Here is a 57,671-nt window from a genome sequence, read left to right on the forward strand (position 1 = left end):
CGCCCGCGAGGCCTTCCGGGCAGCGCACCAGCGAGGTCGGCCGGTCGCGCAGGTGCGGCAGGATCCACTCCGCGATCGACTCGTAGTAGCGGGCGAGGTCGAGCTTGGTGGTCCGCGGCTTCGGGAAGAGAACGCGATCGGGATGGGTCAGGCGCACGCCGCCCACCGTCGCCCCGTCGCCAGCTCCGGCGCCGATCGCACGGTCTCCAGCGCGCGCGCTCGGGACTGCCTCGACCTCGCGCCGCACCTCGGCCGCGGGCTTGTCCTCGCGCAGGCCCTGGAACGACGGGTGGCGCATCTTGCCGTCGCTGGTCCACTCGGTGAAGGCGACCTCGGCGACGAGCTCGGGCTTGACCCAGCGCGCCCCCGCGATGCGGGGCGCGGGGTCGAAGGGGCTGTCCCGCCGCTCCAGCTTCGCGAGGCGAGAAGTCAGCGCGCGCAGGCTCTGGGCGTCGAAGCCCGTGCCCACCTTGCCCGCGAAGACGAGACGCGGGCCCTCGCGCACGCCCACGAGCAGGGCGCCGAGGCCCACGCGCGAGCCCTCGCCCCGGGTGAAGCCGCCGATGACGACTTCCTGGCGGCGCCCGCACTTGACCTTCAGCCAGTCGCGCCCGCGGCCCGAGCGATAGGGCGCGTCGCGCCGCTTGGCTACCGCGCCCTCGAGATGGAGGCGGCAGGCCTGGCGCAGGAACTCCGCGCCCCCCCCTACGACGTGCGCGCTGTAGCGGACGATGCCGGACGCCTTCTCCCCCACGAGCTCCCCCAAGGCGGCCTTGCGGTCCTCGAGCGGGAGTGCGGTGAGATCACGGCCGTCCAGGTGGAGGAGATCGAAGACCATGTAGGCGAGCTCGCCCCGCCGCTCACCCTGCATGAGGTTCTGCAGGGCCTGGAAGCTGCTGGTGCCGTCGGGCTGCAGCACGACGACCTCGCCGTCGATGAGCGCGCGGCGGGCGGGAAGGCGCGCCACCGCCTCGGCGACCTCAGGGAGGCGCTCCGTCCAGTCCTTGTCGTTGCGGCTCATGAGCCGGGCGCGGCCGTTCTCGAGCCGGGCGAGGAGGCGATAGCCGTCGAATTTGATCTCGTGCAGCCACTGGTCACCTTCGGGCGCCTCCGACACGAGCGTGGCCAGTTCCGGCGGGACGAAGCGCGGCAGCGCGCCCGCCCGGCCGCGTGGGGCGGGCGCCGCCGCGGGCTTCGCGCGCGCACCGCGCGCCGTCGCGGGCTTCGCGCCCGCCGCGCGGGCCGCCGCGGCGAGCGTCGTCGAGGGCCCCTCCCAGGGCGCGTCCTTCGCATGCCAGACGCGGTCTTTCGCGGCGGCGATCTGCTCCATGGTGCGATCGCTCGCCACGCTCTTCGCCTTGCCCTCGATCTTGGCGGCATCCCAGCCGGTCCGCGCCGCCCCGTCCTTCTCCTTGATGAGGAGCCAGGTTCGGTCACCGTCGCGCTCGTTCCGGCCGCGCATCCGCACGAGCGCCCAGCCGCCATGCAAGCGCTCGCCGTCGAGAGTGAACTTGAGCGAGCCCTTCCGGTAGCCTTCGCGCGCATCGCCGGCCGGCGTCCACGTCCCGCGATCCCACAGCATCACGGTGCCGCCGCCGTACTCGCCCGCAGGAATCACGCCTTCGAAGTCGCCGTACTCCACCGGATGATCCTCGACGTGCATGGCGAGGCGCTTGTCGGTGGGGTCAAGGCTCGGGCCTTTCGGGACGGCCCAGCTCTTGAGCACGCCGTCGAGCTCGAGCCGGAAGTCCCAGTGCAGGCGCGAGGCCGCGTGCTTCTGGATGACGAAGGCAGCGCCGTTCCGAGCCCCATGGGCCCGTCCGCGCGGCTCCGGCGTGCGCGTGAAATCGCGCTTGCGCGCGTACTCGCGAAGCGGCATCGCTCAGGCGGTCAACGCGTCCGGATCGCCCATCGACTCTTCGGGGAAGATGCGCCCGCTCGGATGGACGTGGTCCGTCCCGTAGCGCAGCTCCGGCGGAATCGGTCCCTCGTCCACCATCGCGCGTCCGAAATCCTCCGGATGCTGATGGCGAAAACACGCGCGAATCATCTCGAGCGCGGACACAGTCGATGTATGCCTGGGCTCGTTCATCGCCGGCCCCGGGGAAAAGCGAGTGGGTAAACTCGTGCCCCCGTCGCTGAACCGTCGCACTTATTCGTCCAGGAGATTGCTCTTGGTATCGCCATACAGACAACAGGAGCAAGAGAAATGCCATGTGCAGACAGCCCGGTGGCCGGCGGCACGGCGTTTGCTGCATTGGGCCGACATGGACCCTCGGGCTGATCTCGAGGAGGCGCGGCATCTTCGTGAGGAGTTGAAGCGGGAGCGCCTCGCTCGCATCGCGGCGGATCGGACAAACCGGCTCAACGATGAGCTGATGCGCTCGCTCGCCCACAAGCTCCGCAACCCCCTGAATACCATTCGCCTGTGGACCCAGGTGCTGCGCGAGCAGGCGGGCGAGCCCGCCGTGGTCGCCCGGGCCCTCGATGGCCTCGAGCATGCCACCCTGCTCCAGGCGCGTCAGATCGACACCTTGCTCGATCTCTCGCGCATCGCCCTGGGCCGCATGCGACTCGACCTCGAGCCCGTAGATCTGGTCGCCATCGTGCGAAGCGCCGTCGAGGCCGTGCGGCCCATGGCCCAGGTCAAGCGCCTCTCGATCGAGACGGATCTGGGCATGCCGGTCGGGGTGATCTCCGGTGATCCGGCCCGGCTCGGCCAGGTCCTCTGGCACCTCTTGACCAACGCCATCCGCTTCACGCCCCATGGGGGACGCATCGGCGTCACGCTGCGGCGGTCGGGAGATCGAGCGATGCTCAGCATCGCCGACAGCGGCCACGGCATCGCTCCCGATTTCCTGCCGCATGTCTTCGATCGCTATCGGCCGGAGGAGAGCCGCGTGCCGCCGGTCGAGGACGGCCCCGGACTCGGGCTGGTGCTGGCCCGCCACATCGTGGAGCTGCACGGAGGCACCATCCGGGCGGAGAGCGACGGCGAGGGCCGCGGGTCCACCTTCACGCTGGAGCTTCCGCTCCCGGGAACGACCGTGCCCGCGGTGACTCGTGACGACGTCACCGGATCGACCGATGGCATGGGTGGCGGCTCGCGCGGGCTGCGGGCCTCATCCCTCATCGGCGTGCGGGTGCTGGTGGTCGAGGACGAGCCGGAGGCGCGCGATAGCCTGCGCATCCTGCTGCAGCGCTTCGGCGCGGAGGTCGCGGCGGCGGGCTCGGCGCGTCAGGCCATCGAGACGTTCACGCACGGCGCCTTCGACATCGTGATCAGCGACATCGCCATGCCCGGCGGGGACGGCTACGAGCTGGTGCGTGCCATCCGCGGACTCGGCCCCGAGCGCGGGGGCCGCATCCCCGCAGTGGCGGTGACGGCGGGCGCGCGTCCTGAAGACCGCCGGCGGGCGCTGGCCGAGGGATTCCAGGTCCATCTCCCGAAGCCGGTCGACGCCGTCGAGCTCGTCCGCCAGGTGACGGTCCTGAGCGGTCGATGAGAATGAAAGGAGTTACCCCATGAATACGATCACGCGTCGCCGTGGCGCGGCGAACGGTGGGCACGATCAGGCACGCAGGGCAAAGCGCGAGATGGTGGGCCTCATCGCGGTGGCCGCGGCCGCGGTGACGGGGGCGGCCGTGCTCTTTCTCGTCACGACGCGCACGGGCCGCGAGGCGAGGGCCCGCTTCCAGGACGGCGACCTGCTTCGCCGCTGGCAGGACACGATGATGGATCTCGAGCGGCTCGCGCAGCATGGTGCCGCGTACGTCGAGCGCAAGGCGGGCGAGCTCCGCCACGCCATCGGCGAGCAGGCGGGCATGCTGGAGGCGAGACTCCCGAAGAGCCGGTGATGGCGCGGCGTGGGGCGCTCCACTGGCGACCTACATGGCCGCCTTCCCGCCGTTGGTGGATCGCGGGGGCGGCGGTGGCGGTGGTCGTCGCGCTCGCGTATCTCGTGGCCTTCCAGCTCGACGAGCCCATGCGCCGCTCGATGGAGTCTCGGATGAACGCGGCGCTCAAGGGCTACAAGGTCTCGATCGGCCACCTCGACTTCCATCCCTTCGGGTTCTCGCTGGACCTGAAGGACGTCGTGGTCCGTCAGGAGCAGGCGCCGGATCCCCCGGTCGCCTCGATCCCGCGGCTCAGCGCCAGCGTCGAATGGCGGCAGCTCGTCCGGGCGCGCGTGGTCGGCGAGATCGAGATCGTCGAGCCGTCGGTGAACCTGAACCTCACCCAGGCGCGCGAGGAGGCGAAGGATCCGGTGCCGGTGGAGAAGAAGGGATGGCAGGAGGCACTCGAGGCCATCTATCCACTGAAGATCAACCTGTTCACGATCAAGGACGGAACGTTCGTCTATACCGACGCCGGAGCGTACAAGCCGCTCCACCTGCGGCAGGTGAACGTGGAGGCGTCGAACATTCGTAACGTCAAGTCGCAGGAGCGCACCTATCCATCGGAAGTCCACGCGAGCGCGCAGGTGTTCGAGCACGGGAGCCTCAAGATCGACGGCAATGCGGACTTCCTCGCCGAGCCGCATCCGGGCATCCTCGCCGACGTCAGCTTGCAGGGGATCGAGCTCGACTACTTCCGGCCGCTCACGAGCCGCTTCGCCAACGTGACGATCAAGGGTGGTCTGCTCGGAGCCGACGGCCGCGTCGAGTACGCGCCGACCGTCAAGACCGCGGACCTCCAGCACGCCGAGATCTCCGGCGTCGACGTCGAGTACGTGCACGAGGTGAAGGGCACCGCACCCGAGAAGCAAGCGACGCGCAAGGTCGTGCAGGCGACCGAAACGGTATCGGAGAAGCCGGGGGTGCTCGTGAAGATCGGCGAGTTCGACGTCGTCCGCAGCACCCTGGCCTTCGTGAACCGCGGGACGAATCCTCCCTACCGTCTCTTCCTGACGGACACCGCCATCCATGCCCGGAACATCAGCAGCCAGAGCGCGGAAGGCCTGGGGAACTTCGAGCTGACCGGGAAGTTCATGGACAGCGGCCCCGCGGTGGTGAAAGCCCGCTTCCGGCCCGGCAAGCCCACGCCGGGTGTGGAGGCTCAGATTCGCATCACCGACGTCGACATGACTCGGATGAACGATCTCTGGAAGGCTTACGCCAAGGTCGACGTGGCGGGGGGCGAGTTCGCGCTCTACTCCGAGCTGGCCGCGAAGGACGGCATGATATCGGGCTACGTCAAGCCGCTCCTCAAGGACGTCAACGTCTACGATCCCGGGCAGGACAAGAAGAAGAACATCGTTCGCCGCGCGTACGAGGCGGTGGTGGGCGCGATGTCCACCGTGCTCGAGAACCGGCCACGGGAGGAAATGGCCACGCGTGTCGACATATCGGGCCGCATCGACAATCCGCAGGTGAGGCCGGTGGTCGCGGCGGGGCGGCTCTTCGAGAACGCCTTCATCAAGGCCATCCTGCCCGGCTTCGAGCGGCGCGGGCGGGAGCGCTAGGGCGCCCGTGGCCGAATCCGGTTGCTCCATGACGCGAGTGCTCGTCGTCGAGGACAGTCAGGACAGCCGCGAGGCGCTCCAGATTCTCCTCGAGCTCGAGGGGCATGAGGTCCGGGTGGCCGCCTCCGGCGAGGACGCCGTCCGTGCGGTGACGGAGTCCGAGCCCGACTGGGCCCTCATCGACATCGGCCTCCCCGATATCGACGGCTACGAGACGGCGCGCCGCATCCGCGCCGGCCATCGCGCGGTCCGCCTCATCGCGCTGACCGGACACAATCGTCCGGAGGACCGCGAGCGGGCGCTCGCCGAAGGCTTCGATGCGCATCTGGTCAAGCCGGTGGATCCGGCGCGCCTCTTCACGATTCTTGGAGGTTCATCATGAGCGTGCTCGGCTGGGTCGTCTTCGGGCTGATCGTGGGCATCGTCGCCAAGCTCGTGCATCCCGGCCGCGACCCGGGCGGCTTCGTCATGACCATCATCATCGGCATCGTCGGCGCGCTGATCGGTGGCTACATCGGGCGCGGGCTCGGCTGGTACCAACCGGGCGATCCCGTCGGCTTCGTCATGGCGGTGCTGGGGGCGATCATCCTGCTCGTGCTGTATCGCGTGGTGGCGGGCCGCGCCATGCGGGGAGCCTGATGCTGACCCGTCTGTTCGCGGATCGCGAGGCGGCGGAGCGCGCCTATCAGGCCCTGCGCAGCCGCGGGTACAGCGCGGCGGACGTGAGCGTCCTGATGGCCGACGAGACGCGCGACCGCCTGCTGGGCGACGTCGCCCGGCCCAGCCCTCCGGTGTCGGACGGTGAAGGGAAGCGTAAGACGCTCGAAGGCGCGGGCGTCGGCGCCGGCGCTGGGGTCGTGGCCGGCGGCGTCCTCGGGGCGTTGGTGGCCGCGGCCACCGTGGTCATCCCGGGCGCGGGCCTGGTCCTCGCCGGACCGGTCGCCGCGGCGATGGCCGGCGCCGGAGTGGGCGGCGCGGCGGGCGGGGTCATCGGCGCGCTGGTCGGCGCGGGCATCCCGGAGGAGCGTGCCGAGCGCTACGACTCCGGCCTCCGCACGGGCGGGATCGTGATGGGTGTGTCCCCGCGCAGCGACGACGACGCCGCGTACTTCGCGCGTCACTGGCGGGACTAGACGCCGACGCCCGGCGGACGCTGACATAGCGCCCGGCCGGGCGTCGAGGCGGATTTCCTACCGATTCGCCGACACGTCCCGAACGTGCGCCGGCCGAATCGCCTCCTGCCCGGCCGCCAGGGTGTCGCCGATCGCCCCGCTGGCGGACTCCATGAGGTCGCCGGCCTGCTTCAGCGTATCCGCGGCCCGGGTCCGCAGGCCGCTCGTCCTCGAGTCCAGATAGTGGCCGATCTCATCGCGCCAGATGTACATCGCGACCGCGCCCGCGAGGGCCCCTACGATGAATCCTTTCATCTCGCTCACCTCCTCTCGCTCTCTTGCTCGGAGCTCGCTCCATCTCACCGAGCGCACTCTCGTCAACACGAGCAATGCGGGTGCCACGCGCGATCCATATGCACGTGGCGGCGCGGCGCGCCGACGCGGCCCGACGGCGGGCCGGCACGAGTCGCCTTGACCGGGTGATTTTGTTCGTGCGCGCGCATCGGATAGGGCGTGACGAGCGAAAAGCACTCGCATTTCTGTGAGATGGGGGGCGGCACGGAGGTTGCACTTCTCGAGTGCGTACCGTGGCACGAGTGGAAGCTTAGACGCCGCCGAAAGGAGTGACGAGACGATGCTCAGCACGATTCTCGTCGTCGTGCTCGTTCTGATGGTGCTGGGAGCCGTCCCAGCATGGCCGTACAGCCGGGAATGGGGATACTTCCCGAGCGGGCTACTGGGAATCGTCCTGCTCGTGTTCTTGATCCTCGCCCTGACCGGCCGCGTCTAGCGCGCGGGCCCGGCTCGAACACAACCCGAACAAAACGGAGGAGACGCAATGCATCGGATGACCAAGCTGAGCGCAAGCGTGGTGGTCGGCCTCGCGCTCGCCGCGTCCCCCGCGTGGGTCAGCGCGGCGGACGAGAAGAAGTCCACCGAGGAGAAGTCGTCCACCACGCAAGCGGTGAAGACCAACGTCAGCGACTCGTGGATCACGTCCAAGGCCAAGATCGCCCTGTTCGCGGACAGCCGCGTGCCCGGCGCCTCCGTGCACGTGGAGACGCAGAAAGGCATGGTCTATCTCCGCGGTAAGGTGGAGAGCGACGAGGCGAAGAAGGCGGCGGAAGACGTCGCCCGCGGCGTCGAAGGCGTGCAGGGCGTGAAGAACGAGCTGCAGGTGGTTCCGGCCTCCGCCAAGAAGATGGTTGAGGCGAAGGATGATGATATCACCAAGCAGGTGAAGGAGCGCTTCAAGGCCGATCCGAAACTGAAGAGCCTTGACATCCGCACCGACAACGGCGTGGTGACGCTCCAGGGCAAGCTGCCCAGCATCAACGACAGCGCGCGGGCCTCGCAGATGGCCCGTGAGGTGCCGGGGGTGCGGTCGGTGCGTAACGACACGACGTACGAGAGCCCGCGCGCCAGCATGAGCTCGGACAAGATGAGCTCGGACAAACCGAGCCTGAAGGAGCGCGTGTCGGACAAGACGTCGGACATGAAGCACGACATGACCGCGTCGAACGCGGCGGGTCAGACCCACGTGCGGGCCGCTCAGGAGAAGCTGAAGGAGAAGGGCTTCGACCCGGGCCCGATCGATGGCGTCTGGGGACCGCGTACCGCCGCAGCGGTGAGCGACTTCCAGCGTAGTGAGAATCTGAAGGTGACGAGTCGCCTGGACGCCGAGACGCTCGGCAAGCTCGACGTCGGGGTGGGCGGCGCGACCAGGCCTCCGCAGACGAAGTAACGCGGCTGCGTCGGTCGGGTGAAGGAGACGAGCTGGGAAGGCGACTTCCCAGCTCGTTTTTTTGGGAGTACACCGGAGTAGCTCATGAGCGATACGGGCTGGCTGATTCTTGCGGTGGCGGCGGGCGTGCTCGCGGCCCTCCTGTGGGTGAAGCGCGAGCTGTGGCTGATGCGGCGCCGGCGTCAAGGCCGGCGCGGAGACTAGCTAGATGTGGGGGCGAGCGGCGGGAACGGGCTGGAGCGGCACGACGGGCTTGGCCGCGGGCCTGGGCGAAGGGGCGACCCGCCGCCGCCTGAGCGCGGGAGCGGCCAAGCAGGCCCCGACCAGCAGGGCGAGGGCCGCGACGGCGCCGCCGACCACCGGGGCGACATGGGCCATACCTGCGGCTCCCGTGGGCAGGATCCCACCCGCGACACCGAGACTGATCAAACCTATGGCAGTTCTCATGAAGAGGACACCTCCTTTGAGTTTACAGGCAAATCACATGCCACGCAACGCGGCTGGACCCGATGCGAGCCATCTAGCGGAGATGTCGCGGGGATCGGAAATCGAGGGCGCCCACGAACTCCGCGGGCTTGGTAGAATCTGCTCGGTCAAGTTTTCCGGTTCTTCTCGCTCTCTATCTCGCTCTCGATGACATTGTTCGGCTCGGATCCCATCCGCGGCGAGCTCCTGAGCGCCGAGCGCCTCGAGCAGCTCGCGGCGTCGATCGCCCGCCATCGCGTCGCGGACGGCGAGACGGCGGGCGCCGCGCTCCTCGCGCGCGTGAAGGACAACGGCCGCGTCCTCCTCCGCTGCTACCGCGCGCTCGCCTCCGTGATCAACGAAGAGCGCGCGACCATGCCCGCCGCGGAGTGGCTGGTCGACAACTTCTACATCGTCGAGGACGTCCTCAATGAGGTCCGTACGGATCTCCCGCCCGGCTTCTACCGGGAGTTGCCTATCCTCACGGAAGGGCCGCTCCGCGGCGCGCCGCGCGCGGTGGGGCTCGCGTGGGCCTACATCGAGCACACCGACAGCCGCTTCGAGTCGGCGTCCACCCAGCGCTTCGTGACGGCGTTCCAGAAGGTAGAGCCGCTCCTGATCCGCGAGATCTGGGCGGTCCCGATCGCGCTCCGCCTCATCCTGCTCGAGAACCTGCGGCGGCTCTCCGAGGAGATCGTGAACGCGCGGGCAGCACGGATGGAGGCCGACCGCCTCGCCGACACCCTGCTCGGGCAGGGCGGCCGGCCCGGCGATCCGCACGCCTTCGAGCGCGTGGGCGACGAGGTGCTGACCGCCGCCTTCGCGGTGCAGCTCGCCCAGCGTCTTCGCGACCAGGATCCCGCCACCACGCCCGCGCTCGCCTGGCTCGAGTCGCGGCTCGCGGGCGCCGGGACCACCGCCGAGGAGCTGGTGCGCGCCGAGCATCAACGCCACGGCGCCGCGAACGTGACGGTCCGAAACGTCATCACCAGCCTCCGCGTGATGGCGAACTTCGACTGGCGGGAATTCTTCGAGAGCGTCAGCCTGGTCGATCGCCTCCTGCGCGCGGAGAGCGACTTCGGCGCGATGGACTTCACCACCCGCGACCGCTACCGCAAGGCGATCGAGGACCTCGCGCGCGGGTCCGGGCGCAGCGAGCTCGAGGTGGTGCGTACGGCGCTGACCCTGGTCCGCGCGCACGCGCCCGGGGTGGAGGATCCCGGCTACTACCTGATCTCCCGCGGCCGCGGCCGGCTCGAGGAGGCCGTCGGCTATCGCGTGCGGCTGCGCCAGCATCTCGTCCGCGCCTACGTGAGCTCGGCGACCTGGAGCTATCTGGGCAGCATCGCCATCGTCACGGCGTTCTTTCTCTGTCTGCCCCTCCTCTACACGCAGGAGCAGGGCATTGCCACCGCCCTCATGGTGGCGCTGGCGGTGTTCGCGGTGTTCCCGGCTTCCGATGTCGCCATCGCCCTCGTGAATCGGGCGGTCGTGGAAGTCTTCCCCCCGCGCCCGTTGCCGCGGCTCGCCCTCGCCGGCGGCATTCCGAAGCGCTGGAAGTCCCTGGTGGCGGTCCCCACGCTGCTCAGCAGCGAGGCGCAGATCGCCGAGCAGGTGCGCCGTCTCGGCATCCACTACCTCGCCAACGTCGACGGCCATCTCTGCTTCGCGCTCCTCTCGGACTGGACGGACGCCGACGCCGCCTCGGTGCCCGGCGACGACGCGCTCCTCGCCGCCGCGCGAGCCGGCATCGACGATCTCAATCGCCAGCACGGGCCCAACGCCGACGGCGAGCCCCGTTTCTACCTCTTCCACCGCAAGCGCGTGTGGAGCGAGAGCGAGCGCCGGTGGATCGGTTGGGAGCGCAAGCGCGGCAAGCTCCACGAGCTCAATCAGCTGCTGCGCGGCGCCGCGGAGACCACGTATCTCGCGGGGCCCGCCCCCGCGGGGGTCAAGTTCGTGATCACCCTCGACGCCGACACCCAGCTCCCGCGCGGCGCGGCGACGAAGCTGGTGGGCGCGCTCGCCCACCCCTTGAATCGCCCGCGTCTGGATTCGCGGCAGCAGCGCGTGGTGGAGGGTTACGGGATCCTCCAGCCGCGCATCGCGCCTACCATGTCGGCGGAGCGCGAGAGCTCCTTCTTCCAGCGGATCTCGTCCGGTCCGGCGGGCATCGATCCCTACGCCTCCGCGGTGTCCGACGTGTACCAGGACCTCTTCGGCGAGGGCTCGTACACCGGCAAGGGCATCTACGACGTGGACGCCTTCGAGAGCGCGCTGGCCGGGCGGGCGCCCGAGGGCGCGCTGCTGAGCCACGACCTCTTCGAGGGCGTGTTCGTCCGGGTCGGGCTCGTCACCGACATCGAGTTATTCGAGGAGTTTCCCGCCCGTTACGAGGTGGCGGCGTCCCGGCAGCACCGGTGGGCGCGCGGTGACTGGCAGCTCCTGCCCTGGCTGCTGCGCGGCACCGCGCGCGGTCGCGATGGCCGCACGCGCATCCCGGCCATCGGCCGGTGGAAGATGCTGGACAACCTGCGGCGCTCGCTCTCCGCACCCGGCGCCTACATGACCCTGCTCCTCGCGTGGCTCTTGCCCGGCGGCGCGCCCGAGGTGTGGACCAAGCTCGTGCTGTTCTCGCTCGCGCTGCCCGCGCTGGTGCCGGTGACCACCGACGTGATGCCCAAGCGCCCCGGCATCTCCAAGCGCGTCTACCTGCGCTCGCTGGTGGGTAACCTCGCCCTCGCCGGCGCGCACATCGCCCTCGCCCTCATCCTCCTGGCGCATCAGGCCTGGCTGATGGGCGACGCGATGCTGCGCACGCTCTGGCGTCTCGTGTCGCGGCGGCGGCTGCTCGAGTGGGTGTCCGCCGCGCAGGTGAAGGCGCGCTCGAGCCTCGATCTCACGGACGTGTATGCGCGCATGTGGGGGGCGGTGGCCCTCGCCGTGGCGGCGATGGTGGTGGCGGCGCTGGCGCCCGGTCACGCATGGTCCATCGCATTCCCCTTCATCGCGCTCTGGCTGCTCTCGCCCGCGGTGGCGCGGTGGCTGAGCATGCCGCCGCGGGCGCATCCCGCGGAGGAGCTCCGTCGCGAGGAGCGGGACGTCCTGCGCGTGGTGGCGCGGAGGAGCTGGCGCTTCTTCGAGGCCTTCGTGGGCGCGGAGGATCACTGGCTGCCGCCGGACAATTTCCAGGAGGATCCGCGTCCGGTCGTCGCCCATCGGACCTCGCCGACCAATGTGGGTCTCTACCTCCTCTCGTCGACGGCTGCGCGGGATCTCGGCTGGATCGGCACGCTCGACTTCGACGACCGGCTCGCCGCCACCCTCGCCACGCTCGAGAAGCTCGAGCGCTTCCGCGGCCACCTCTACAACTGGTACGACACCAGCACCTTGCGCCCCCTCGAGCCGCGCTACGTGTCGACGGTGGACAGCGGGAACTTCGCCGCCCATCTCGGCGTGGTGGCGGTGGCCCTCCGGGAGCGGGCGCACCGTCCGCTCGTCGATCGCCGCGTGGGGCGGGGCATCGACGACGCGCTGGTGGTGCTCCAGGACACGCTCCAGCGGAGCGCCGCCCAGCCGGACGCGCTGCAGATGGCGGTCGTGGAGCTCCGCACCGCGCTCGTCTCCGAGCCCGCGACCGTGCCCGCGTGGGCCGTGCGCCTGCGCGAGCTCGCCTCCGGCGCGGCCCGGCTCGCCGAGCTGGCCGCCCCGCGTGCGGGCGAGGTCACGGTGTGGGTCGAGGCGCTGCAGGCGAGCATCGCCAGCCATCGCCGCGACCTCGACGCGCTGGCGCCCTGGGCGGAGCCGCTCGACGAGGTGATGGCGGCGCTGCCGCCGGACGTCGTGGCGGGGCTGCCCGCGGTCGCGCGCTTGCTCGGGACCGCGCTCACCCTGGGCGCGCTGCCCGCCGAGGCCGCCGCCGCGTCACGGGAGATCCGGGACCTGCTCGAGGGCGGCGGCGCCCCCTCGCTCGACCGCGGGCGCCTGCTCAAGGTGATCGACGCGCTCGATCGGGCGGCGCTCGCCGCGACGGCCGAGGGCGAGCGGCGCGAGGCGGCGGCGGCGACCGTCCTCGCCCTCGCGGACGGGATGGAGTTCACGTTCCTCTTCGATGCGAGCCGGCACCTCTTCGCCATCGGCTATCGCGTAGCGGACGGAACGCTCGACGAAGGGCGCTACGACCTGCTCGCCTCCGAGGCCCGGCTCACCAGCTTCCTCTGCGTGGCGCGCGGCGAGGTCCCGCCCGTGCACTGGTTCCGGCTCGGCCGGCCGATGACGCCCATCGAGCTGGGCAGCGCGCTGGTGTCGTGGTCCGGCTCGATGTTCGAGTACTTGATGCCCGCCATCGTCATGCACGCGCCGGAAGGCAGCCTGCTCGACCAGTCGTGCCGGCTCGCGGTGAAGCGCCAGATCGCCTACGGCGCCTCGAACAGCGTGCCGTGGGGCATCTCCGAGTCCGCCTACAACGTGCGCGACCTCAACCTTACCTACCAGTACTCGAGCTTCGGCGTGCCCGGCCTGGGCCTCGAGCGAGGCCTCGGCGAGGATCTCGTGATCGCGCCCTACGCCACCGCCCTCGCCGCGATGGTGGACGCCCCGTCGGCGGCACGGAACTTCGTGGAGCTCGCGCGCTTCGGCGGGTGCGGGGACCACGGCTACTACGAGGCCCTCGACTTCACGCGCTCGCGCCTCCCCGAAGGCGCCAAGGTGGCGGTGGTGCGCTGCTACATGGCGCATCACCAGGGCATGTCGCTGACCGCCCTCGCCAACGTGCTGCTGGACGGCCTGCTCCGCCGGCGCTTCCATGGCGAGCCCGTGATGGAGGCGACCGAGCTCCTCCTCCATGAGCGGGTGCCGCGCGACATCCCGGTCACCCGGCCTCGCGGCGAGGAGGTGCGGTCCCCCGCCCATGCCCGCGAGCCGGTGGTGCCCATCGCCCGCCGCTTCACGTCACCCGCGGAGCCGCTGCCGCGCACGCACCTCCTCTCGAACGGCCGCTACGTGGTGATGATCACGGCGGCCGGAGCCGGCTACAGCCTGTGCGGTCCCGTCGCGGTCACGCGCTGGCGCGAAGACCGGACGCGGGACGCGTGGGGCTCGTTCGTCTTCCTCCGGGACGCCCGGAGCGGCGACGTCTGGTCGGCCGGCTATCAGCCCGCCGGCGTGGAGCCCGACACCTATCAGGCCACCTTCCTGGAAGACCGCGCGGAGTTCCGCCGGCGCGACGGCACCATCATGTCCTCGCTCGAGGTGCTGGTCTCGCCGGAGGACGACGCCGAGATCCGCCGCGTCTCCCTGATCAACCTGGGGACCGAGCCCCGGGAGGTCGACGTGACCTCCTACGCCGAGCTGGTGCTCGCTCCGCCCCGGGCGGACGCCGCCCATCCCGTGTTCTCGAACCTCTTCGTGCAGACCGAGGCGGTGGCGGAGCTGGACACGCTGCTCGCCAGCCGCGCGGCCCGGTCGCCCGAGGACGATCCGGTATGGGCGGCGCACGTGATGGTCGTGCAGGGGACGAGCGTGGGAGGCTCCCAGTACGAGACCGACCGCTCGCGCTTCCTCGGGCGCGGGCGCGGGATCCGCACGCCGATGTCCATGATCGAGGGCCGGCCGCTGTCGAACAGCACCGGCGCGGTGCTGGATCCCATCTTCAGCCTGCGCCGCCGCGTGCGCCTGGCTCCAGGTGGCAGCGCGCGGGTGGTGTTCGCCACCATGCTCGCCACGTCGCGGTCCGCCGTGCTCCTCATGGCCGACAAGTACCGCGACCCGGCCACGTTCGAGCGCATCGCCACGCTGGCATGGACGCAGGCCCAGGTGCAGCTCCATCACCTGGGTATCGACACCGACGAGGCCCATCTCTTCCAGCAGCTCGCCAACCGCATCCTCTACACGGACATGCGGATGCGCGGTCCCGCCGCCGTGGTCGCGCGGAACATGCTGGGGCCCGCCGGCCTCTGGAAGCACCGGATCTCGGGTGATCTGCCCATCGTGCTGGTGCGGATCGACGAGATGGAAGACCGCGGGATCGTGCGCCAGCTCCTGCGCGCGCACGAGTACTGGCGCATGAAGGGCCTCGCGGTAGACCTCGTCATCGTCAACGAGAAGCCGTCCTCCTACCTTCAGGATTTGCAGAACGCGTTGGAGGGACTGGTGCGCACCGGGCGTCCGACCCTGAGCGCGACCCGCGAGGGCTCGGTGTTCGTGCTGCGCGGCGATCTCCTGTCCGGGGAGGAGCGCGACTGTCTCACCGCGGCGGCGCGCGTGATCCTGCTGAGCCGGCAGGGGACGCTCGCCGAGCAGGTCGCGCGGGCGGAGCCCCCGGCGACGGAGCGGCGGCGCGAGCGCCGACTCGCCCCCGTGCGGCAGGATGCGCCGGACCCGCTGCCGCCGCGCCCGCCGTGGGAGTTCGACAACGGGCTGGGCGGCTTCGTGGACGACGGTCGCGAGTACATGGTCGCCCTCGGCGAGGGCCAGTGGACGCCCGCGCCCTGGATCAACGTGATCGCCAACGAGCGGCTGGGCTTCCAGGTCTCCGAGTCCGGCGCGGGCTTCACGTGGGCCGAGAACAGCCGCGAGAACCAGCTCACGCCGTGGTCCAACGATCCGGTGAGCGACACGCCGGGCGAGACCCTCTACATTCGCGACGACGAGAGCGGGCACCTCTGGGGCCCCACCGTGCTGCCGATCCGCGAGGAGGCGTGGCCCTATCACTGCCGGCACGGCCAGGGCTACAGCCGCTTCACCCATCGCGCCCATGGCATCGAGCTGGACCTCATCCAGTACGTGCCCCTCGAGGATCCCGTGAAGATCTCGCGTCTACGCGTCGTGAACCGGTCGTCGCGCCCGCGCCGGCTCACCGTGACCGCCTATGCAGAGTGGGTGCTGGGCGCCTCGCGGGCCACCACCGCGCCCTTCGTGGTCACCTCGCTGTGCCCGCGCACCGGCGCCCTGCTGGCACGCAACGCGTGGACCATCGACTTCCCGGGCCGGGTTGCCTTCTTCGACCTGGCGGGCCGCCAAACGGCCTGGAGCGGCGACCGGACGGAGGTCCTCGGACGGAACGGCACCCCCGACCATCCCGACGCCCTCGAGCGCGGCCAGCCGCTGTCGGGCCACGTCGGCCCCGGGCTCGACCCGTGCGGCGCGCTGCAGGTGAGCCTGAGCCTCGAGGCGGGCGCGGAGACCGAGGTGGTGGTCTTCCTGGGCCAGGGGCGGTCCGAAGAGGAAGCGCAGACGCTGGTCGAGCGCTACCGTGCGATCGACCTCGAGGCGGCGCTGGAGGCGGTCAAGACCCGGTGGGACGACCTCCTCGCCGCGGTGCAGGTGAAGACGCCCGACCGGTCGCTGGATCTCATGCTCAACCGCTGGCTGCTCTACCAGGCGCTGGCCTGCCGTGTGTGGGCGCGGGCCGGCTTCTACCAGGCGGGCGGGGCTTACGGGTTCCGGGATCAGCTTCAGGACGTGATGGCGCTGACGGTGGCCGCACGCGACATCGCCCGAGGCCATCTGCTCCGGGCCGCCGCCCGCCAGTTCCGCGAGGGCGACGTCCAGCACTGGTGGCACCCGCCGTCCGGGCGGGGCGTGCGCACGCGGATCTCGGACGACCTCCTGTGGCTCCCGTACGTCGCTGCCCATTACATCGCGGTCACCGGCGACGGCGGGGTGCTTGACGCGGAGGCCCCGTTCCTCGAGGGCGCGGTCCTGAACGACGACCAGCTGGAGAGCTATTTCGAGCCCACCATCTCCAAGGAGGTCGCCAGCCTCTTCGAGCACAGCGCCCGCGCCATCGACCGGAGCCTCGGCGTCGGGCCGCATGGCCTCCCCCTCATGGGCACGGGCGACTGGAACGACGGGATGAACCGCGTCGGCCCCAAGGGCAAGGGTGAGAGCGTCTGGCTCGGCTGGTTCCTCTTCGCCACGCTCGAGCAGTGGGCGCCCCTCGCCGAGGCGCGCGGGGAGCACGCCCGCGCCGAGCGGTGGCGCGTGCACGCCGCCGCCCTTCGCGCGGCGCTCGACTCGCAGGCCTGGGACGGCGACTGGTACCGGCGCGCCTATTTCGACGACGGCACCCCGCTCGGCTCGGCTGAGAACCCGGAGTGTCGCATCGACTCGATCGCTCAGTCCTGGGCCGTGCTCTCCGGGGCGGCCGACCGCACTCGGGCCGCGCGGGCGATGGGCGCCGTCGAGGAGTATCTGGTGCATCGCGAGCAGGCCCTCGTGCTCCTGTTCACGCCACCGTTCGTCCGTCCCCGGCGGGATCCCGGCTACATCCGGGCGTATCCGCCCGGAATCCGTGAGAACGGCGGCCAGTATACCCATGGCGCCATCTGGGCCATCATGGCCTTCGCGGCCCTCGGCGACGGCGATCGGGTGGGGGAGCTCTTCTCCATCCTGAACCCCGTGAACCATGCGAGCACGCGCGCCGGCCTCTACCGGTATCGCGTGGAGCCCTACGTGATCGCGGCCGACGTCTACGCCGAGGCGCCGCACATCGGGCGTGGCGGCTGGACCTGGTATACGGGCTCGGCAGGCTGGATGTATCGGGCAGGAATCGAGTGGATGCTCGGGTTCAGGCTCCGCGGCGCCGCGCTCTTCATCGATCCCTGCATCCCCCGCATCTGGGCCGGCTTCTCCCTGCATTTCCGCTACCACGCTTCTCGCTACGAGATCACGGTGGAGAACCCCAAGGGCGTCACCCGCGGGGTCGAGCGCGTGGAGGTGGACGGCGCCCGCATGGAGCTCGGGCCCGAGGGCCTCCCGCTGCTCGACGACGGGGCCACACATCGGGTGCGTGTCTGGATGGGCTGACCGGCGCCAACCCGTAAGTTACCGGGTCAAACCTGCCTGCGTCCTCGCCCGATCGCCCCGCAGCAAAGACTTATCAAGGACTTGGCGCGGGCATGGCTCTTGCCTCCCAGTTCGCCGAAGTTATTTCCCGGAGGAGGCTGTTCCCATGCTCATGAGCACGAAAGAGATTCTCGGCTACACGATCCTCGCCACGGATGGCGAGATCGGAGGGGTCTCGGACTTTCTCGTCGACGAAGGCTTCAAGCTCCGCTATCTCGTGATCGACACCGGCAAGTGGCTGCCCGGGAAGAAGGTGGCGCTCTCCACGGCCTGGATCAGCAGCGTGGATCCGCACAAACAACTCGTCGTGATGAACATCGAGCGGAAGCGGATCGAGGAGGGCCCCGAGTACTCGGAGGAGCATGTGCTCGATCGCGAGTACGAGACTCTCTTGCACGCCCACTATCAGTACCCGCCGTACTGGCTCTAGGCCGGACTGGCTCGAGGAGATCCGATGGGACGCTGTGACGTCTGCGGGAACGACTACCGTCGCACCATGGAGATCCGCGTCGGTGGCGAGCGCGGGACGTTCGACTCCTTCGAGTGCGCCATTCACCGGCTCGCCCCCATGTGCGAGCACTGCGGATGCCGTGTGATCGGGCACGGGGTCGAGCTGGGCGACCGCATTTTCTGCTGCGCCAGCTGCGCCGCGATGGAGGGGATTGACAGGAAGGCGGTCAATGCCTAGCCGGGGACCGAGGCCCGACCCCGGGGCGACGTGCCGGGAGGGTCGCCGATGACCGGTGCGCGCATCGCCGGCCATCCGATCCATCCCGTCCTGGTCGGCATCCCCATCGGACTCTGCACGTTCTCCGTATTTGCGGACATCATCCGGCTCACCGGGCTGGGCAAGCCGGTATGGTTCGACGTGGCCTTGTACGCGATCGCCGGCGGCATCGTGGGCGCCCTCGTGGCCGCGGTCCCAGGCCTGGTGGACTATATGACGGTCACGGATGCCCGGGTCCGCGACCTGGCCTTCGCCCACGTGATCGCCGCGCTGTTCGTGGTGGCCATCTTCGGCTGGAGCCTCTGGGGGCGCTGGGAGGGAGACCAGGGGCCCGGGCCCGTGGCCATCTCGATCGTGGGGCTCCTCCTGCTGGGTGTCGTCGGCTGGCTGGGCGGCGAGATGGTATTCGTCCACGGCATGGGCATGGAAACCGCCGCGGCACCTCCGCGGGCGCAACGAAAGGTGGCCTGACCGATGAAGGGAGAGCACGAAGTGGTGGCGCCCAAGGTGAATCTCGGGGCCTTCGAGCGCCTGGCGTCGATCGCGGGGGGTGCCGCGCTGATGGCCTATGGCCTGCGGCGGGGGGCCCGCGGGGGAAAGAGCATCGCCTGGCTCGGGGGCTCGCTTTTCCTGCGCGGCTTCTCCGGGTGGTGCGCGCTCTACTCCGTGCTCGGCATCGACCGATCCGGGCGCGGAGAGGCCATGCAGGGCAATCTCGGCGTCAAGGTCGAGCGCGAGATGGTGTTCGAGGAGCCGCCGGAGAAGCTCTATGCGTTCTGGCGGGACTTCCGGAACCTCCCGAGCATCATGCCGCACGTCGAGTCCGTGTCGGTCTACCCCGATGGGCGGTCCCACTGGCGCGTGAAAGGACCGCTGGGAAGGACATTCGAGTGGGATGCCCGGATCATCAATGATGTGCCCAACGAGGTGATCGCCTGGCGGACAGACGAGGGCGCCCGTGTGGAGCACGCGGGCTCGGTGCGCTTCGAGCGCCTCACGGGGGACGCGACGCTGGTGCGCGTCTCCCTTCAGTACCACCCGCCGGGGGGCGAGCTCGCGCATCTGGTGACGGCGCTCTTCGGCGCGGATCCCGGCGAGCGCATACAGGACGATCTCACGCGCTTGAGGGAGGCCATGGCGCGCGCGCACGAGGATCGCGACGGGATGCAGCCCGCCACCGCGTCGGCGCTGGGATATCGGGCGCCGGAGGCACCACGCCCCGCCAAGTAACGGGGCACCATCGAGGGCAGGAGGTCTCCGGTCAGGCGATCGTAGCGCGTGAGGTCTAGACAGCGGCCCTACACTGAGAGCGATGAGAGCCCTACGTCGCGTCGCTCCGTGGGCCGGGGGCTGTCTCGCTGTCGCGCTGCTCCTGATCGGCAGCGAGCCCGCGAGCCTTCGAGCGGAAATCGACACGCCCTCCGCGGGTCAGCTCGCCGCCGCCAAGCTCGTCGGCGCGCGCTACCTCAACCAGGACCCGCACTACTCGCGTGGTCCGCTCTCCGCGCGCCTGCACACCTTGGTCACCGGCATGACGTGGCTGGTGGCGGAGCGCCGGGTGGCCGCGTTGCCCGGGGGGCATCCCGACCTGGAGCGCCTCCGTGGAGGTGCCATCTCCGCGCCCACCGTCACCTGGATCGGACATGCGACGGTGCTGGTGCAGCTCGACGGCCTCACTATTCTCACCGATCCCACCTGGAGCAACGTGGTCGGGCCCTTCGGCGTGATCGGGGTCCACCGCTATACCCCGCCGGGTATCCGCTTCGAGGATCTCCCACGTATCGACGTGGTTCTCATTTCCCACGATCACTACGATCATCTGGACGCGACGACGGTGAAGCGTCTCGCCGACACCTTCGATCCGCACTTCATCGTTCCCATGGGTCTCAAGGCGTGGTTCGCCGAGCGAGGCATCACGCACGTGACCGAGCTGAACTGGGGCGAGTCGACGGCGGAGGGCGGCGTCACCTTCGTGTGTACCCCCGCGCAACACGGCGGCGGCCGGACCCTCGCCGACCAAGGGCACCGGCTGTGGTCGTCGTGGGCGGTGCTGGGGTCCAAGCGCTTCTACTTCGGCGGGGACAGCGGCTACTATCGGCATTTCAAGGACACCGGCGACGCCTACGGTCCCTTCGACCTCGCCGCGCTGCCCATCGGCTCCTATACCCCCCGGGAGACCGCGCGCCCGGTGCACATCTCGCCGGAGGAGGCCCTTCAGGCGTTCACCGATCTTCGCGCCACGACCTTCGTCGGCATCCATTGGGGTACCTATGCCCTGGCGCGCGAGCCGTACGACGAGCCGCCGAAGCGTATCGCCGCCGAGGTGGTCCGCCGCGGGCTCCCGTCCGATCACATCCTGATTCTCCCCCCCGGACAGACTGCATCCTGGTAGCCGAAGATCCGCTGGGCCAGAGCGCTCTTGCGCTCCGGCGCAAACCCGGTCAGACTATCTTGCCCATGGCCGACCGCGTGCTCATCGTGGACGACGAGGCGGATTCCAAGACCGCCCTCGGCCTCCTCCTGTCTACCTGGGGGTACGAGGTCCTGGAGGCCTCCGATGGCATCGAGGCTCTCGACCTCGCGGCCGAGTTCCGTCCCGCCGTGGTGGTCTCCGACCTGGTGATGCCCGGGATGGATGGCCTCGCCTTGCTGGAGGCGCTGCGTGCCGAGCTGCCCGCCGCCTCGGTGATTTTGCTGACGGGTCACGCCACCGTCGAGACAGCGGTCTCGGCCATGAAGGAAGGCGCCTACGACTACCTGACCAAGCCGGTGGACGTGCGCCGCCTCCGGGCGCTCGTGGCGAAGGCCATCGAGAAGAGCGAGGTGCTCCGCGAGGTGACGCTACTGCGCCGACAGCTCGGCAGCGTGACCTCCATGGGCCAGCTCATCGGCTCGAGCGCCCCGATGCAGGAGATCTACCGCGTCGTGCACCAGGCCGCCTCGACCAACGCTCCCGTGCTCATCGCGGGCGAGAGCGGCACGGGGAAGGAGCTGGTCGCCCGCACCATCCACTCGCTCAGCTCGCGCGGGAAGGGACCGTTCGTCGCCGTCAACTGCTCGGCGATCCCGGAGACGCTGCTTGAGAGCGAGCTGTTCGGGCACGAGCGCGGGGCCTTCACCGGCGCCATCGAGCGCCGGGCGGGCTACTTCGAGCTGGCGGACCAGGGGACGCTCTTCCTCGACGAGATCGCCGAGATGAGCGCGGCGCTCCAGGCCAAGTATCTGCGCGTGCTCCAGGACGGCGTGATCCGTCGCCTCGGCGGCAAGACCGAGGTGAAGGTCGACGTGCGCATCATCGCCGCCACCAACAAGGATCCCGTGGCGGCGATGAAGCAGGGCACGTTCCGGGAGGACCTCTACTACCGGCTGAACGTGTTCAGCCTCACGATGCCGACGCTGCGTGCGCGCAAAGAGGACATCGCGCTCCTCGCCGATGCCTTCATCTCGGAGTTCGCCGCCAAGTACGGCAAGGCCGCCAAGGCCCTCACCGAGGAGGCGCTGGAGGCCCTCAAGCGCCACACGTGGCCGGGCAACGTGCGGGAGCTCCGGAACTGCATCGAGCGCGCGGTGGTCGGCAGCGACGAGGTACACATCCCCGCCTCCCACCTCTCCTTGGGCGGGCAGCGACCGCTGCCGGTGCCCGCTCCCGCCCCCGCCAGCGCTGGCGCCGGGCCGGAGGCCGCGAGCGACCAGCCCGTCGGCATCACGCTCGACGAGGCCGAGCGCATCCTCATCCTCAAGACGCTCGCCGCCCTCGGCAACAACAAGACCCGGGCCGCCGAGAGCCTGGGCATCAGCCTCAAGACCCTCCACAACAAGCTGCGCCGCTACAACGGCTCCTGAGCGCGGGGGTCCCGCTCGCCGCGTCTACTTCGCCTCATGAAGCCTGGCGGTACACCTGCCGTCTGAGGGCGAGCGCGGGAGACGGGGCTGTTCCGGGCTGGCCGAAGAAATTGATGTAGCGATCGATCCGGCGCGGCCGGTCCGCTCGGAAGAGCATCCGGCGCGCCCGGCGCTGGGCTCGCTTCGAGACTCCGGTGACCTTGGTCATCTCCCCACCTCCGGTCGATCGGCGGTGTTGATGGTTGGACTGGCGGACACGCTCGCGGCGGGCGCCCCGGAAGGTGCCACGGCGGCGACCAAACCCTCGTCACACGGGGGCGGCTCGCTGCCGGCTCGAAACGCTTCGATGATCGCGGAGCCCCCGCCGCAGACCCGACGGCCGCTCGCGTCCACCGGCGCCATCACGATCCCGTCGGGTGCCACGAACGGGCGCGGCGGGGCGCGACGCGCCGCCGCCTGCATCACGGTGGCCCAGATCGGTAGGGCGATCTCCGAGCCGGTGAGACCGATGGGCCGCGCATCGTCCGCGCCGACCCACACCCCCACCACGAGATCGGGCGTGTAGCCGATGAACCATGCGTCACGGAGGCCGTCCGACGTGCCGGTCTTGCCGGCGGTCACGCTCTGCAGACCCCACCGCGCGCTGGCGGCGCCGGTGCCGCGGCTCATCACGCCGCGCAGCAGGTGGGTGACGATGAAGGCGGATTCGGGGGAGACGACGCGGACCGGGGGCGGGAGCGGCCGGAGGGCTGCGGCGGTCGCCGCGTCGTCGATGGTCGTCGGGCGCACGCGGTAGCCGCCGTTCGCCAATGCCGCGAAGGCCGCCGTCATTTCCAGCACCGTGGTCTCGGACGTTCCCAGCGCGATCGAGGGTACCGCGGCGAGCGGGCTCTCGATGCCGAAGGCGCGCGCCAGACGCACGACGCGGGCGGGGCCGATCTCCTGGGCCACGCGCGCGGCGGGCACGTTGAGCGAGGCCTCGAGCGCGTGGCGCACGGTGACCACCCCGCGGAAGCGGTGATCGAGATTCTGCGGCGTCCACTCGCGCCCCGCCGACCACACCGCGAGCGGCTCGTCGTCCACTGGGGAGACGGGCGTCAGCCCTCCCGCGCCCCTTGTCCCCTCGAAGGCGGCCAGGTACACGAACGGCTTGAAGAGGGAGCCGGGCTGGCGCCGGGCGCGAAGGGCGCGGTTGAAGCCGCCGTCGCGATCGTCGCGGCCGCCCACCAGCACACGGATGCGCCCGCTTCGCGGATCCATGGCGACCACCGCGGCCTGAAGCGTTCCCTCGGGGAGCTTCCGTGCGCGTTCCGCCTGCGTGAGCTCCCGGCGCATCCCCACCTCGGCGACGCGCGTGAGCCCGCGGTCCAGGGTCGTGGCGATGCGCGTGGGGCTCGACCCGACCGGGGCGCCGTCCGGGAGCACCCGGCGGGCCGCCTCTTCACGCGCGAGCTCGACGAACCACGGAGCCCGGCTGCGCGGGGACCCGGTGAGGCGCACGGGGGCGGCGAGGGCGGTGCCGAGCGCCGGCTCGGACAGGACACCGTCAGCGGCCATGGCATGCAGCACCACGTCGCGCCGCGCCCGGAGGCGCCACGGGACCTCCGTGAACGCCCGGCTGGGCGCGCGGATGGCGGTGGCCAGCACCGCCGCCTCGTCGTAGGTCAAGGCGCTCAGGTCCTTTGCGAAGTGATAGTGCGCCCCAGCGGCCACGCCCAGCACGGGGGCGCTGCCCACCTGGCCCAGGTAGACGGTATTGAGGTACGCCTCGAGGATGTCGGCCTTGGTGTAGCGGCGCTCGAGCCAGAGCGCGATGGCCGCCTCCCGCGCCTTGCGCCACCAGGTGCGCTCGCGCGTGAGGAAGAGGCTGCGTGCGAGCTGCTGCGTGATGGTGCTGGCCCCGCGGAGAGACGGGGATTCGCCGTTCCGGCTCACCAGCGCGTGGGCGATCGCGAGCAGATCGACGCCCACGTGGCGCATGAAGCGCTGATCCTCGGCGGCGATCACGGCCGCCCTGACCAGCGTGGGAATGCGCGACAGCGGCATCCATTCCTGGATCGACGCCGCGCCGTCCCCCGCGCCGCCTCCGGCCCCCCGCGATTCGGCGGACACCGCGACCATCGCGAGCTCTTGGCCGTCCACGAGGAGCTGGACGCGTGCCGTGTGTGCCGGCCGTCCCGTCGGCAGGCGGTAGGCGAACCACGCCCACGTTGCCGCGGCAATGAGCGAGATTGCGAGTACGCCCACGACGACGCATGAGGTGATCACGAGGCGAGCGCGAGGCATCGTTGGAACCCTACGCAACTCTGATGCCGACGCGACCGGACACGTAACCGACGAACATTTCACAGTGTGCCTGGCGACGTATAAGGACGGCAGGACGAAACCGCTCGGAAGGGGTAAGTCTTTCCGGGTCGGAAGCTTCAGAACCAGGCACGATGAGGGGCCGGTACGCAGCGCGCGCCGCGCTGACGCTCACTTACGCGGGCGCCGGACCGGCGGCGCGCGCCTTGCAACACGGGCGGGCATGAAGAGGAAGGCCTTCACCGACCCGAGGGTACGCCGGGAGCGCCGCCCGCCACCACCGCCTCAGCCGCCCCCGCCGCCGGGTCCGCCAGAGCCGCCCGTGCCTCCGTCGCCCCCGCCGCCACCCGTCGTCGAGCTGTTCAGCCCCGCCGGAATCTGCGTCGCGTCCGGCTGGCGCTGAAGGCTCCCGCCCGGAGGGCAAGGCCGGCGCTCACCAGCGCCGCCAGACCGAGGGCGGTCATGGCGAGCCCGAGGGCGTGACGGCGGAGCTGGCCACGCCAGTCGAGGGCGGCGTGGCGCCGCCGATCAAGCTCGTCCACGAGCGTGTCGAGGCGCTCGCGCACCTCCGTGATCTCGCGTCCGAGCGCGTGCACCCGCTCCCCGCCCGTCCCGTCGGTCTCGACCGCTCGCGTGGTCCCGCGATGCTCGACGTGCGCTTCCACTACGCCATGCGTTCCTTCACCCATTGCCAGTCCTCCATCACGGTCTTGATGGTCAGCGCGAGCGGCCGACGCGCGACCCGACCCCATCCCAGGAAGCCCAGCCCTCCCGCCACGGCCAGTGCGAGCGCGGCCACGCCCAGGGCGGCGACCCACGCGGGTATCCACCACGCGAGGACGAAGACCCCCGCGACCACCAGCAGGATCGCGCCGATGAGGGCGGCGACGAGGGCCACCCCCAGCAGCGCGGCGCCCCCCAGCTCGGCCTTCACGTCCGCTTTGAGCTCCTCTCGCGCCAGCTCCACCTCCTTCTCGACCAGGAGTGAGCCAGTCTCCGCGATGCGCTTCACGAGCTGGGGCGTGGAGAGCAGACGGGGATTGCCGATCCATGCTTTGCGCGGCGGCGGGGGACGACGTACGGGGGCGTTCGGCACGGTAGCCTCCAGGATTTGACGCTCGCCCCGCAGCGCGCGCTCGAGCTGCAGGATCTCGCGATAGATGACTTGCCAGTCGTCGTAGGGAAGCGGCCGCCGCGCCATGTCCGCGGCGATCTCGTCGAGACGCCCGAGGAGGGCCCGCGACTCGACATGGGCGCGGGGGTCGACCCTCAGCGTGGCCCAGACCCGCTGGACCTGCCGCTCGAGCTCCTGCGCGCCCGGCGAGGTGGTCTGGAACATGTCGGGATGGCCGGTGACCGTCTCCACGGTGAGCGCGTGGGCCCGCGCGGTGTCCGTCTCGGTGCCGCGCAGGAGCAGGGCGTTCGGGTAGAGCGCCGCCTCCAGCGCGTCGTTCCGGAAGTAGGCGGTCTTCTCCAGCACGTAGCCCTCGAAGGCGCCCCGCCCGAGACGAAGCAGGATGTGCGACGGCAGCGCCATCCACCAGGGAGCGGGCGCGGGCGCGACGTCGAAGCCGTGGCGGCGCAGCGCTCCCAGGACGAGGCTGGCCGCGGCGCCATAGCTCTCGGGTGTCGTCACCAGTGGCACGTGCACGTCGCGCCGGCCGCGAATCGCGGAGACGACGCGCAGCACCGGCACGGTGATGAGCAGCACCGCGAAGGCGCAGGCGAGACCGAGGGTGATGGGGAATCCGCGCAGGAGGCTCCTGAGCGTCGATGGGGGCCGGCCGTCCTTGGAGGCGCCCTGCAGGCGCACCGCGATCCCGACGCCGATGGGCACCAGCAACACGAGCGCGAGCCAGGCCAACCGGACCACGCCGCTCGGCACGCTGCGGGAAAGGGGGATGAAGCCGAGGACAAGCACGGCGAGGCGCGGAAACGCGACGCCGAGGAGTAGTACCGGCCAGGCGGCCGCGGCCGCCATCACCACCGAGAGCACGGTTTTCCGGACGCCGCTCACGCGGCCGAACAGCGCCACCACCGCCCAGTCGAACAGGGCGGAGAAGATCTTGCCCACGGACCGAGCCAGGAACGCGAAGATCGCCTGGAGAATCGCCATGACCGGCCCCGCGCGCCGCTACTTCGAGCGGCCCCTTCGCGCGCGCGCCTTCTTGCGGTCGCTGCGCCCCGATGTGTTGATGGACTTCAGCGCGGGCAGGATCTCCTCCCCGTAGAACTCGAAGAAGCCCTTCTGGTCCCGGCCCACCTGATGCACGCAGATGTGGTCGTAGCCCGCGCGGGCATACTTGCGGATGGCCTCGAGGTGGCGCTCGGGATCCGGCCCGCAGGTGACGGACTCGGCCATCTGCTCCTCGGTCACCAACTCGGCGACCGCCTCGAAGTGCTCGGGCAACGGCAGCTCCCAGGAAAGGTTGCTCTCCATCGCGGAGGTCGGCCAGTGCTCCTTCGCGATCTTGCGGGCGGTGCTCTCATCCTTGGCCCAGCACACCGTCAGCTCGCCGTAGTGCGGCTTGCCCGCACCCCCTGCGCGGTCGAACGCGGACACGGTGGACGCCTCGGGATCGGTGCCGATCATGCCGTCGCCGAGGCGCCCCGCGAGATCGGCGCTCTTCGGCCCACCGACGGCGACGTAGAGCGGCGGCGGCGAGTCGGGCAGGGTGTAGAGCCGCGCGTTCTCCACCGTGAAGTAGCGGCCGTGATGGCTCTGGTTCCCTCCCTTCCAGAGGAGGCGAATCACCTCGATCGCCTCTTCCAGCCGCTCCTGGCGGATCTCCGTCTCGGGCCAGCCCTCGCCGACCACGTGCTCGTTGAGGTTTTCCCCGGTGCCCACTCCCAGGAAGAAGCGCCCGGGCATGAGCGCAGCGCTGGTCGCCGCGGCCTGGGCGATGATCGCGGGATGGATGCGCATGGTCGGGCAGGTGACCGCGGTACCCACGACCAGACGCTGGGTCGCCTGGGCGATCGCCCCGATGACGCTCCACACGAAGGGACTCTGGCCCTGGCGGTCGATCCAGGGATGGTAGTGATCCGAGATGAGAGCGAAGCGGAACCCCGCGTCCTGCGCCATCTGGGCGTAGCGAACGAGATCGACGGGGCCGTGCTCCTCGCTCGAGAGCTTGTAGCCGAGGCTGATCATGACGGAACCTCCGTGCCGGCCCGCGCGACCGCGTGGGGGGTGGCGGGCTTGATATCGTCGGCGGGCAGAAGGCGGAGGATCTCGGTGCGCGCTTCCGCCAGAGAGATGGCCACGTCGTCGGCGCCCGTCGTCGCGAGATCCGCCCGCATGTCCGAGGAATTGCCGGCGCCCCACCGCGCGGCGAGGATCGGCGTGTCCGGCTGCGACTGGCGCAGCCGCTTCACGAGGTGTCGCATCCGCCGCCGGCCGCCGTTCCCCACCGCGGCGACACAGACCAGCGCCGGCGGCGCCGCGTCCACCACCGCCATCGCCTCGCCGACGAGGCCGCCGGGGGGCGCGATGTGCAGCGCGCAGCCGTCGCGGGCGAGCAGCCGGCCGAGCATGAGGAGGGCGAGTCCGTCCGCCTCGTCCCGCGCCGCGCAGCCGGCGATCTGGGTGAGGACCGGGGTGGGCGCATCCGCGGCGGCCTCTTCTTCCGACTTCCCGAGCGGCGCCTCCTCGATCAACTCGCGGATCATCTCGAGCATGTGGGCGTACTCTTCGCGCGTGAGCTGGTCGCTCTCGCGATCGAGGCGCGCCCGCGCGACGGCGGGTGCGACGATGGCGTCGAACACCTCCTCGAGGGACACGCGATGCGCGGTTTCGGCGATCACCGCCGCCGCCTCGCGCGCGTCGCCCGCGAGCAGTCGCTGATAGAAGGTGAGGCAGGGCTCGATCGGGGGGTCGTCGCTCATCAGCACCTCGATGAACTCGAGCCCCGCGACAGCACGGGCACCGACGACCAGGCACACCGTGAGCGGGGTGGCGAGGGCGAGCCCGATTGGGCCCCACAGCCAGGTCCAGAACGCGGCGCCCACGAGCAGGGCGATGGCGGACACGCCCGCGCTCCGGCCGTAGAGCAAGGGCTCGATCACGAACGCCACCGTGAGCTCGGTGACGACGAAGAGGCCGAGGATCAGCAGCGGCCGGGTCCAGCCGTCGAACACCGCGAGGCTCAGGACGAGGGGGACGAGGGCGGCGAGCCAGGGACCCACGTAGGGAAGGAAGCGTAGGACGGCGGCGAGCGAGCCGAGCGCCAGCGCGAAGGGCAGGCCGATCACCGCGAGCCCGATTCCGATGCCCAGCCCGAACGATCCATTGATGATCGACTGCGTCAGCAGGTAGCGGCTGATGCGGGTGCCCGCCTCGTCGAGCAGGCGCGTGGTGGCCGCCATGCGCTCGTAGCCGAAGAGGCGGATGATGCGCCCGATCAGCTCGCGCTGCTGGATGAGCATGAAGATGACGAGGACGAGCACCATGAACGCCGTGGTCAGCGGGTGCACCACGTGGGGGAGCTGCCAGAGGGGGCTCGGCCGGGAGACGACGACGGGCACGGGCTTCTCGCCCTGGGGCCCCCCCTTGTCGATCTGCTTGAGAACGTCCTTGGCGGTGTTCTCGACCTGCTCGAAGGTGCCCCCGTGCCGCATCTTCTGCAGGTCGTTGATCTTGCGGGTGATGGTCTGGCGGTACTTCGGCAGATCCTCGGCGAAGCTCGTGACCTGGCTCAGGAGTACCCAGCCTAGCCCGGTCGCGAGGGCGAGAGCGAGCGTCACGACCAGGATCACCGCGGGAATGCGGGGCAGTCGGGTGCGCTGCACCTGCGAGACCAGGGGACTCAGCAGGAATGTCCCCAGCATGGCCAGCGCGATCGGGATGAGCACGATGCGCGCCCAGTAGAGACACGCCACCCCCAGCGTGATGCCCGCGAAGACGATGAAGCGATACAGCGCCTGCAGCGGCTCACCCGGCGGGCGCTCCGCCACGACGCGAGGACGGGTCAGCCGGGCCGCGCCGCCCACGCGCACCGCGCGCCCCTTCACCGGAGTTGTGGCCGCGCGAGACCCGCGGTCGCGGCGCACACGGGAACCGCGTCGCGCGCGGCGGCGTGCCCGCGCGGGCTTCGGCAGACGGCGGCCTCCACCTGCCGCGTGTGCACCGGACGCAGCACGTCGGCCCGCGGGGCGCTGCGACGGGGCACCCCCCGAAGACCGACGCCGTGAGGCGTCGGCTCCGGGGTCACCACCGCGGCGAGGAGCATGAAGAGCGCGATGCTCACGATCACTTCCGCCTGGACCCGCTGTGCCGCGGACGGCATGGCCGTGACTACTGGGTGTTGCGGCGCAGGGCCGCGATGCGATCATCGGTCGCCGGATGCGTGGCGAAGAAGCCGCCGCCGCCGGTCCCCTCGCTGTTGAGGAGCCACGTCAGCGTCTCCTCCATGACCTTGGGCGAATAGCCGGCGCGCTTGAGCAGCTCGGCGCCGTGCGCATCGGCCTGATACTCCTCGTTCCGCCCGTACGCGCGGGAGATCAACGTGCCCGCGACTGGTGCGATGGCGCCCGAGCCCGGGAAGATCTGGTCGAGGATCACCGTGCCGATGGCGAGGCCCGTTTCCAGGCGCTGCGCCTTCGCCACATGACCCAGGTCGTCGTGCGCTACCTCGTGGGCGAGCACGCCGGCCAGCTGCTGATCGTTGGCCTTGCTCAGGAGCCCCGTCGTCACGATGTATTGTCCTTCGCCGGCGCTGCCCGCGTTGATGTGATCGTCGGCCACGATCCCGACCTTGATCTCGCTGAGGGGTCGCTTGTGGTCAGCGGCCTGGATGAGCGGCACCATCACCCGCTTGAGCCGCTCGGCCTGGGCGGGATCGATCTTCGCGGTAGCCGCGGGCGCCTTCGCGGTCGGGGGGCTGCTCGTGCCGCCGCCGGAGGACGGCGACGGGCTGGAGACGGGCGCCGCGCAGGCGGCGCCGAGCGTGAGCGCGGCCACGAATGCCGCGAGAGTTCCCAGTGTCTTCATGGCGTTCACCCGGTGACCTTGACGGACAGGTTATTGATGACGGCGTTCACGCCGCGGACGCTGGCGGCGATCGTGCCGGCCCGCTGCTTCAACTCCTCGCTCTCCACCACACCATTCAGATACACGGTGCGGAGCGTCGTGTTGACGTCGACCTTGGTCAGGGTCGAGATCTTCTCGGCGGCGAGCTTGGACTTGACCTCGGCGGTGATGGTCGCGTCGTCGATCTTCTCGCCCGTCGTCCTCCCGACGGTGCCGGCACTCGACGAACAGGCGGAGATCATGAGCGCGGCGAGCAGGACCAGGGACAGGGCCCTCAGATGTCCAGTGGCGATGCGCATAGCTATCTCTCCTGAATCTCCCTCGATGATGGTGAGAACCATCTCGCTCAGGAGAGGGGGGCAAGCCGTATGCCAGTCGGGTGTCGGGCGGCACGCCGCCGAGAAACAGCCGGAATCACAGGAGCCGGACCGTGAAACGGCGGCCAACGAGCGGGGGTGCGCGCGCGGCGAGCCCCTGGGTCAAATCGTTCCACTTCCGGTAGTCCTGACCCTGAGCGGCCCATCCGCGCGGAGAAACGCGTGAGCCCAGCACGAAAGATGACACGCAACTTTCGGCCGCATCGCTCGGTGCTGGCACGAATCCTGCCGTACAGAGCGCCATGACCCGACTCCTGCGATCGGTCGCGGCGTCAGCATGCACGGTGCTGGTAATCCTCACGGCATGCGCGCACGTCCGGTCTCCGCTGCTGGTTCCCCAGCTGGCGATGAGCGATCCGGCGTTCGCCACGACGATGGAGGCGTACACCAACTCCTCGCTCACCGCGGGCAACCGGGTGGAGGTGCTGCTCAACGGCGATCAGATCTTCCCGGCGCAGGTGGCGGCAATCCACTCCGCCCGCAAGTCCATCACCTACGCGCAGTACTTCTATGAGGACGGCCGGCCCGCGGTGCAGATCGTCAAGGCGATCAGCGAGCGCTGCCGCGCGGGCATCCGCGCCCGCGTGCTCCTCGACGCCTTCGGCAGCCTGAAGATGCCGCCGGAGCTCGTCCAGGAGCTCGAGCAGTCCGGCTGCTACGTGGCCCGTTTCCGGCCGCTGACCCCGTGGACGGCCGACAACGCCAACAACCGCAACCACCGCCGCATCCTCGTGGTGGACGCGCGCACCGGCTTCACCGGCGGCTCCGGCGCCAGCTCGAAGTGGATGGGTGACGGACGGCAAAAGGGGCAGTGGCGCGAGACCGATATTCGCGTGGAGGGCCCCGCGGTGAACGATCTCCAGGGCGCTTTCGCCGAGAACTGGCTCGAGGCTACCGGGGAGATGCTGGGCGGCGACGCCTTCTTCGCGCCCCAGCCGGCGCGCGGGTCGGTGGTGGCGCAGGTGGTGCGCAGCTCGCCGGCCAACGGCAGCGTCGCGATGTACAACATGTACCTGCTCGCGATCTCGTCCGCGCGCCGGAACATCTTCCTCACCAATCCGTACTTCCTCCCCGACGACCGGATGGCGAAAAGCCTCATCGAGGCGTGCGGTCGCGGGGTGCGGGTGGTGCTGTTGCTGCCGGGCGCGATCGACAACAACATCGTGCGCCAGGCGAGCCGCGCGGGCTTCGGGAAGCTCCTCGAGGCGGGCGCGGAGATCTACGAGTATCAGCCGGGTCTGCTCCACGCCAAGACCATGGCGGTAGACGGCGTCTGGGCCACGGTGGGCAGCGCCAACGTCGACAACCGCTCGTTCGCCCTCAACGAGGAGCTGAACGTGGCGCTCTACGACAGCGGGATGGCGGGGCGCCTCGAGAAGATCTTCCTCGAGGACGTGGCGCACTCGCGTCGCGTCGACGAGAAGCGATGGCGCGCGCGCGGGCCGGTCACGCGGCTGCTCGAGTGGCTCTCCATCCCGCTCCGCGAGCAGCTCTGAGGGCGGCTACACCGTCTCGTCGCCCGAGTTGGGCGAGGGCCCGCCGTCGATGAGCAGGGTCGCGCCGTTGATGAACGCCGCGGCGGGGGAGGCGAGGAACACGCAGGGGTAGGCGATCTCCTCCACCTTGCCCCAGCGGCCCATGCCCACCCGGCTCGCCACGCCGTCGTAGACCTTTTGGGCGTCGGGGTTGGTCTTGTGGAGCACGTCCAGATAGCCTTCCGTCTCCACCGGCCCGGGGGCGATGCAGTTGACGCGGATGCCCTTGCGACCCCACGCCATGCCGAGGGAGCGGGTGAAGTTGATGACGGCCGCCTTGGAGGCGCCGTAGTGCGACATCATGGATGAGCCGTAGACGCCGGCGATGGACGAGATGTTGATGATGACGCCGCCGCCCTGGGCCAGCATCTGCCGGCCCGCCCACTTGCAGCCGAAGAAGACGCCGTTGAGGTTGATGCCGACCACGGTGTTCCAGCCGTTGGCGGAGATGTCCTCCACCTTGGCGCGGAAGGACGCGCCGGCATTGTTGACCATGATGTCGAGCTTCCCGAAGTCCTTGACCGTCTTCTCCACGAGCCCCTTCACCGCGTCTTCCTGACGCACGTCCACCGCCTGCGCGAAGGTACGGCGGCCGAGCTTCTTGATCTCGGCGGCGACCGGCTCGAGATTCTCGATCTTGCGACTGGCGATGACCACGTCCGCGCCCGCCCGCGCATACTCCACGGCGATGGACTTGCCGATGCCCACGCCGCCGCCGGTGACGATGGCGACCTTGCCCTCCAGAGAAAACGGCGACGTCATATAGGCCTCCCAGGATTGCCCCGACCGGTTAGACCACGGTCAACATGGCTTAGCCATGTTGATGACAAATAAATGAAACAACCGAGCGCGCAGCCGAGCGCGATTATACGCCTTGCACGAGGCGGGTGAAGGCGGCCGGAGCGGGGCTCTCGAAGCGCACCGGTTCACCGGTGCCGGGGTGGACGAAGCCCAGGACCGACGCGTGCAGGCAGACGCGGCGCAGCGGATCGCGCCGGCTACCGTGCCGCTCGTCGCCGACCACGGGATGCCCGATGGCCGCGAGCTGGACGCGGATCTGGTGACGGCGGCCGGTGCCGAGCGCGATGTCGATGAGCGTCGCGTCGCGCCCGCGCTCCCGCACACGATAGCGCGTGATGGCCTCGCGTCCGCCGCGGCGCACGCCGCGGGCGATGTGCACGCGGTAGGCGGCGTCCTCCTCCACGCGGTCCACCAGCGTCTGCGTGTCCTTGCGCACGACGCCCTCCACCACCGCGACATAGCCCCGATCCACCGTCCGCGCCACGAACTGCGCCTGGAGCGCCGTCTTCACCGCGGGCGTCTTGGCCACGACGAGGAGGCCGGAGGTCTCCCGGTCGAGGCGGTGCACGATGAACGGTCGCGCGGCGGGACGGCGGCCGCCCAGGAGATCCCAGAGGACGCGATAGGCGGTGCGGTCACGCTCCTTCTCGGTGGCGATGGTGAGCAGACCCGCTGGCTTGTCGACGACGAGGAGATGGCGGTCCTCGTGCAGGATCTCGAGGCCCAGCGGGAGGGCGTCGGGCCGCGCGGGCGCCGCGGCCGCGGGGCCGAGCGTCACGCGGTCGCGGGGAGCGACGACCACACGCGGGTCCGACACCACCCGGGCGTTCACGCGCACGCGGCCCGCCGTGAGCCACTGCTTCATCGAGCGGCCCGACGCGCCGGGAAACTCCGCGCGTAGCCGCTCGACGAGCGTGGTCATGTGAGGAGGGCTCTCATTCGCCGCGGAGCACCGCGAGAGGCTTCTGGCCGAGGAGCCGATAGCTCCCGAGATAGCCCACCGCGAGGGCGAGCAGGGTGGCGCCGACGACGCCGGCGGCGAGTGCGGCGGGCTGCCAGAGCCACGGCACTTCGAGCACCCAGCGCTGCACGCCCCACGCGAGCGCGGCGGCCAGCACGGTGCCGGCGAGCCCGGCGGCGGCGCCGAGCAGCGCATACTCCACCGCGAACGTGCGCGCGACGAGGCCGCGGGTGGCGCCGAGCGTCTTCCAGATCACCGCCTGGTAGAGACGCTCGTGGCGCGTGATCGAGAGCGCGCCGGCCAGCACGATGAGGCCGGCGAGAATGCTCACCGCCGCGACCAGGCGGACGGCGAGCGCGATCTGGTCGACCAGCCGCGCCGCGCGCTCGAGGACTTCGCGGACGGGGATGGCTGAGACGTTGGGGAACGCGGCCACGACCGCCGACTGCAGACGATCGGCCTCGGCGGGCGCCACCTGCGCGGTGGCGATGAAGGTGGTGGGCGCGCCGTCGAGCGCCCCCGGCGAGAAGATCACGAAGAAGTTGGCGCCGAACGTGCGCCAGTCGACCTTGCGGAGGCTGGTCACGCGCGCGGTGATCGGCACGCCCTGTATGTCCCAGGTGAGCCGGCCGCCCACCCGGACGCCGAGACTCTTGGCGATCTCGTCCTCGACCGAGATGAGCGGCTCCCGGGCGGCCTCCGCCGGCGTCCACCATTCTCCGCTTGTTATCACGTCCCGCTCCGGCCGCGCCGCCGCCCACGTGAGCACGTACTCGCGCGTGAGATACCACGTCTCGTCCCGCCGCCCGGCGTCGCGGCTCACCGGCTCGCCGTTCACCGCGGCGAGCCGCGCCCGCACCACCGGGATCAACGTGGGCGCCGCGCCGGTGCGGTCCGTCAGGAGCCGCGCGAAGGCCGGGGCCTGATCGGGCTGGATGTCGATGAAGAAGAAGGCGGGCGCGCGAGCAGCGCTCGGCCCCGACAGGGCCGCGCGAATCGCGCCCTCGAGCAGGGCCACCGCGACCACCAGCATCACCGCGAGCCCGAGCGTGACGAGCACGGCGGCGGCGTGGCCGCCGGGACGGTGTAGACCCGCGACGGCATGGCGCCAGGCGATCCAGCGCACGCGGGGCAGGCGCCGCGCGCCGGCGAGGGCGGCGCGCGCTGCGAGATAGAGGACGGCGAGCCCGCCCGCGAAGCCGCCGATGAAGAAGGCGCCCACCTTCCACGAGCCCGCCTGCCAGAGCGCGAGCGCGGACAGACCCGCCGCCACGGGCAGCGCGGCCACGACGCCCCGCCAGCCGGGGGGACGGGGCTCGACCTCGTGGCGCAGCAGCAGCGAGGGCGGCACTCGGCGGATCTCGGCGAGCGGCGGCAGCGCGCAGAGCAGCGTCACCCCGACGCCCATCGCGATCCCGTGTGCCACCGCCGCCGGCGCGATGGTCCAGTCGAGCGGAAAGGGCAGCAGGCGCGCGAGCGCGGGCGCGAGAAAGCGGGCCAGCGCCGCGCCGAGGAGGGCGCCGGCCACGCTGCCCGCGAATCCCAGCGCCGCGGTCTGCAGGAGGTATGCAAGGAAGATGCGCCGCCATGGCGCGCCCAGGCACTTGAGCGTGGCGATGGTGGCGAGGCGGCGGCGCAGCAGGGCGCGCACGCTCACGGCCACGCCGATCCCGCCGACCAGCAGCGCCACGAGGCCGGTGAGTCCGAGATAGGTCGTGAGCTGATCCCAGAACCGCCGGAGCCCGGGCTGGGCCTGGCGGTACCCGGCCACGCGCAGGCCGGGATCGCCGAGGCGAGCGGCCAGCGCATCGCGCAGGGTCTCGACGTCGGCGCCCGGCGCGATCCTGATCAAGGTCCGGTGGCGGATACGGCTGCCGAGCTGTACGAGGCCGGTGGCGGCGAGGTCGGACTCGGCGATCAGCACGCGCGGGCCCAGCGTGAAGAATCCCACCGCGCGATCGGGCTCGCCCGCGATCGTCCCCGCCACCCGGAAATTGGCCTCGCCGATGCGCAGGCTATCGCCCACGGCGAGGCCCAGGCGCGAGAGCACCGCCTCCTGGACGAGGGCTCGGCCCCCGCCGATCAGCTCCGGAAGGGGTGCGGGGGGGAGGGTCTCGAGCCGCCCATATAAAGGATAGGCGGGGCCGACCGCCTTGAGCTCGACGAGGAGGGTCCGGTCGCCCCGGCCCGCCGCGGGCTGGGCCATCGCGGCCAGCTCGCGGATGCGCGTGATGCCCGCGCCGCGCCCCGTGGTGTCCGCGATGGCGGCCTCGGACGCCGCGGACAGCGGCTGGCTCGAGCGCAACTCCACGTCGCCGCCCATCATGGTCTTGCCGGAGGCGGCGACGGTGCGCTCGACGCTGCGGCCGAGGCTGCCCACCGCGACCAGCGCAGCCACGCCCAGCGACACGCACGCGGCGAGGTAGGCGAAGTGGCGCCCCGCGCCGCGCAGCTCGCGCGCGCCATGTCGCAGCGCCCACATGTCAGCGGGCCCTCTCGTCGGAGACGATGCGGCCGTCGCGCAGCGTGACGAGACGGTCGGCATGACCGGCCAGGGCCGCGTCGTGGGTCACCAGGACGAGCGTGCTGCCCAGCGCGCGGTTCAACCCCACGATCAGCTCGATGATGCGCTCGCCGGTGGCGGAGTCGAGATTGCCCGTCGGCTCGTCGGCCAGCAGGAGGGCGGGCCGCCGCGCCACCGCGCGCGCCACCGCCACGCGCTGCTGCTCGCCGCCCGAGAGCTGCACGGGGTAGTGGTCGGCGCGCTCGCCGAGGCCCAGCTCACCGAGCAGCGCGCGCGCCCGCGGCAGCGCGTCGGGCTCGCCGGCCAGCTCGAGCGGCACCGCGACGTTCTCCTCCGCGGTGAGGGTCGGCACGAGATGAAAGGACTGGAAGATGTAGCCGATGGTGTCGAGGCGGAAGCGCGCGAGCGCGTCCTCGTCGAGGCGCGTGAGGTTCACGCCGCCCACCGTGATCGTGCCCGCGGTGGGGCGGTCGAGGCCGGCGATGAGTCCGAGCAGCGTGGACTTGCCGCTGCCGGACGGGCCCGCCACCGCGAGGAACTGGCGCGCGGGCACCTCGAGGGATACGTCGGAGAGCACCGACACCGACCGGCCGCCGCTCGCGAAACGCATGCCGAGCCCGGCGATCGAGACCATGATTGGGGCCCATACTACACTAGCGACATGAGGTGTCCGCTCCCGCAGGCCGCGCGCGCGTGACCCGGCTCGTGCGTCGCACCTTCCTTGCCGCGCTCGCCGCGCTCTGGCTCGCCGCTCCCGCCACCGCGCAGGGCGAGCGCGTCATCGTCGCCTTCGGCGACAGCCTCACCGCTGGCTACGGCGTGGCGCCCGAGGAGTCCTACCCCGCGCTGCTCGGGGCGCGGTTGCGGGCGGAAGGCCTCCCGTACCGTGTCGTCAATGCCGGTGTGTCCGGCGACACCACTGCGGGTGGGCTTCGCCGCGTCGACTGGGCGCTCAAGCTCAAGCCCGAGATCGCGCTGGTCGAGCTGGGGGCCAACGACGCCCTGCGCGGCCAGGACCTCGAGACGACGCGCGCCAACCTCGACGCCATCGTGGCCCGCTTCGAGGCGGGCGGCGCGCGCGTGCTCCTCCTGGGGATGCGGCTGCCGCCCAACTACGGCGGCCGTTACGCGGCCGCGTTCGAAAAGGTGTACACGGACGTCGCGCGTGATCGCAAGGTCCCGCTGATGCCGTTCTTCCTCGACGGGGTGGGGGCGGTGGGGCGGCTCAATCAGGCCGACGGAATCCATCCCACCGCGGAAGGCTATCGGCTCATCGTCGCGCGTCTGTGGCCGCATCTCACGCCTCTTCTACGTTGAAAAATCAGGGGCATTCGGCCTAACATGAGTGCCGGCAGTGCACCCGGCTTCCGTCCCGAACCGTGACCCTGAGCCAGGGGGAACCATGACCACCAAGTCCGACGAGTTCTCGCTGGATGCCAAGTTCACCCACGAGGAGGGGCTCGTCTTCCTCTCCGGCATCCAGGCGCTCGTGCGTCTCCCCCTCGACCAGCACCGCGCGGACCGCCGGCGCGGCCTGCGCACCGCTACGTTCATCTCCGGCTATCGCGGCTCGCCGCTGGGCGGCTTCGATCAGACGCTCGAGCGCTACGGCAAGCTCCTCGCCGAGCATCACGTGGTGTTCTCCTCCGGGCTCAACGAAGATCTCGGCGCCACCGCCGTCTTCGGCAGCCAGATGGTGAACTCGTTCCCGCGCCCGAAGTATGACGGCGTGCTCGGCATGTGGTACGGCAAGGCGCCCGGCGTCGACCGGACGGGCGACGTGTTCAAGCATGCGAACTACGCGGGGGTAGGCAAGAACGGCGGCGTGCTCGCCCTCGCCGGCGACGATCCCATCTCGAAGTCGTCGACGCTCCCCAGTCACTCGGAGTGGGCGCTCTACGACGCCTTCATGCCCACCCTCTTCCCGGGCAACGTGCAGGAGATCCTCGACCTCGGACTCCACGGCTTCATGCTCTCCCGTATCTCGGGCCTCTGGGCCGCGCTCAAGATCGTCACCAACGTGGCCGACGAGACGGGGACGGTCGAGGTCGGCGCCTCGCGGATCGATCCCGTCATTCCCACCGTCGAGCTGGACGGCAAGCCCTTCCATCACCAGATCAACCTCAACATCATCCCGCCCTACGGCCTCGACATGGAGCGCACGATCCACCTCGCGCGCGTCGAGCTGGCCCGACGCTACGCGTGGGAGAACAAGCTCAACCGGATCACCGTGCCGACGCCGGACGCGTGGCTCGGCATCCTCACCACCGGCAAGACGTACTACGACGTGCGCCAGGCCTTCGCCGAGCTGGGCCTCGACGACGCGGGGCTGCGCCGCTACGGGATTCGCATCCTCCAGATGGGCCTCATGTTCCCCATGGAGCCGCGCATCATCCGCGAGTTCGCCCGGGGCCTCGAGGAAGTGCTGGTCGTCGAGGAGAAGCGCCCGTTCCTCGAGATGTTCGCCAAGGATCTCCTCTACGGTCTGCCCGACCGGCCGCGCGTGGTAGGGAAGCAGGACGAGGAGGAGCGCGCCCTCATCCCGTCCACGGGCGAGCTCGACTCCGACACCATCGCCCGCGCGATCGCCAAGCGGCTGGCGCGCAAGACCCGCATCGAGTCGGCGGAGGCGCGCATCCAGCACCTCGACGAGCTCAAGCGCCGGCCGCGCACGCTCACGCTGGCCCGCACCGCGTACTTCTGCTCGGGCTGCCCCCATAACCGCTCCACGGTCGTGCCGGACGGCGCGGTGGCCGCGGCCGGCATCGGCTGCCACGGGATGGCGATGGGTATGGACCGCGGCATCATCGGCGTCACCCACATGGGCGGCGAGGGCGCGCAGTGGGTGGGCATCGCGCCGTTCACCGAGACGAAGCACATGTTCCAGAACATCGGGGACGGCACGCTGTTCCATTCGGGCAAGCTCGCCATCGACTACGCGGTGGCCTCGGGCGTCAACATCACCTACAAGATTCTCTACAACGCCGCGGTGGCGATGACGGGCGGGCAGGCCGCGGCGGGCGCCATCGGCATCCCCTCGCTGACGCGGCAGCTCCAGTCGGAAGGCGTGAAGCGGATCATCATCACGACCGACTACCCCGACAAGTATCGGCGCGTGGCCGTCGCCGCCGAGGTGTGGCACCGCGACCGGCTCATCGAGGCCCAGTCCATCCTCGCCGCCACCCCCGGCGTCACCGTGCTCATCCACGACCAGCAGTGCGCGGCGGAGAAGCGGCGCCTGCGCAAGCGCGGGCGGCAGAAGGACCCGGACCAGCGGGTGTTGATCAACGAAAGAGTCTGCGAGGGCTGCGGCGACTGCGGCAAGAAGTCCAACTGTCTGTCCGTGCAGCCGGTGGAGACCGAGTTCGGCCGGAAGACCCAGATCCACCAGTCCTCCTGCAACAAGGACTACTCGTGCCTGCTCGGCGACTGCCCCTCGTTCCTGACCATTGAGCACGTGGGCGAGCCCCTTAAAAAGGAGAAGCGGCTGCCCCCGCTGGAGGACGTGCTGCCGGAGCCCGTGCTGAAGGTGCCCGCCGACGGCTTCGCCGTGCACATGATGGGCATCGGCGGCACCGGGGTGGTGACGGTGAGCCAGATTCTTGGCACCGCCGCCCTTCTCGACGGCAAGCACGTGCGCGGCCTCGACCAGACGGGCCTCAGCCAGAAGGGCGGCCCCGTCGTCTCCGACCTCAAGATCTCGTCGCGGCCGCTCGTCGCCGCCAACAAGATCTCGGCGGGCGGGTCGGACCTCTACCTCGGCTTCGACCTGCTCGTGGCCACCGATCCCATGAACCTCGACAAGGCGGAGTCGGGCCGGACCATCGCGGTGGTCTCCACGAGCAAGATTCCCACCGGGCAGATGGTGGTGGACACCACCGTGCAGTTCCCCGAGCTCGGCAGCGCCCTCCTCAACGTCGACCGCGTCACCCGGAAGGACGAGAACGTCTACCTCGACGCCCAGGCCATGGCGGAAGGCCTCTTCAACGACCACATGGCGACGAACCCGCTCCTGATCGGCGCCGCGTATCAGGCGGGCGCGCTGCCCATCTCCGCGGCCAGCATCGAGCGCGCCATCCGCCTCAACGGCGTGTCGGTGGACATGAACCTCCTCGCCTTCCGCTGGGGCCGCATGGCGGTGGTGGACGGCAAGCGTGTCGAGTCGGCGGTGCGCGTCGCCACCGGCCGCGAGGCGAAGGCGGTGATGCTCTCCGCCGAGGCGCGCGCGCTGGTCGACGCGGTCAAGGCGGCGGCGCCCGGCTCGACGCTGCGGCGACTGCTCGAGGTGCGCGTGCCGGAGCTCATCGCCTATCAGGACACGGCGTACGCGCGCCGCTACGTGGAGTTCGTGGACAAGGTCTCGCAGGCCGAGGCTCAGGCCGTGCCGGGGCGCACCGGGCTCACCGAAACGGTGGCGCGGCATCTCCACAAGCTGATGGCGTACAAGGACGAGTACGAGGTGGCGCGCCTGCACCTGGACGCGGCGCTCGAGGCGGAGCTCCACGCGCGCTTCGGCCCCCGCATCAAGGTCTTCTGGCACCTGCACCCGCCGCTGCTCCGGGCCCTCGGCCTCGAGAAGAAGCTCAAGCTCGGCACGTGGTTCCGCCCGGCGTTCCAGATGCTCTACGCGCTCCGGCGCCTGCGAGGCACCGCGCTCGATCCCTTCGGTCACGCCGAGGTGCGCCGGGTGGAGCGGGCGCTACCCGTCGAGTACATGCAGCAGATCGACGCGGCGCTGCGGCGGCTGGGCCCCCCCACGCATGACGCGGCGGTGGCCCTGGCCGAGCTGCCCGACCAGATCCGCGGCTACGAGCAGGTGAAGCTGGACACCGTGAAGCGGTATCGCGAGGCGGCGACGGCGCTGCTCGCGAAGGCCACTCAACCCGCATGACCCCGGAGGGCACTCAACGGTGAGACGGGCGCTGGTAGTGGGTGCGGCACTGATGCTGGCGGGATGCGCGACCATGGAGGACAAGGCGCCTCTCTCCGGCGAGGCGACGCTCAAGGACAAGGACGGCAAGCAGGTCGGCGTGGCGACCTTGATCCAGCAGCCGGATGGGGTGCGCATCGTCGTCACGGGTTACCGCCTGCCGCCGGGCGTGCACGGGCTGCACATTCACGCCGTCGGGCAGTGTCAGCCGCCGGAGTTCACCACGGCGGGCGCCCACTTCAACCCGACGGGCAAGAAGCACGGCACGCAGAACCCGGAGGGCGCGCACGCAGGCGACCTGCCGAACCTCAACGTGCAGGCCAGCGGCGAGGGCGGCATCGACACCGTCACCAAGGCGGTGACCCTCGGGCCCGGCCCCACCTCGCTGTTCGGAGACAACGGCACCTCCATCGTCATCCACGCGGCCGCCGACGACATGAAGACCGACCCCACCGGCAACAGCGGTGGGCGCATCGCCTGCGGCGTCATCGTCAAATAGCCTCGTGTGGAGCGCCGGTGGCTTCGTCCGGACCGCGGGTCGGGACGGAGCCGCCGGAAAGCCTTCGCTCGTTCGATCTCTTCGAGATGCGAGGCCAACTGGCCCGCGGCTCCTCGCCTTGACAGCCTTTGCCGCTGGTGCCTATAGTCGCGCCGGGTCACCGCCGCCATGGCCTTGTCACCCGAAGGTCGCACACAGTAAGCGCACGTTCGATGGCTACGCGTGTGCTCATCACGGGCGCCGGCGGCGGCGGGGCCGGCAACCTGATCCGCGATCTCCGCGTGGTGGAGCCGGCGCTCGTGGTCGTGGGCGTGTACGACGATCGCTTCACGCTGGCGAAATCGTCCGCCGACCGTAACTGGCTCGTCCATCCCCCCGGGCATCCCGATTACCTGGCGAGTGTTCGCCGCGTCATTGCCCGCGAGCGCGTGGACGTGGCGATGCCCACCTCGGATCCCGCGGTGCTCGCGATGGCGCGCGGCCGCGAGCGCCTGCCGTGCCGCCTCTTCCTGCCCGACGCCGGCGTCGTCGCCCTCTGCCAGGACAAGTACGCGCTGAATTGCCGCCTCGCCGCCGCGGGCGTGCCGGTCGCGGAGACGGTGCCGCTGCGCGCGCTGGGCGACGTGGAGGACGCCTTCGCACGCCTCGCCCGTCACGACACCGTGTGGTGCCGCGTGCGCGCCGGCTCGGGCTCGGTGGGCGCGATTCCGGTGCGGCGCGCCGAGCAGGCGCGGGCGTGGATCGAGTACTGGGAGGAGATGCGCGAGGTGCCCGCCTCGTCGTTCACGCTGGCCGAGTACCTGCCGGGACGCGACTACTCCGCTCACACCCTGTGGCAGGACGGGCGGCCGCTCCTCACCAAGACCTGCGAGCGGCTGTCCTACTTCGTGGCCGGTGGCTCGCCCAGCGGGACGTCCTCGGTGTCTGCGCTGTCGAAGACCGGCCAGCACCCGGACGTCGCCGCCGTGTGCGTGGCCGCCGTGCGCGCGGTGGACCCACGGGCCACCGGGATCTTCAATCTCGACCTCAAGGCGAACGCCGCCGGTGTGCCGTGCGTCACCGAGATCAACGCGGGCCGGTTCTCGTCGGGGCCGACCATCTTCGACCTCACCGGCAAGCACTCGATGAGCGGACTCTATCTGCGCCTGGCGCTGGGGGAGCCGGTCGACCTCCACGACGAGTACGATGCGGCCGACGACTACTACGCGCTCCGGGACTTCGACACCGCGCCCGGCGTGTTCCACGCGGACGAGCTGTTCGAGCGCCTCCTGGACGCGCGCGGGGACGATCAATGAGACGCGCGCTCCCGTTGATCGGGCTCGCGGGTGCGCTCGGCGCGCTGCTCGTGACGGCGCCGTGGTCCGCGCGCGGGCAGACGGTGCCCGCGCCGGCGGCGGGTTGCCACATCCTGGACGGGACGTTCGCCGCGATGCCGGCGCCCTCCGGCACGGTGGTGGTTCCCGTGATCATCCACTACATGGCGCTGGACCTGAGCAGCGTGCCGCCGGGGACCAGCTTCGACGCCGAGGCCAATCATGTGGCGGAGGTGCTCAAGCCCGGCAAGAAGAAGGAGCTCGAAGACCTGTTCGCGCCCCCCGAGCCCGGTGTCCACCCCGACGAGCAGAACGTGAATCATGTCTGGGATCGCTTCGGGGTCCGTCTGGCGGTCATCCGGACGGAGCGATGCGAGTTCACATGGGCCGACGTCGGGAAAGTCCCGGTGCCGGCGCCGAAGCCCGCCGACCTCGCGCTGCTGCGCGCGGTGGCGCACCGCTTCAACACGCCCGGCTTTCATGGCCTCAATCTGTTTCAATGGCCGAAGATCGGCTCGTCGATCTCCGGGTATGGCTCGACGCCGAGGGCGGACGGTCCATTCCCCGGCGCCGGGGCCGTCTGGTTTCACGTCTCTACGCTGTCCGACATCGAGCCCGGCAAGCCGCCGAATCCCCGTAGCGTGGTGCGAACGATGGCGCACGAGGTGGGCCACTTCTTCACGTTGACGCATCGCTGCACGAATCGCCTCGATGAGCCAGAGGTGCCCAGCTGCCCGGAACGCGGCACGAGCGGCATGCTGATGAGCTCATTCTCTGACGGCATCGGCCTCAACGACTGTGAGGAGCGGAAGGCCCGTCAAGGCGTCACGAAGGTCCTGCAGGGTACCCCCATCTCGACACAGGAGGAGATCGCATGCCCGGTTCCGGAAAGATAGAGAAGGGCGACAAGTGGCACATCGAGATCGAGCTGAAGGGGCCCGTCTCGAAGGACAAGGCGGACGATTTCACGTCGGAGCTCAACAAGCTCCTGAAGAAGTACCGGGCCAAGATGACCAAGGGGGAGACGGTCTCCGAGGACGAATGACGGGCGTGACGCCAATGAGTGGACGGGACGGCGAGGGCGCGGCGGCGCCCGGGGAGCGGCTCCGCCTCCCCGCTCCGGACGACCGTGTCGCCGCCGAAGCGCTGGCGCTGGAGATTCGACGACTCGCCCGCCAGCACGGCATCGAGGTCAAGAGCGTGCGCGTCGAGGCGGGAGAGCTCGACGCGGATCCCGCGGAGCCCGCCGCGGGCTAGCCCGCCCCGCCGCCGGGCAGCCGCGTGAGCAGCGCGCGACACTGCGCGGCGAGCGGTCGCATTCCGAGCTGCTCGGCGAGGGCGACTGCCGCCTCGGCCTGCTCGCGGGCGCCGCGCGCGTCGGGCGGGCTCGCGGCCAGCGCGACCTCCGCGCCCAGGCGGAGACTCCATGCCTCGTTGCCCCGCTCGCGGTGCTCGCGCGCCAGCGCGCGGGCGTCGTCGGCGACCCGCCGCGCATCCGCGACCCGCCCCGCCCGGAGATAGCCCTCGCCGAGGCACGCGAGCAGGAGCGCGTGCGCCCCGATCAGCTTCATGGCCGCCGAGCGCTCCACCGCCTGCTCGAGATTCGCCAGGCCCTCCTCGCTCCGTCCGCTGAGGACCTGGGCGTAGCCCAGCGCCGAGGCGATACGGGGAAACCACAGCGGGCTGTTGCCGGCGCGAATGGCCTCGAGCCCGCGCTCGAGGAGGGGAATCGCCCGGTCCATGTCGCCCTGGCGCATGAGCACGTAGCCGAGCCCCGCCGTTGCGGTGGCGAGGCTCAGGGGCTGCTCGACGCGCTCGGCGATGGCCATGGCCTCCTCGCCGCGGGCGATCCCTTCCTCGAACTCGCCGAGCTCCGCCAGGCACCAGACGAGGATGGTGCGCGAATGGATGGCCAGGACCTGCGGCCGCCCGAAGCGCTCGGTTGTGTAGGGGCCCACCAGCCGCTCCACATTCTGGCGGAACAGCACGATGGCGCCCGGGTAGTCAGCGAGCCCGTAGCGCACCTGCCCGAGCCAGGTATTGGTGCCGATCTGAAGCGCGAAGTCGTCGATGCCCCGGGCGAGGGCATGCGCGCGCTCGCCCGCTTCCAGCGCGCGCTCCTGATCGCCGGTCAGCCGGTAGAAGTCGATCTTGTAGGCGTTGACCCAGGCGAGGCGGCGCTCGTCACCGAGCGCGGTGGCGATGGTCTCGGCCTCCTCGAGGCGCCGGAGCTGCTCATCCAGCTCGCCGAGGGGCTGATGCGCGTTGCGCAGGACGAAGCGCAGATCGACGGCGAGGGCCTGGCGCTCCGCGGTACGGGGCAGGTGCTCGAGGGCCTCGAGGGCCTGGTCCAGGAACATCACCGCCTCGCGATTGGCGGAGCGCGCGAAGGCCTTGTCCCCGGCCTGGTGGAGATAGAGGGCGGCCTTGTCCCAGACCTGGCCCTGATAGGCGTGATACGCGAGTCGGTCCATGTGCTCGCCGAGCCGCCCGGCGTACAGGGTCTCCATGGCGGTGAGCACGCGCGCATGGAGCGCGCGCCGTCGGTCGGGCAGGACGCTCGCATAGGCGACTTCCTGGGTGAGAGCGTGCTTGAACGTGAACTCGCGCTCGGGAAACTGGCTGGCCTCGTACAGGAACTCGGAGGCCTGCAGATGAGCCAGGGCGCGAGCCACCGTCTCCTCTGGCACGTCGGCCACCGCAGCGAGCAGGGGGGCAGCGACGTGCCGGCCGATCACCGCGGCGGGCTGGAGCAGCGCCTTCTCGTCGCTCGGCAGCCGGTCGATGCGCGCGGCCAGCACCTCCTCCACGCTGGCGGGCACCTGGATGCTCGGCGCCGGCTGCACGAGGCGGTACGTCCCCCGCTCTCCCGCGAGCGCCCCGGTCTCCACGAGCGTCCGCACGCTTTCCTCGAGGAAGAACGGATTGCCGTCGGTGCGCTCGATGAGCAGGGGCTTGAGGGGCCCGAGGTCGGGCCGCCGGCCGAGCAGGCCGTCGAGCAGCTCCTCGGCGTTCTCGGGCGACAAGGGATCCACTCGGAGCTGGGTGTAGAAGCCCCGGCTGCCCCAGGCGTGCCCATACTCGGGCCGGAACGTGATGAGGATCAGGATGCGCGCGGTGGCGACACCCTCGGCGAGCGCCTCGAGCATCGCCTGGGTTTCGCCGTCGATCCAGTGGGCGTCTTCGAGCACGATGCGCAGCGGCTGCACGCGGCTCTCCCGCACGAGCAGGAGCTTGAACGCCTCCAGGGTCCGGTGGCGGCGCTCGGCCGCATTCATCGCCTCCCATGGCCGGTCGCTCACCCGGACATCGAGCAGCGTGAGGAGCGGGGCGCCGAGGGGGATCAGCGCCTCGTCGAGGGCGGCGAGCTTGGCCATCACCTTGTCCTCGATGAGGCGCGCGTCGTCGCCGGCCTCCACGCGGAAATAGTCGCGGAGCAGCTCGATCGCGGTGAGGTACGGCGCGGTGGCGCCCATCGAGACGCCGGCCGCCTCCAGGGCCAGACAGTCCTGCTTGGCCTCGGCGTGTGTGAACTCCCAGACGAGACGTGACTTGCCGACGCCGGGCTCGCCGACCAGCCCGACGACCTGACCGCGCCCTCGCGCGGCGAGGCTCCAGCGATCCTTCAGGAGCTCGAGCTCGTGCCGGCGTCCCACGAACTTGCCGAGGCGGCCCCAGAGCCCGAGCCCGGTCGCGTCCCGCCCGACCAGCCGATACGCCTGGCCCGTGACCCCGGCCCCGGCTCCCGCCGTCGCGAGCTCGAAGCGCCGCTCCAGGAAGGGCGCGGTGGCCGGGCTGACGATGATGGCGCCGGGCTCGGCGGCAGCGATCAAGGCCTCGAGCAGCGCCGAGGTCCGGAGCTTGGCCGTCTGATCGAGCTGCGGTGTACCTGCCACCTGGCCGACGAGGTACAGGGAAGCATCTAGCGCCATCCGAACGGTGGCCTGTTGGGAGTCGCGCTCGCGGGCGCGCTCGCCGGCCTTCTGGATCGCGAGGGCAGCATTGGCCGCGCGTCGTGGCGCGTCCTCGACGGAATCGAGCCCGAACGAGGCGTCGACGCCGTTCCGCCCCAGGTCCTCCACGCGGCCGCCGAAGCTCACGACCTTCTCGACGAGGGCCTCGATCGCCCGGCTGGCCTCCGACAGCTCGTCGGTGTCGGCCGGCACCTCGATCCGGGCGCGGAGAATCGTGACGCGCCGGCGCTCCCAGCGCAGCGCGGGGGGCGCGGCGACCGGGGCGTGGACGGTGGGCTCGGCGGGCACGGCGGTCGCCGGGGCCCCGCGGCCGACCGTACGGCGCGCCGCGGCGCGCGCCGGGGCCCGGCTCTCGTGGCGGCGCAGGCCGAAGCGCGCGATGCGCGCCCGCAGCGTGTTACGCGAGATCCCGAGCTGCGCGGCCGCACGCGAAATGTTCCAGCCGGTCTCCTCGAGCACCGCCTGGACGTGCTCGCCCATCGCCTCGTCGAGCGAAGCCGCCCGCGGGCCGGCCGTCCCCCCTGCGGGGGCGGTGGGCGTGCCCCCGGCCGACTCGCGAAGCCCGAGCATCGCGCCCGTCACCACCGTCGACTCGCCGAGCAGGGCCACGCGCTCCATCACGTTGGAGAGCTCACGGATGTTGCCGGGCCACGAGTGGGCCAGGAGGCGCGCCCGCGCATCCGCGGCCAGCGTGCGCGGCGGGAGGCCGTAGTCCCCGCAGGCGCGCGCGAGGAACGCGTCGGCGAGACGCAGCACATCGCGTCCCCGCTCCCGCAATGACGGGAGCGTCACCGTGATCACGGCGAGGCGGTGATAGAGATCTTCCCGGAAGCGCCGCGCGCGGATCGCCGCCTGGAGGTCGGCGTTCGTGGCGCTGATCACCCACACGTCGGCCGCCTCGCTCCGGGTGCTGCCGAGGCGGCGCACCGCTCCCTCCTCGAGCGCCTTCAAGAGCTTGGCCTGCAGGGCCTCGGGGAGGAGCCCGATCTCGTCGAGGAACAGGGTCCCGTGATGCGCGGTCTGAAAGAGACCGGGCTTGGCCTGCCGGGCGTCCGTGAATGCTCCACGCTCGAATCCAAACAGCTCGGCCTCGAGCAAGGGCTCCGGGATGGCCGCGCAGTTGACGTCCACGAACGGGCCGCGGGCGCGCGGGCTCGACTGATGAAGGATGTGAGCGACCAGCCCCTTGCCCGAACCGGTGGGGCCCCCGATCAGGACCGCCGGGAGCCGGCGGCCTCCCTGCGGCCGTGCGAGCAGGCGCCGGATCTGGGTCCGCACGGCCTCCATCGCCGGGCTCTCCCCGAGCAGCTGGTCCAGGGGATCCATGGTGCCCCCAGGCTAACCGGGTCAGGAGTTGACCGCTCAGGTATTTACCAGTTGACTGGTCACCCACGCTGCACATGACACGTAACTATTTGACTTAATGGATAATTCTCCTGGCATCAACCTTGCCACTACAGGACGTCATGGACGCGGGCCTAAACACCAGCCGCAAGGAGGATGTCATGCGTCGTGGTCGCCTTCGATACGTGCTGATCGCCGCGCTGTGGCTCATCGTGGCCTGGGCGTTCGCCGCCGAGGTCATGCTCGCGCACCGCTCGGAGCCGGTCGACGCGCTGACGTGGGAGGAGGCCCGTGATGCCGGCCGCTGAGCCTTCCACGGGCCCCCGCTACGGCATGGGGTCGCTGCGCTTCCTGCACGCCGACCCGCGTCGCGCCATCGCCGACGAGCACATCGTCTGCCTGATGTGCGGGCGTGCGCTGCGCCAGCTCACCAACACCCATCTGCGCCTGCACCGCATCACCACCACCGACTACAAGGCGCGCTTCGGCTATAACCGCGGGCGGCCGCTGATGGCGCGGACCCTCCTTCGTGTCTATGCGGAGCGTGCGGTGCGCACGGGTCTCGCCGACCGCATCCGGCTCCGGCCCATCGTGAGCCGGCCCGAGCTGCGCCGGCGCGGAGGTGCGCGTCCGATCGCGCTCGAGGAACGGCTCACGCGGCGGGAGGCGCAGCGGCGCCCGCAGGGGATCACGCCATGACCAGCCACGACCTGGCCGACCTTCGGATGACGTGCGCGCGCTGCGAGGCGGTGAGCGGCCCTGGCTCGCGCTTCTGCGAGTCGTGCGGCGCGCCGCTGATGGCGGCGTGCCCGCGCTGCGGCGTGGCGGTGGCGGCGGGGGCGAGGTTCTGCCGCGGGTGCGGCGGGTCGCTCGGCCCGGCGCACCCGCACCCCGGTGAGGGGAACGCCCCCCTCGACTACACGCCGGCCCATCTGGTCTCCACGATCCTCGGGGCGGCCGGCGCGCGGGAGGGCGAGCGCAAGCAGGTCACCGTGCTGTTCTGCCGGCTCGCCGGCGCGGCGGGGCTCGCCGCCTCGCTGGGCGCCGAGCGCATGCACGCGCTGCTCGAGCGCTTCTTCGCGCTCGGCCTCGCCGAGATCCAGCGCTACGAGGGTACGATCAACCAGTATCTCGACGACGGATTCATGGCGCTGTTCGGCGCGCCCATCGCGCGCGAGGACCACGCGCGCCGCGCCGTCCTGTCCGCCCTGGGCCTGCAGCGGGCCGCGCGGGAGCTGGGCCATGGCGACGCCGCCGGCGGGCTCGCGACGGCCGCGCGCATCGGGATCAACACCGGCGGGGTCGTGGTGGGAGCCATCGGCGACGAGCAGCGCACGGACTACACCGCCGTCGGCGACACCACCAACGTGGCCTGGCGGCTCGCGCAGGAAGCGGGCGCCGGCGACATCCTCGTCGGGGAGAGCACCGCCCTGCTCGCCCAGGGCTACGTGCGAATGGAGACCCTGTCCACGCTGGCCCTCAAGGGCAAGACGACGCCGGTCGCGGTGCGCCGCGTGCTCGGACCAGGGCCCCGGCGCTCGCGCCTCGACGCAACCGCGGGCCGCGCGCTCACCGAGTTCGTGGGGCGCGAGGAGGAGATGGCGCACCTGGAGGCGATGCTGGCGCGCGCGGAGGCCGGTCGCGGCCAGGTGCTGGGCGTGGTGGGCGAGCCGGGCGTCGGCAAATCGCGGCTGCTCGCCGAGCTCCGCCGCCGTCTCGCTGGGCGTCCGGTCACCTGGCTCGAGGGCCACTGCGTGCCGTATGGCCATGGCATGCCCTATCTGCCCGTCCTCGAAATCCTCCGGCAGCACTGCGGGCTCGCCGAGGACGACCGGTCGGAGATCGCCGCCGTCAAGCTCCGGGCCTGTCTCAGGGAGGCGGGGCTCGATCCCGCCGCCGACGCGACCCCGCTGCTCGACCTGTTCAGGCTCGCCGACGGGTCGGCCTCCGGCCGCCCGCAGGTCGGGGGGGCGATGCAGGCGCGAACCTTCGAGGTCCTCCGCCGTCTGATCCTCGGAGGCAGCCCGGGCCGGCCGCTGGTGATCGTGATCGAGGATCTGCACTGGATCGACGCGATCTCCGAGGAGTACGCCGCCTCGCTCGTGGAGCGGGTGGGGGCCGCGGCCGTGCTCCTCGTCTTCACCTATCGCCCCGGCTACCGGCCGCGCTGGATCGACCGGTCCTCCGGCACCCAGCTCGCCCTCACGCCGCTCGGCCCGGCGGAGAGCCGCGCCATCGTGCGCGCCTCCGCGCTGCCCGCCGAGACGGCCGACCGCATCCTCGAGCGGGCCGAAGGCAACCCGCTGTTCCTCGAGGAGCTGGCGCGCGCCGCCGCGAGCGCGGGTGGCCGTGGCTCGGAGGTGTCGGTCCCCGACACCGTGCACGACGTCCTCAGCGCACGGGTGGATCATCTGCCGGAGACGGCGCGCCGCGTGCTCCAGTGCGCGGCGGTGCTGGGGCGGGAGTTCTCCGCCCGGCTGCTTCGCGCGGTGTGGGACGGGCCCGAGAGCCAGCTCGACGAGGACCTGCGCGAGCTCGGACGCCTCGAGTTCCTCGAGGAGCGCTTCGGCGTGGGCGAGCCCACGTTCGGGTTCAAGCACGCCCTCGTGCAGGATGTGATCTACGGGAGCCTGCTCGAGCGGCAGCGTCGCGCCGCGCACGGGCGCGCGGGCCGGGCCCTCGAGGAGTTCCACGCCGGACGCCTCGACGAGGTGATCGATCGCCTCATGCACCACTTCGCGCGCGGCGACGATCCCGCGCGCGCGGCCGCCTACGCCCAGTTCGCCGCGGAGCGGGGCTCGCTCACGCTCGCCTCCGGCTAACGCGCCGCGCTAACCGGCCGGCGCCCGGGCGGCGGTCGTTCGAGATCCCGAACAGTTGTCGGGTTCTCGACGATCACGTATATTTTCTACCCGTAGCACCCCAACATTCCGGGAACCCCGAGCGGGGCGCCCTTCGTTTCCCCACTAGCGGTTCGCATCGACTCGAGGAGGAGTGAACATGCGGAGAAGGACCCTCGTTGCTCTCGGCGCCACTGCGCTCGTCGTGGGCGCGCTGAGCCTTACCCCCGCCATCGGCCAGGGGCCGAAGACCGGCGGCGTGCTCAACGTCATGCTCCGCGAGGATCTGGCGCAGGGCTTCGCCACTCACGAGACCGCCACCGTCGCCACCAGCACCCCCTCGCTGCCCTGCTTCAGCAACCTCGTCTTCTTCGATCCCGCGAAGAAGACGGAGAGCTTGGACACGGTGATCGGCGAGCTGGCCGAGAAGTGGTCGTGGCAGGACAACTACAAGAACCTCGTCTTCTTCCTGAGGAAGGACGTCAAGTGGCACGACGGCAAGCCCTTCACCTCGAAGGACGTGAAGTACACCTTCGACATGGTGCGCGAGTCGCCCGAGGCCACCGCCAAGCTGCGGATCAATCCCAGGAAGGACTGGTACGCCAACGTCGAGCACATCGAGGCGCCGGACCCCTACACGGTGGTCTTCCGTCTGAAGCGCCCGCAGCCCTCGCTGCTCCTCATGCTCGCCTCCGGCTACTCGCCCATCTACGCCGCCCACATCCCGCCCGCCAATTACCGGACGACGTGCGTGGGGACGGGCCCGTTCAAGGTCAAGGAGTGGCGCAAGGGCGAGTTCATCGAGTACGTGAAGAATCCCGACTTCTACATCAAGGGCCGCCCCTACCTCGACGGGCTCAGGTACGTGGTCATCGTCGAGCGCGGCACCCGGACCGCCGCGCTGCAGTCCGGCCAGCTCGACGTGGCCTTCCCCGGCGAGACCGGCCGCACCGCCATGGAGCAGCTGAAGAAGGCGGTGCCGAGCATGGTGTTCCAGCAGGTGGCGCAGAACGTCAGCGACAACATCATCATGAACACGAAGAAGCCGCCGTTCGACAACCCGAAGGTCCGGCTGGCGGTGAGCTACGCCATCGACCGCCGCGGTCTCATCCAGGCCGCACATCAAGGTGGAGCGGTGCTCGGCGCCGCCATGCTGCCCAAGCCCTACGGGGTCTGGGGCATGCTCGAGAAGGACCTCCTCGCCCTGCCCGGCTACGGCAAGCCCGACGAGATGAAGGCCCAGGCCAAGAAGCTTCTCGCCGAGGCCGGTATCACCGCGCAGAACCCCCTCAAGGTCGAGGTCGGCGTGCGCGCCATCGCCATCTACCTCGACATGGCGTCGTTCGTCGTCAACGAGCTCAAGCAGGTCGGCATCGAGGGGACGCTCAAGCAGGTGGAGACGGCGCAGTGGCATCCCATGGCCACGCGGGGCGACTATCAGATGGGCGCCAACCTCACGGGGCTGGGAACCGACGATCCCGACGCCAACTTCTACGAGAACTACGCGTGCGGCTCGCCCCGGAACTACAGCCAGTACTGCAGCGAAGAGGTCATGAAGATGTTCGAGCGCCAGAGCCAGGAGCTCGACCCCAAGAAGCGGGCGGCCATGGTGGTCGACATCCAGAAGAAGCTCGAGCAGGACGCCCCGCGGCCCATCCTCGCCCAACGGCTCGACTACTACGCGCACTGGGCCCACGTGAAGGGTCTCGTCGCCCACAACAACGTCTACAACTTCTCTCGGTTCCAGGACGTCTGGAAGGACAAGTAGCGCGCGCGTGCGTGAGCCCGTGTCGGAGCGGGGCGGGGGTTTCGCGCCCCCGCCCCGCGTGGTAGCCTCTCCGCCGTGAAGACCTATCTTTTCCAGCGCCTGGGCATCGCCGTCCTCACGTTGTTCGGCATGTCCGTCGTGATCTTCGTCCTCCTTCGCCTCGCCCCCGGCGACATCGTCGACATCCTCTTCTCCACTGGCGGCTACGTGAACGTCGAGGAGCGCAAGGCGATCATGAAGGAGCTGGGCATCGACAAGCCGCTGGTCGCCCAGTACCTGGAGTGGATCCGCAACTTCCTCGTCGGCGACCTCGGCAAGTCGTACCGCTACGACCAGCCCGCATGGGACATCATCCGCCCGCTCATTCCCGTCACGCTGGAGCTGGCGGTGCTCTCCACCCTCGTGGCGATCTGCATCGGCGTGCCCACCGGCGTGATCAGCGCGATTCGGCAGGACACCACCCTGGACTACGCGCTCCGCGTGTTCAGTCTCGCCGGCCTCAGCATGCCCGCCTTCTGGCTCGGGATGGTGATCATCCTGGCTTTGGTGTCGTATCTCCAGTGGATCCCCCCCGTCACCTACGTGGGCCCGCGCGAGAACCTGTGGCTCCACATCGTGCAGTTCGGCCTGCCCGCCCTCGCCGTCGGCTACCGCTCATCCGCCCTCATCATGCGCATCACGCGCTCCGCCCTCCTCGAGGTCATGCGTGAGGACTACATCCGCACCGCGTGGGCGAAGGGGCAGAGCGAGCGCATCGTGATCTGGCGGCACGCGCTCCAGAACGCCATCCTCCCCGTGGTCACCGTCATCGGCATCGAGTTCGCGTTCCTCATCGGCGGCCTCGTGGTGACGGAGAACGTGTTCAACCTGCCCGGGGTGGCGCGCTTCCTCGTCCAGGCGATTCTCTGGCGCGACTACCCCATCGTGCAGAACCTCGTCATGTTCATCGCGGTGGTGGTGATCCTCTCCAACCTCTTCGTGGACATGCTCTACGGCTTCCTCGATCCGCGGGTCCGCTATGGCAGTTAGCCCGGCCGGTCCCGCCGCCGTCGAGCTGGCCGCGCCCCGGCGGGCCGTGCTGGCGCGCCCGAGCGCCGCCACCGTGCTCGGGCGCTTCATCCGCAAGAAGCCGCTGGGCGCGGCGGGCGGCTTCATCATGCTCGTGATCACGCTCACCGCCATCTTCGCCAACGTGGTGGAGACTCACGATCCGATCGCCACCGACGCCGCCCATACCCTGGGCCGGCCGTCCGCCGAGCACTGGCTGGGCGCCGATCACCTCGGCCGCGACGTGTACTCGCGGGTGGTGCACGGGGCCCGCGTGTCGCTGATCGTGGGCATCGCCTCGACCGTGCTCGGCTCATTCTTCGGCGGGATCATCGGGCTCCTCTCCGGCTACATCGGCGGCAAGACCGACCTCATCACCCAGCGCGTGCTCGACATCCTCCAGGGCCTCCCCCTGCTCGTGCTCGCGATGGTGATGTCGGCCGCGCTCGGCGCCTCCATCCAGAACGTCGTCATCGCGATCTCGGTGCCGATCATCCCGCGCGCCGCGCGGGTCATCCGCTCGAGCGTGCTGTCCATCCGCGAGATGCAGTACGTGGAGGCGGCGCGCGCGGTGGGCGTCACGCACCTCCGCATCGCCTTCCGCCACATCCTGCCCAACACCATCGGGCCGTTCATCGTGCTGATGACCGCGCAGCTCGGCGGCGCCATCCTCGTGGAGGCCACCCTGTCCTTCCTGGGCCTGGGCGTGCCCGAGCCGTATCCGTCGTGGGGCCGCATGCTCTCGGTGTCGGCGGCGGAGTACGCGCAAAAGGCGCCGCACCTCGTGCTGTTCCCCGGCCTCGCCATCAGCCTCGCCGTGTTCGGCTCGAACCTGCTCGGCGACGCGCTCCGCGACACGCTGGACCCGCGCCTTCGCGGCGCCTGACCTGCCCGTCTTCGACAGAGGAGCCACCATGGCGAACGACGAACTCTGCTGGATGTCCGCGGCCGCGCTGGCCGCGGCGATCAAGCGCAAGAAGCTGTCTCCGGTCGAGGTGACGCGCGCGGTGCTGGACCGCATCGAGCGCGTGAACCCGCGCCTCAACGCCTACGTCACGATCACCGATGACCAGGCCCTGCGGGACGCCCGCGCCGCCGAGCGCGCGGTGGGGAAGAAGGGTGCGCGCCTCGGCCCTCTCCACGGCGTGCCGTTCTCCACCAAGGACCTCGTCATCACCAAGGGCGTCCGCACGACGTTCGGCACGCGCTTCTACGCGGACAACGTGCCCACGGAAGACGCGCCGATGGTGGCGCGCATGAAGGCGGCGGGCGGCATCCAGCTCGGCAAGACGAATACCCCGACCTTCGGCTGGATCGGCGCCACCCACAACCTGGTGTTCGGGGTCACCCGTAACCCCTGGAACACGGACCGGACCCCCGGGGGCTCGAGCGGCGGGGCGAGCGCGGCGGTGGCGGCCGGACTGGGTCCGGTGGCCATCGGCACCGACGGCGGCGGGTCGATCCGGATCCCCGCATCGTTCACGGGGATCTTCGGCCACAAGGCCTCGTACGGGCGCATCCCCGTCTACCCGCCCAGCGGCGCGTGGAGCCTCTCCCACATCGGCCCCATGACGCGCACGGTGGAGGACGCCGCGCTGATGATGAACGCCTGCGCGGGCCCGGACGAGCGCGACCAGTACTCGCTGCCCGCCGCCGGCACCGACTACGTCAAGGCGCTCAAGGGCAGCCTCAAGGGGCTGCGGATCGGCTGGTCGCCCGACCTGGGATTCGCGAGAGTGGTCGATCCCGAGGTGGAGGCGACGTGCGCGAAGGCGGCGCGGCGCTTCCGTGACCTCGGGGCCAAGGTCGACGAGGCACGGCTGGGCTGGCCGTCCCCGAAGGCGGCGTGGGAGGCGGTGTTCTGCGGCGGCATCGCCACCCGGATGGCGCCCTATCTCGACCGGCCGAACGACATCGACCCCGGCCTGCTCCCCATCATCCAGGACGCGGTCAAGTGGCCGGCCTCGCGCTACGTGCAGGCGTGGTTCGACCGGCTCACCTGGTACGACCACGTGCGCCGCTACTTCGACACGCACGACCTCCTGCTCACCCCGACCATCGCGACGCCCCCGTTCAAGGTGGGGCTCGACAACCCGCCCGACATCGCGGGCCGGCCGGTGGAGGCGTACGACTGGATCCCGTTCACGTACCCGTTCAACCTCACCGGCAATCCCGCCGCGTCGGTGCCGTGCGGCTTCACCAAGGATGGGCTGCCCATTGGGCTGCAGATCGTGGGACGGCGCTTCGACGACGTGACGGTGCTCCGCGCGGCCGCGGGATTCGAGAAGCTCGCGCCCTGGGCCGACCGGAAGCCGGCCATCTGAGGGGAGGGCCTCCATGAAGACCGACGACGTCAAGCGCATCCTCGTGGTGGGCGCGGGGCAGATGGGCGCGCAGATCGCCATGCAGTCGGCGCTCCACGGCTATGCCCTGACCCTCAACGATCTCTCCACGGACCTCTTGCAGAAGGGCATGGCGGGCAACCGCAAGCAGCTCGAGCGGCGCGTGCAGAAGGGCCAGATGACCAAGGATCAGATGGAAGAGGCGATCGCGCGCGTGCGCCTGGAGCCCGACCTCGAGAAGGCGGCACGCGACGCCGACTTCGTCATCGAGGCCATCGTGGAGCGCCTGGAGCCCAAGCGCGAGTGCTTCGCGAAGCTCGACCGGTTCTGCCCGCCGCACGCCATCCTCGCCACCAACTCCTCCACCCTCATGAACTCGCAGATCGCCTCGGCCACCAAGCGGCCGGACAAGTGCGTGAACATGCACTACTTCTACCCGCCGCTGGTCATGAAGCTGGTCGAGGTGGTGAAGGGGCAGGCGACCAGCGAGGAGACAGTGGAGATCACCGCGGAGGTGGCGCGGCGCAGCGGCCGAGAAGCGGTCATTCTCAGAAAGGAGCTGCCCGGCTTCCTGGTCAACCGCATCCTGCGCGCGCTGGTGCGCGAGGCCTACTACTGCCTCGAGCAAGGTGTGGCCAATCACGCCGACATCGACAAGGCGGTGGAGCTGGGCCTGAACCACCCGCTGGGGCCGTTCAAGCTCGGCGATCTCTCCGGGCTGGATATCGGCTACAACGCGCGCCTCGAGACCTACGAGGTCACGAAGGACCCGAACGACAAGCCGCCGCGGGAGCTCGAGAAGCGCGTGAAGCGCGGAGACCTCGGCCGCAAGACCGGCCGCGGCTTCTACGACTACTCGACGGATCCGCCCAAGCCCA

Annotated in this window: 48 protein-coding genes (1 of these 48 running past the window's edge); 31 read left to right on the top strand and 17 right to left on the bottom strand. The window is 70.6% G+C overall.

The window, feature by feature from the left end:
• Together ligD and VFX14_04440 are read right to left on the bottom strand one after the other, a co-directional pair.
• A partial coding sequence (ligD, locus tag VFX14_04435; protein ID HEU5188917.1) for a DNA ligase D occupies positions 1-1,879 on the bottom strand: 1,879 nt, incomplete at its 3' end.
• Positions 1,880-1,882: 3 nt separating this feature from the next.
• Complete coding sequence (locus VFX14_04440; GenBank protein ID HEU5188918.1) at positions 1,883-2,065, bottom strand: hypothetical protein; 183 nt, start codon at positions 2,063-2,065, stop codon at positions 1,883-1,885.
• 202 nt (positions 2,066-2,267) lie between these two features.
• Here VFX14_04440 and VFX14_04445 point away from each other — a divergent pair, with 202 nt between their 5' ends.
• From VFX14_04445 to VFX14_04470, 6 genes are all read left to right on the top strand, one after another.
• On the top strand, positions 2,268-3,506 hold the full coding sequence (locus VFX14_04445; GenBank protein ID HEU5188919.1) for an ATP-binding protein: 1,239 nt from the start codon (positions 2,268-2,270) through the stop codon (positions 3,504-3,506).
• Positions 3,507-3,525: 19 nt separating this feature from the next.
• Entirely contained in the window at positions 3,526-3,858 is a 333-nt protein-coding gene (locus VFX14_04450) for a hypothetical protein (GenBank protein ID HEU5188920.1), read from the top strand.
• A gap of 74 nt (positions 3,859-3,932) precedes the next feature.
• On the top strand, positions 3,933-5,465 hold the full coding sequence (locus VFX14_04455) for a DUF748 domain-containing protein (protein HEU5188921.1): 1,533 nt from the start codon (positions 3,933-3,935) through the stop codon (positions 5,463-5,465).
• Between the two features lie 28 nt (positions 5,466-5,493).
• Positions 5,494-5,847: a response regulator gene (locus VFX14_04460; protein HEU5188922.1), complete on the top strand. Its 354-nt coding sequence runs from the start codon at positions 5,494-5,496 to the stop codon at positions 5,845-5,847.
• Complete coding sequence (locus VFX14_04465; GenBank protein ID HEU5188923.1) at positions 5,841-6,104, top strand: GlsB/YeaQ/YmgE family stress response membrane protein; 264 nt, start codon at positions 5,841-5,843, stop codon at positions 6,102-6,104. Before VFX14_04460 ends, VFX14_04465 begins: the two co-directional genes overlap by 7 nt.
• A complete protein-coding gene (locus VFX14_04470; protein HEU5188924.1) occupies positions 6,104-6,598 on the top strand; it encodes a hypothetical protein in 495 nt (164 codons plus the stop codon). The genes VFX14_04465 and VFX14_04470 overlap by 1 nt, the downstream gene beginning before the upstream one ends.
• 57 nt (positions 6,599-6,655) lie before the next feature.
• Here the strand turns inward: VFX14_04470 and VFX14_04475 are convergent, their stop codons facing one another.
• On the bottom strand, positions 6,656-6,892 hold the full coding sequence (locus VFX14_04475; GenBank protein HEU5188925.1) for a hypothetical protein: 237 nt from the start codon (positions 6,890-6,892) through the stop codon (positions 6,656-6,658).
• Between the two features lie 319 nt (positions 6,893-7,211).
• On the opposite strand from VFX14_04475, the gene VFX14_04480 reads away from it, so the two are divergent.
• On the top strand, positions 7,212-7,367 hold the full coding sequence (locus tag VFX14_04480; protein HEU5188926.1) for a DUF3309 domain-containing protein: 156 nt from the start codon (positions 7,212-7,214) through the stop codon (positions 7,365-7,367).
• A gap of 57 nt (positions 7,368-7,424) precedes the next feature.
• Entirely contained in the window at positions 7,425-8,321 is an 897-nt protein-coding gene (locus tag VFX14_04485; protein ID HEU5188927.1) for a BON domain-containing protein, read from the top strand.
• Between the two features lie 204 nt (positions 8,322-8,525).
• Here VFX14_04485 and VFX14_04490 read toward each other — a convergent pair whose 3' ends face one another.
• Positions 8,526-8,699: a hypothetical protein gene (locus VFX14_04490; GenBank protein ID HEU5188928.1), complete on the bottom strand. Its 174-nt coding sequence runs from the start codon at positions 8,697-8,699 to the stop codon at positions 8,526-8,528.
• A gap of 255 nt (positions 8,700-8,954) precedes the next feature.
• Between VFX14_04490 and VFX14_04495 the strand changes: the two genes are divergently transcribed.
• The 7 genes from VFX14_04495 to VFX14_04525 all read left to right on the top strand — a co-directional run bounded on the left by VFX14_04495 (position 8,955) and on the right by VFX14_04525 (position 22,203).
• On the top strand, positions 8,955-17,594 hold the full coding sequence (locus VFX14_04495) for a glucoamylase family protein (protein HEU5188929.1): 8,640 nt from the start codon (positions 8,955-8,957) through the stop codon (positions 17,592-17,594).
• A gap of 145 nt (positions 17,595-17,739) precedes the next feature.
• On the top strand, positions 17,740-18,063 hold the full coding sequence (locus VFX14_04500; protein HEU5188930.1) for a PRC-barrel domain-containing protein: 324 nt from the start codon (positions 17,740-17,742) through the stop codon (positions 18,061-18,063).
• 24 nt (positions 18,064-18,087) lie between these two features.
• Complete coding sequence (locus VFX14_04505; GenBank protein ID HEU5188931.1) at positions 18,088-18,321, top strand: hypothetical protein; 234 nt, start codon at positions 18,088-18,090, stop codon at positions 18,319-18,321.
• A gap of 48 nt (positions 18,322-18,369) precedes the next feature.
• Positions 18,370-18,831 (top strand): DUF2231 domain-containing protein, encoded by a 462-nt coding sequence (locus tag VFX14_04510; GenBank protein ID HEU5188932.1) that lies wholly within the window; start codon positions 18,370-18,372, stop codon positions 18,829-18,831.
• Positions 18,832-18,834: 3 nt separating this feature from the next.
• Positions 18,835-19,590, top strand: a complete 756-nt coding sequence (locus VFX14_04515; protein HEU5188933.1) for an SRPBCC family protein — start codon at positions 18,835-18,837, stop codon at positions 19,588-19,590.
• Positions 19,591-19,672: 82 nt separating this feature from the next.
• Positions 19,673-20,752, top strand: coding sequence for an MBL fold metallo-hydrolase (locus VFX14_04520; GenBank protein HEU5188934.1), 1,080 nt, complete (start codon positions 19,673-19,675; stop codon positions 20,750-20,752).
• A gap of 65 nt (positions 20,753-20,817) precedes the next feature.
• The gene (locus VFX14_04525; protein ID HEU5188935.1) at positions 20,818-22,203 is read left to right on the top strand and encodes a sigma-54 dependent transcriptional regulator; all 1,386 of its coding nucleotides are present in this window, start codon (positions 20,818-20,820) and stop codon (positions 22,201-22,203) included.
• A gap of 204 nt (positions 22,204-22,407) precedes the next feature.
• Here VFX14_04525 and VFX14_04530 read toward each other — a convergent pair whose 3' ends face one another.
• From VFX14_04530 to VFX14_04565, 8 genes are all read right to left on the bottom strand, one after another.
• A complete protein-coding gene (locus VFX14_04530) occupies positions 22,408-24,489 on the bottom strand; it encodes a transglycosylase domain-containing protein (protein HEU5188936.1) in 2,082 nt (693 codons plus the stop codon).
• A gap of 380 nt (positions 24,490-24,869) precedes the next feature.
• A complete protein-coding gene (locus VFX14_04535) occupies positions 24,870-25,172 on the bottom strand; it encodes a hypothetical protein (GenBank protein ID HEU5188937.1) in 303 nt (100 codons plus the stop codon).
• Positions 25,172-26,623 (bottom strand): phage holin family protein, encoded by a 1,452-nt coding sequence (locus VFX14_04540; GenBank protein ID HEU5188938.1) that lies wholly within the window; start codon positions 26,621-26,623, stop codon positions 25,172-25,174. The genes VFX14_04535 and VFX14_04540 overlap by 1 nt, the downstream gene beginning before the upstream one ends.
• Before the next feature lie 18 nt (positions 26,624-26,641).
• A complete protein-coding gene (locus VFX14_04545; protein ID HEU5188939.1) occupies positions 26,642-27,661 on the bottom strand; it encodes a TIGR03557 family F420-dependent LLM class oxidoreductase in 1,020 nt (339 codons plus the stop codon).
• Positions 27,658-29,520: an AI-2E family transporter gene (locus tag VFX14_04550; GenBank protein HEU5188940.1), complete on the bottom strand. Its 1,863-nt coding sequence runs from the start codon at positions 29,518-29,520 to the stop codon at positions 27,658-27,660. The genes VFX14_04545 and VFX14_04550 overlap by 4 nt, the downstream gene beginning before the upstream one ends.
• Positions 29,517-29,795, bottom strand: a complete 279-nt coding sequence (locus VFX14_04555; protein ID HEU5188941.1) for a hypothetical protein — start codon at positions 29,793-29,795, stop codon at positions 29,517-29,519. The genes VFX14_04550 and VFX14_04555 overlap by 4 nt, the downstream gene beginning before the upstream one ends.
• Positions 29,796-29,803: 8 nt before the next feature.
• On the bottom strand, positions 29,804-30,499 hold the full coding sequence (locus tag VFX14_04560) for a M48 family metallopeptidase (protein HEU5188942.1): 696 nt from the start codon (positions 30,497-30,499) through the stop codon (positions 29,804-29,806).
• Positions 30,500-30,504: 5 nt separating this feature from the next.
• Complete coding sequence (locus tag VFX14_04565) at positions 30,505-30,837, bottom strand: BON domain-containing protein (GenBank protein HEU5188943.1); 333 nt, start codon at positions 30,835-30,837, stop codon at positions 30,505-30,507.
• 425 nt (positions 30,838-31,262) lie between these two features.
• On the opposite strand from VFX14_04565, the gene VFX14_04570 reads away from it, so the two are divergent.
• The gene (locus VFX14_04570) at positions 31,263-32,411 is read left to right on the top strand and encodes a phospholipase D-like domain-containing protein (GenBank protein HEU5188944.1); all 1,149 of its coding nucleotides are present in this window, start codon (positions 31,263-31,265) and stop codon (positions 32,409-32,411) included.
• A gap of 6 nt (positions 32,412-32,417) precedes the next feature.
• Here the strand turns inward: VFX14_04570 and VFX14_04575 are convergent, their stop codons facing one another.
• The 4 genes from VFX14_04575 to VFX14_04590 form a co-directional block, all read right to left on the bottom strand.
• Positions 32,418-33,212, bottom strand: coding sequence for a glucose 1-dehydrogenase (locus VFX14_04575; protein HEU5188945.1), 795 nt, complete (start codon positions 33,210-33,212; stop codon positions 32,418-32,420).
• A 103-nt stretch (positions 33,213-33,315) separates the two neighbouring features.
• Positions 33,316-34,173, bottom strand: a complete 858-nt coding sequence (locus VFX14_04580) for an RluA family pseudouridine synthase (protein HEU5188946.1) — start codon at positions 34,171-34,173, stop codon at positions 33,316-33,318.
• 13 nt (positions 34,174-34,186) lie between these two features.
• On the bottom strand, positions 34,187-36,694 hold the full coding sequence (locus VFX14_04585) for an FtsX-like permease family protein (GenBank protein HEU5188947.1): 2,508 nt from the start codon (positions 36,692-36,694) through the stop codon (positions 34,187-34,189).
• Between the two features lies 1 nt (position 36,695).
• A complete protein-coding gene (locus VFX14_04590; GenBank protein ID HEU5188948.1) occupies positions 36,696-37,370 on the bottom strand; it encodes an ABC transporter ATP-binding protein in 675 nt (224 codons plus the stop codon).
• Between the two features lie 59 nt (positions 37,371-37,429).
• On the opposite strand from VFX14_04590, the gene VFX14_04595 reads away from it, so the two are divergent.
• The 7 genes from VFX14_04595 to VFX14_04625 all read left to right on the top strand — a co-directional run bounded on the left by VFX14_04595 (position 37,430) and on the right by VFX14_04625 (position 44,735).
• Complete coding sequence (locus VFX14_04595; GenBank protein HEU5188949.1) at positions 37,430-38,053, top strand: arylesterase; 624 nt, start codon at positions 37,430-37,432, stop codon at positions 38,051-38,053.
• Between the two features lie 85 nt (positions 38,054-38,138).
• A complete protein-coding gene (locus VFX14_04600) occupies positions 38,139-41,627 on the top strand; it encodes an indolepyruvate ferredoxin oxidoreductase family protein (protein ID HEU5188950.1) in 3,489 nt (1,162 codons plus the stop codon).
• A gap of 73 nt (positions 41,628-41,700) precedes the next feature.
• Positions 41,701-42,165 carry a superoxide dismutase family protein gene (locus VFX14_04605; GenBank protein HEU5188951.1) on the top strand — a complete coding sequence of 155 codons (465 nt, stop codon included), beginning with the start codon at positions 41,701-41,703 and terminating at the stop codon, positions 42,163-42,165.
• 212 nt (positions 42,166-42,377) lie between these two features.
• Entirely contained in the window at positions 42,378-43,460 is a 1,083-nt protein-coding gene (locus VFX14_04610) for a hypothetical protein (protein ID HEU5188952.1), read from the top strand.
• Positions 43,457-44,374 carry a hypothetical protein gene (locus VFX14_04615; GenBank protein HEU5188953.1) on the top strand — a complete coding sequence of 306 codons (918 nt, stop codon included), beginning with the start codon at positions 43,457-43,459 and terminating at the stop codon, positions 44,372-44,374. The genes VFX14_04610 and VFX14_04615 overlap by 4 nt, the downstream gene beginning before the upstream one ends.
• Positions 44,353-44,523: a hypothetical protein gene (locus VFX14_04620; protein HEU5188954.1), complete on the top strand. Its 171-nt coding sequence runs from the start codon at positions 44,353-44,355 to the stop codon at positions 44,521-44,523. The genes VFX14_04615 and VFX14_04620 overlap by 22 nt, the downstream gene beginning before the upstream one ends.
• A gap of 5 nt (positions 44,524-44,528) precedes the next feature.
• Complete coding sequence (locus VFX14_04625) at positions 44,529-44,735, top strand: hypothetical protein (GenBank protein HEU5188955.1); 207 nt, start codon at positions 44,529-44,531, stop codon at positions 44,733-44,735.
• Here the strand turns inward: VFX14_04625 and VFX14_04630 are convergent.
• On the bottom strand, positions 44,732-48,778 hold the full coding sequence (locus VFX14_04630; protein HEU5188956.1) for a sigma 54-interacting transcriptional regulator: 4,047 nt from the start codon (positions 48,776-48,778) through the stop codon (positions 44,732-44,734). The two genes, VFX14_04625 and VFX14_04630, sit on opposite strands and share 4 nt — an antisense overlap.
• Before the next feature lie 179 nt (positions 48,779-48,957).
• On the opposite strand from VFX14_04630, the gene VFX14_04635 reads away from it, so the two are divergent.
• From VFX14_04635 to VFX14_04670, 8 genes are all read left to right on the top strand, one after another.
• Entirely contained in the window at positions 48,958-49,104 is a 147-nt protein-coding gene (locus VFX14_04635) for a hypothetical protein (GenBank protein HEU5188957.1), read from the top strand.
• Positions 49,091-49,495 carry a MucR family transcriptional regulator gene (locus VFX14_04640; GenBank protein ID HEU5188958.1) on the top strand — a complete coding sequence of 135 codons (405 nt, stop codon included), beginning with the start codon at positions 49,091-49,093 and terminating at the stop codon, positions 49,493-49,495. Before VFX14_04635 ends, VFX14_04640 begins: the two co-directional genes overlap by 14 nt.
• Positions 49,492-51,618 (top strand): AAA family ATPase, encoded by a 2,127-nt coding sequence (locus tag VFX14_04645; protein HEU5188959.1) that lies wholly within the window; start codon positions 49,492-49,494, stop codon positions 51,616-51,618. Before VFX14_04640 ends, VFX14_04645 begins: the two co-directional genes overlap by 4 nt.
• A gap of 178 nt (positions 51,619-51,796) precedes the next feature.
• A complete protein-coding gene (locus tag VFX14_04650) occupies positions 51,797-53,404 on the top strand; it encodes an ABC transporter substrate-binding protein (GenBank protein HEU5188960.1) in 1,608 nt (535 codons plus the stop codon).
• A 75-nt stretch (positions 53,405-53,479) separates the two neighbouring features.
• Positions 53,480-54,433, top strand: coding sequence for an ABC transporter permease (locus tag VFX14_04655; protein ID HEU5188961.1), 954 nt, complete (start codon positions 53,480-53,482; stop codon positions 54,431-54,433).
• Entirely contained in the window at positions 54,423-55,337 is a 915-nt protein-coding gene (locus tag VFX14_04660; GenBank protein ID HEU5188962.1) for an ABC transporter permease, read from the top strand. The genes VFX14_04655 and VFX14_04660 overlap by 11 nt, the downstream gene beginning before the upstream one ends.
• 28 nt (positions 55,338-55,365) lie before the next feature.
• Positions 55,366-56,775: an amidase gene (locus VFX14_04665; protein ID HEU5188963.1), complete on the top strand. Its 1,410-nt coding sequence runs from the start codon at positions 55,366-55,368 to the stop codon at positions 56,773-56,775.
• Between the two features lie 13 nt (positions 56,776-56,788).
• Positions 56,789-57,671, top strand: partial view of a 3-hydroxyacyl-CoA dehydrogenase family protein gene (locus VFX14_04670; GenBank protein HEU5188964.1) — the 5' portion only. Its footprint extends 11 nt past the window's final position; the window shows 883 of its 894 coding nt (coding positions 1-883); the start codon lies at positions 56,789-56,791; the stop codon falls past the right edge of the window.

It is taken from the genome of Candidatus Methylomirabilota bacterium (genome assembly GCA_035764725.1).
Lineage (GTDB): Bacteria > Methylomirabilota > Methylomirabilia > Rokubacteriales > CSP1-6 > DASRWT01.

Coding starts and splice junctions, on each gene's coding strand:
- VFX14_04445 (HEU5188919.1), top strand. CDS start 2,268: ATGGACCCTCGGGCTGATCTCGAGGAGGCGCGGCATCTTCGTGAGGAG.
- VFX14_04450 (HEU5188920.1), top strand. CDS start 3,526: ATGAATACGATCACGCGTCGCCGTGGCGCGGCGAACGGTGGGCACGAT.
- VFX14_04460 (HEU5188922.1), top strand. CDS start 5,494: ATGACGCGAGTGCTCGTCGTCGAGGACAGTCAGGACAGCCGCGAGGCG.
- VFX14_04470 (HEU5188924.1), top strand. CDS start 6,104: ATGCTGACCCGTCTGTTCGCGGATCGCGAGGCGGCGGAGCGCGCCTAT.
- VFX14_04475 (HEU5188925.1), bottom strand. CDS start 6,892: ATGAAAGGATTCATCGTAGGGGCCCTCGCGGGCGCGGTCGCGATGTAC.
- VFX14_04480 (HEU5188926.1), top strand. CDS start 7,212: ATGCTCAGCACGATTCTCGTCGTCGTGCTCGTTCTGATGGTGCTGGGA.
- VFX14_04485 (HEU5188927.1), top strand. CDS start 7,425: ATGACCAAGCTGAGCGCAAGCGTGGTGGTCGGCCTCGCGCTCGCCGCG.
- VFX14_04490 (HEU5188928.1), bottom strand. CDS start 8,699: ATGGCCCATGTCGCCCCGGTGGTCGGCGGCGCCGTCGCGGCCCTCGCC.
- VFX14_04495 (HEU5188929.1), top strand. CDS start 8,955: ATGACATTGTTCGGCTCGGATCCCATCCGCGGCGAGCTCCTGAGCGCC.
- VFX14_04500 (HEU5188930.1), top strand. CDS start 17,740: ATGCTCATGAGCACGAAAGAGATTCTCGGCTACACGATCCTCGCCACG.
- VFX14_04505 (HEU5188931.1), top strand. CDS start 18,088: ATGGGACGCTGTGACGTCTGCGGGAACGACTACCGTCGCACCATGGAG.
- VFX14_04510 (HEU5188932.1), top strand. CDS start 18,370: ATGACCGGTGCGCGCATCGCCGGCCATCCGATCCATCCCGTCCTGGTC.
- VFX14_04515 (HEU5188933.1), top strand. CDS start 18,835: ATGAAGGGAGAGCACGAAGTGGTGGCGCCCAAGGTGAATCTCGGGGCC.
- VFX14_04520 (HEU5188934.1), top strand. CDS start 19,673: ATGAGAGCCCTACGTCGCGTCGCTCCGTGGGCCGGGGGCTGTCTCGCT.
- VFX14_04525 (HEU5188935.1), top strand. CDS start 20,818: ATGGCCGACCGCGTGCTCATCGTGGACGACGAGGCGGATTCCAAGACC.
- VFX14_04530 (HEU5188936.1), bottom strand. CDS start 24,489: ATGCCTCGCGCTCGCCTCGTGATCACCTCATGCGTCGTCGTGGGCGTA.
- VFX14_04540 (HEU5188938.1), bottom strand. CDS start 26,623: ATGGCGATTCTCCAGGCGATCTTCGCGTTCCTGGCTCGGTCCGTGGGC.
- VFX14_04545 (HEU5188939.1), bottom strand. CDS start 27,661: ATGATCAGCCTCGGCTACAAGCTCTCGAGCGAGGAGCACGGCCCCGTC.
- VFX14_04555 (HEU5188941.1), bottom strand. CDS start 29,795: ATGCCGTCCGCGGCACAGCGGGTCCAGGCGGAAGTGATCGTGAGCATC.
- VFX14_04560 (HEU5188942.1), bottom strand. CDS start 30,499: ATGAAGACACTGGGAACTCTCGCGGCATTCGTGGCCGCGCTCACGCTC.
- VFX14_04565 (HEU5188943.1), bottom strand. CDS start 30,837: ATGCGCATCGCCACTGGACATCTGAGGGCCCTGTCCCTGGTCCTGCTC.
- VFX14_04570 (HEU5188944.1), top strand. CDS start 31,263: ATGAGCGATCCGGCGTTCGCCACGACGATGGAGGCGTACACCAACTCC.
- VFX14_04575 (HEU5188945.1), bottom strand. CDS start 33,212: ATGACGTCGCCGTTTTCTCTGGAGGGCAAGGTCGCCATCGTCACCGGC.
- VFX14_04580 (HEU5188946.1), bottom strand. CDS start 34,173: ATGACCACGCTCGTCGAGCGGCTACGCGCGGAGTTTCCCGGCGCGTCG.
- VFX14_04585 (HEU5188947.1), bottom strand. CDS start 36,694: ATGTGGGCGCTGCGACATGGCGCGCGCGAGCTGCGCGGCGCGGGGCGC.
- VFX14_04590 (HEU5188948.1), bottom strand. CDS start 37,370: ATGGTCTCGATCGCCGGGCTCGGCATGCGTTTCGCGAGCGGCGGCCGG.
- VFX14_04600 (HEU5188950.1), top strand. CDS start 38,139: ATGACCACCAAGTCCGACGAGTTCTCGCTGGATGCCAAGTTCACCCAC.
- VFX14_04605 (HEU5188951.1), top strand. CDS start 41,701: ATGGAGGACAAGGCGCCTCTCTCCGGCGAGGCGACGCTCAAGGACAAG.
- VFX14_04610 (HEU5188952.1), top strand. CDS start 42,378: ATGGCTACGCGTGTGCTCATCACGGGCGCCGGCGGCGGCGGGGCCGGC.
- VFX14_04615 (HEU5188953.1), top strand. CDS start 43,457: ATGAGACGCGCGCTCCCGTTGATCGGGCTCGCGGGTGCGCTCGGCGCG.
- VFX14_04620 (HEU5188954.1), top strand. CDS start 44,353: ATGCCCGGTTCCGGAAAGATAGAGAAGGGCGACAAGTGGCACATCGAG.
- VFX14_04630 (HEU5188956.1), bottom strand. CDS start 48,778: ATGGATCCCCTGGACCAGCTGCTCGGGGAGAGCCCGGCGATGGAGGCC.
- VFX14_04635 (HEU5188957.1), top strand. CDS start 48,958: ATGCGTCGTGGTCGCCTTCGATACGTGCTGATCGCCGCGCTGTGGCTC.
- VFX14_04640 (HEU5188958.1), top strand. CDS start 49,091: ATGCCGGCCGCTGAGCCTTCCACGGGCCCCCGCTACGGCATGGGGTCG.
- VFX14_04645 (HEU5188959.1), top strand. CDS start 49,492: ATGACCAGCCACGACCTGGCCGACCTTCGGATGACGTGCGCGCGCTGC.
- VFX14_04650 (HEU5188960.1), top strand. CDS start 51,797: ATGCGGAGAAGGACCCTCGTTGCTCTCGGCGCCACTGCGCTCGTCGTG.
- VFX14_04660 (HEU5188962.1), top strand. CDS start 54,423: ATGGCAGTTAGCCCGGCCGGTCCCGCCGCCGTCGAGCTGGCCGCGCCC.
- VFX14_04665 (HEU5188963.1), top strand. CDS start 55,366: ATGGCGAACGACGAACTCTGCTGGATGTCCGCGGCCGCGCTGGCCGCG.